Genomic DNA, 57,671 nt, shown 5'->3' with positions numbered 1-57,671 from the left:
TCAGCTGTAATTTCAGGATAACGGGTTTGATTTTTAAATATATTTTCAAAACCAATTTCGCTTAAAACATGATGAATAAAAGTATCTGAGCCAACGGTCATATAAGGTTTGTTCCAGATCAGGTAAGCGACTTTTACGGTAGAATTTATTTGGGTTTGATTGAAAATTTCGTAGATTTTCAGATTGAAAGCCTGAGCTTTTTCTTCTTTATTAAAAAGTAATCCTAAGTTTTTAAGCAGATAATAATTGTCTTCAATGGTTTCAGTGTTGCTTACAACAACTTTAAAATTATTCATTAAATCCTCGACCTGCTCTTTTACATTTTCTTCTTTATTAGCGAGAATTAAGTCAGGTTTTAAACGCTTAATTTTTTCAAGGTTAAGATTTTTTGTCCCACCGATAATCTCAATTTTTTTTACTTTTTCTGAAGGATGGATGCAGAATTTTGTTCTTCCTACAATTTCATTTTCCGTTAAACCTAAATCAAATAAAGCTTCCGTAATAGAAGGTACTAATGATACAACTCGCATAAAATTTTAGACTTTGCCTAAAATTACAAAAGTTTTCCGGTTAAGAACATTGCTGCGATGGTAAAATAGATGATTAGTCCGGTTACGTCAACCAAAGTTGCTACAAATGGAGCGGAAGAAGTTGCAGGATCGAGATTGAATTTTTTAAGAATAAACGGAACCATGGAACCTGAAATAGTTCCCCAAAGTACAATCATAGCCAAAGAAATTCCGGCACTTATTCCGATGAAAAACCAGTAATCCCCATAATCGAACCAACCGAGTTTATGCCAGATCATAATTCTGAAAAAGCCGATAATTCCTAGGAAAGTTCCCAGAACCAATCCGGTAACTATTTCTTTTTTCATGACCGTCCACCAATCTTTCAAAGTGATTTCCTGTAATGCCATCGCACGGATTATCAACGTTGCGGCCTGTGAACCGGAATTTCCGCCACTCGAAATAATTAGAGGGATAAATAGTGCCAAAACAACCGCTTTCTCGATTTCATTTTCATAAAATCCCATTACAGATGCGGTAATCAATTGTAAAAAGAAAAGTACGATCAGCCAAAGTCCGCGCTTTTTGATCATCTCAAACCAATGAGTCTGAATATACGGATCGTCAAGTGCTTCAACACCCCCGAATTTCTGAATATCTTCTGTGTTTTGAGATTCAATTTGATCTAAAATATCATCAATGGTTACAATTCCCACCAAAACTCCGGCTTCTGTAATGATTGGAAGAGCAGTTCGGTCATATTTTTCGAAATAAGTAACCGCATCTTCTTTTGATGTTGTCGTAGTAATTGCAACAAAATGATTGTCGGTAAGATCGGAAACCAAAGTGTCTTCTTCCACCAAAAGCAAACTACCCAAAGGTAAATCGTCAATCAGGCGGTTTCTCTCATCAACTACATAAAGGTGATTGATGGTTTCTACTTTTTTACCGACTTTTTTTATCTGCTGAAGACATCTTTTTACCGTCCATTCTTTACGGATCTGTATGTAATAAGGAGTCATCAGACGGGCGATCGAATCTGAGTTGTACCCTAAAAGTTTTAAGGCAATTCTTCTTTCCTGCGGATTGAGATGATTAATGGAGTATTTGATCAGTTCATCCGGGAAATCTTCAAACAGAGCCGTTCTGTCATCGGGAGTCATGGCGTTCAGGATTTCTGAGACTTCATCGCTTCCGATGCTTCGTATGGTTTCTTCCTGGAAATCAGGATCTAAATGCGAAAAAACATCCGCTTTGTACTGCTTCGGAACTTTCAGAAAAGCCAGTAACCTTTCATCAGCGGGAAGTTCACTGAGTCTTTCGGCAATATCGGCTGGATTAAAGATAAGTTCGTCTGTAGAATTCAAAACGTGAGATTTTTGCTATGCAAAAATAATTTAAATTTTTAGAATAGGAGAACGATACGCTAAATTTAAGGTTTTATTAAAGTTTAGAAACCGGCTTCTGTAGAGGGTTTTATTTTTCTTAACTGCTTGAGAATCGATTTTATAGCACCATTGGTTCCTATTTTTATCGAGTTTTCAGCTGAACCCAAAAGACGCATGTTTTTACGGTAAGTATCGTAATCTGAAGAGGTGATCAGATTTCCTTCTGCATCGAAAAGTTTCATACTGACAATAACCTGATTAGAAAAAACATATTTCCCCAGACCGACTTTGAAATATTTCACTTTGGGAACAATGGCAAAATCAGCATCGTTATTTTTGCAATATTCACTGATGGTTTTGGCATCAATACTATCATAAGAAACCTGAACTTCAGATCTCAGCATTTTATTTTTACGGAATGTACTGATGTTATCAGAAACAGCACTGAAGAATGCGTGATTGGTAGGTTCTTTTATTTCTTCAACCTCTGGCTCAACTTCTGGATTAAAATACAGAACTTTTTTTATGTTATCATGGGAGGTGTTTTTCTGAGCATTTACAGAAGAAATACTGATGATAAATACAGAAGAAATAAGCGTATAAAATAAAAAATTTTTCATCTTTTTTGTCGGCTGTAAAATTACTGTCTTTTAACGGGATGGCATAATTTTTTTAAGAATTATTTAACATATTTTTCTATTCAATTTAATAAATGAAATCAATAATGTTTCCAAACTCTTTGATTTTAAGGATTTTTTATTTTTTTTATCTCTTTATTTTTTTTAATTAAAATTGATCTTAATGATTGTAATATTTAATTCCGACTTAAATTTTGCGGAGTTAAAAAAATAGTCGTACTTTTGCACCCGTTACATAATAATCATTAAACAATATTGGAATGTACTTAACAACAGAAAAAAAAGCAGAAATTTTCGCAAAGCACGGTAAATCTGCACAAGACACAGGAAGCGCTGAAGGACAGGTTGCTCTATTCACTTACAGAATTAACCACTTATCTCAGCATTTGAAGGCTAATCGTCACGATTTCAACACTGAGAGATCTTTGGTGAAATTGGTAGGTAAGAGAAAAAGCTTATTAGATTATCTTAAGAAAAAAGATATTACAAGATACAGAGCAATTATTGCTGAACTTGGTCTAAGAAAATAATCTTTGGATTCCAAAAAAACAGAAGCAACTTCGAAAGAGGTTGCTTTTTTTGTTTAATAATCTGAAAACTTGGCATTAAAACGTGGTATTCTTTGCAGAAATCGTTTAAATTTGCTTCTTTCAAAATTTAATCTACTGATTTGAAACAGATTTATCTCTATATTCTTCTTTTTGTTTCTGGATTTTACAATTCTCAGAACTCGGATACCATTTCAAGGTCGAATCTTCAGACTTCTGTAAGTATGCAGTTCGGAAAATTTTTAGGAACGAATGATTATTTGAAAACGCTTACCCATAGAGAGTTTGTCGGTGCTTCTGCCGAACTTACGGTACAGACTGATGGAAGTAAAGAATGGCACAGAAGATTCGGAAGACCTTATTACGGCGGCGGAATCGTAGCATTTGATTATCTTAAAAACCGGGATATGGGAAGTCCGTTTGCTGTTTATGGAACTTTTGGTGGAACTATTAAAGAAACACCGACCTATTCCTGGAATTATGAGACAAGTGGCGGTTTTGCTTTTAACTGGACGCCTTTTTACCAGGAAAAAGGCTATCTCAATCAGACTTTTGGCTCTTCAGTGAGTATTTATATTAATTTCGGAGTCAATTATAAATATTACTTGGGAAAACATTTTGACTTAGGGTTAGGTTTAAATTTCAATCATTTCTCAAACGGCGCGCTTAAACTTCCAAATAAAGGAATGAATACCTTTTCTCCAAAATTATCATTGACTTATCATTTTGATGAAAGACAATTCGCACCACATGATTCTTTGTCGACATTTGATAAATATTCTACTTTGGATGTAAATGTCTTTGGCGGAGTTAGGCATTCTATATTCTACGGAAAAGATGAAGGTTTTACTTATGATGATGTTGATTTAATTGATAAATTTAAAGGAAGATATTATCAGAATTGGGGGCTGGAAACTGTTTATCACAGGCAAATAACTTATAAATCCTCATTGGGATTAGGAATTGGTGTGATGTATGACGAAGATTATAACCATAGATTTTACCAGGATGAAACAGGGGCAATTCAGGTGGCAAAAAGATTTAAACATGATAATCTTTTATTGAATATTTTTCCGTCATATCGTCTTACGATTTCGAGATTTGCTATTCACCTGCAGCCGGGATTTTATTTGTTTAAAAAATCCATCGATAAACGTTATGATAAAACCATATTTTATCAGAGAGTTGGTTTTCAGTATACCATAGGTAAGAACCTGTTGATTGGGATTGGTCTTCGTTCATTCCTGTTTCACAAAGCTGATTATATTGAATGGAGATTGGGTTACCGAATTTTTAATAAGAAAAATTCATAAAAAATGAATGTAAGGTGCTAAAATATAAGCTAAATTACTTTCATCATACTATTTAAAACAAAAACACTAAATTTGCATCACATTTAGACGAAATATCAATAATTAAAGTGCTCAATACGGAGCGCAACACAAACAATTTATGAGTGCACCTCAAGCAATTACAGAGTTGATTACTCTTGCAGACGGCAGAGAAATCACAATCGAAACAGGGAAGCTGGCAAAACAAGCTGACGGATCTGTAGTAGTAAAAATGGGCGGAACAATGCTTTTAGCAACAGTTGTAGCCAACAAAGAAGCCAATCCTGGTGTAGATTTTCTACCGTTAACAGTTGATTACAGAGAAAAATTCTATGCAGGCGGTAAAATCCCCGGAAACTTTTTCAGAAGAGAAGCTCGTCCTTCAGACCAAGAAATTCTTACAATGCGTTTGGTAGACCGAGTTTTGAGACCTTTGTTCCCTGAAGATTTCCACGCGGAAGTTCAGGTAATGATTTCATTAATTTCTTATGACGGACAGTCGATTCCTGATGATTTGGCAGGTCTTGCGGCGTCTTCAGCGATTGCAATTACCGATATTCCTTTCAACGGACCAATGTCTGAAGTGAGAGTGGTAAGAATCAATGGAGAGCTTTCTATTAATCCTAAATTCGAAGATCTTAAAAATTCTGACCTTGATATTATGGTTGGAGCAACGAAAGATTCTATCGTAATGGTGGAAGGTGAAATGAAAGAAATCACAGAAGCAGAAATGCTTGAAGCGATTACTTTTGCTCACGAAGAAATCAAAAAACAAGTAGAAGCTCAGGAGAGATTAGCTGAAAAAGTTGGAAAATCATTCCCAAAAAGAGAATACAACCACGAAAATCACGATGAAGCCATTCGTGAGAAAGTTTGGAAAGAAACTTACGATAAAGTATACGAAGTAGCTAAAACTCCTTCAAGCAAAGAAGAAAGAGGCGAGAAATTCAAAGCGGTACGTGATGAATTTTTAGCTCAATATGTTGAAAATGCAGAAGAACTTGAAAGAGTAACACCTTTCGTAAAAGTATATTACCACGATGTGGAAAAAGAGGCGATGCGTCAGATGATTATCAATGATAAAATTCGTCTTGACGGTCGTGATCCTGAAACAATCCGTCCGATCTGGAGCGAAATTGACTATTTACCGGGAGCTCACGGTTCTGCAATCTTTACAAGAGGAGAGACTCAGTCTCTTACAGCTGTAACTTTAGGTTCGGTAAAAGATGCAAACATGGTAGACAGCGTAATGGTAAACTATGACGAAAGATTCTTCTTACATTATAACTTCCCACCATTCTCAACAGGTGAGGCACGTCCTTTGAGAGGAACTTCAAGAAGAGAGGTTGGTCACGGTAACTTAGCTCAAAGAGCTTTGGCAAATATGATTCCTGAAGAAAATCCTTATACCATCCGTATCGTTTCTGATATCCTTGAATCTAATGGTTCATCTTCTATGGCGACTGTTTGTGCAGGAACTTTAGCATTGATGGATGCAGGTATTCAGATTACGAAGCCGGTTTCAGGTATTGCAATGGGATTGGTAACTGATGTTAAAACAGGAAAATTTACGGTACTTTCTGATATTTTAGGAGATGAAGATCACTTAGGTGATATGGACTTTAAAGTAACAGGAACTGCAGACGGAATCACAGCTTGTCAGATGGATATCAAAATCCAGGGACTTTCTATGGATATTATGGAGAAAGCGCTTCTTCAGGCAAGAAACGGAAGACTTCATATTTTAGATAAAATCACTGAAACAATTGCTGCTCCAAGAGAAGATGTGAAACCTCATGCTCCGAAAATGGTGATGATGGAAATCCCTAAAGATTTCATCGGTGCTGTAATCGGACCTGGTGGAAAAATCATTCAGCAGATGCAGAAAGACACCGATACTGTTATCGCAATTGAAGAAGTTGGCGAAATTGGTAGAATCGAGATTTCTGGTGTTAGCAGAGAAAAAATCAACGAGGCGATTGCGAAAATCAACGAAATTACTTTCGTACCTGTTGTAGGTGAAGTTTACCAAGGTAAAGTTGTAAAAGTAATGGATTTCGGAGCTTTCGTAGCGATTGCTAAAGGTACTGAAGGACTTCTTCATATCTCTGAAATCGAATGGGCTCGTCTTGACAAAGTTCCTTATAAAGAAGGAGACGAAGTTGAGGTGAAATTCATGGGTTACGATGATCGTAAGAAAATGAAGCTTTCAAGAAAAGTTTTGTTGCCAAGACCACCAAGACCGGAGAAAAAAGAAGGGGAGCAGAGAGGTCCAAGACCAGAAGGTCAAAACAGACCGGAGAGACCTGCGAGACCAGAAGGAAAAGTAAATCCTGAAGGACAAGATCAGCCGGGAGAACACAAGCCTTTGAACGAACCACAAGATCAATAATCTTATAAATATTAAAACCACCGAATTTCGGTGGTTTTTTTGTTTTTGATCAGTGTATATAATGCTGTAGTTAATTTTTTTAAGTATAAAAAAGCTATTGTTTGAGAAGATGGTGGTTAATCAAACCTAAAAAAGAAATACACGACCGCTGCCCATTCTTTTTTAATGCCTTTTGCATAGCCAATCGTACTGCGGCTACTGTTTTCAACCGTTCCATCATCTTTGATATAACCGATCGTTGAACGGCTGCTGTTTTCTACCGTTCCGTCTTTTTTTACGTAACCTACCGTCGAACGACTTTGATTTTCGATAGTGCCGTCATCTTTTATATAGCCAATAGTGCTTCGACTTTTATTCTCAATGGTTCCGTCATTTTTAATGTAACCTACCGTTGAACGGCTGCTGTTTTCTATTGTGCCATCGTTTTGAATATATCCTGTGGTGCTGCGATTTCCGGATTCAATAGTTTGGGCAGCAAGGAGGGAAAGGTTTAAAAGTAGAGAGAAAATGAATAGTGTTTTTTTCATCGCTTGTTGTTTTAATATTTTAAAAATGGATGAGTAATTACAAGTTTAATTTATGATATCAGATAAAGAAATTTATAAGCCCTAATTTATAAAATTAATAACTTTTAAGAATATATTTAAAAATAAAACCGCAAGAAACAATCATGCGGTAATATTGTGACATTATCCATTCCCCGCTCTCTGCTTCAAATCATCCGCACCACCGGTTCTTCTTGGCTGTCCGTTTTTGGATGAGCCGAAATTATAAGTATAAGAAAGGGTAACAACACGGGTATCTCTTCTTACAACAAAATTTTCGATGTAGTTGGAGTAGATGTTTTCGGCTTCAGGATTGCTTTTGAAGAAAATATCATTGAAAGAGAATTTCAAAGTACTGTTTTTAAATTTCTTCTGAGCACCGATGTTCAAAGACCAGATAGGTTTCAGATGCATATACGCATAAATCTGTTTTGCCTGATAATTTCCCGATAACTCTGCAGAATATCCGTTTCCGAATTTGAATGAATTGATGCTGTTGATATTAAATGTAAAATTCCCCTGATTTTTGATGTAGGTATCCGAAATATTTCCGGTGTAGGTTCCATAGTAAAAATTGGCATTGTTATTCATATCCCACCATTTGGTTACTTTTACGGGAGCAATTAGATTTAAACCATAATAAGAAGCCGAACTGAGGTTTTCTACCGCCTGAACAACGACGATGTTTCCATTCTCATCGATTGGTTTCAGAACATCGGTAATATTATTCTGTATTTTACTGTAGCTTAATGTGGCAAAATATTTATTACTTAAGCTGTAGGTAAATTCATAATTCATCGTGGTTTGCGGATTTAAATCAGGATTTCCGGCTTGGTAAGTTGTAGGATCAAGATAAAATTTAAAAGGATTCAGCTGTCTGTAAGTCGGTCTTGTAATTCTTCGGCTGAAATTCAGCTCGACCGTATTTTTTTCATTTAAATCATAAGAAAAAACGGCACTCGGAAACAATTGGGTGTAATTCTTTTTATTAATCTGATTGGTAGTTAGCTGATTTCCGGTCACGTTGGTATTTTCAAGTCTTAAACCAAAATTCACTTTGAATTTTTCCCAATTTTTAATCACATTTCCATAGGCTGCATTGATGTTTTCTTCGTAAATAAAATGATTGGTTTTCGACTGGTCTATCACAGATGTTCCAGAACTTGCATCGAAAAACTGAAGGTCGTTGTCTGCTTTTACAAAACTTGTTTTTACTCCGGTTTCCAGTTTCCAGTTGTTGCTGAAGGCTTTGGTAAGGTCGGATTTTGCGGAATAAATATTCAGGTTTCCATCCAAATTTCCTTTTAAAATGTAAGGATTAGGCTGAACAGGCGAAAAGTTTCCGTTCACATCAAAATTTTGAGTATTAAAATTCTGAAGTGATGCATTGGAATAATTGATATAATCCAAATCGGTTGTCAATTCTGAACCCAAAGAATCAATTTTGAATTTATGGTTGAAGTTTAGTGATGCATTTTTCCAGTGGTCACGGTTGTTGCTGGTCGTAACGAAACTTCCTGCAGGCTGATAATTCTGATTTAGAATCTGAGTCTGGTTGGTGCTTGTCGGATCAAATCTGTTGCTCACAAAACCGACTGAAAAACCCAGAATATTTTTATCATTGGCATAATAATCCATCCCGACTTTTGCAATGTGATTGCGGAAATTCATTTTCAGGAAATTATCCTGAACATAAGCGTTGGTAAATGTTCCATTGTCATAAAAGTTTCTGTCGAGCATCAACTGATTGTAAAATTCTCTATAGGCAAAGCTGTAATTGGCAAAAAGATTCACTTTTTTATTTCGATGGTTGATGTTGAAACTGTTGTTATTTTTGATGAATTTTCCCGTTCCCAAAGATGTAGAAAGACTTCCATTGGTTCCTTTTCGCTGGTCTTTTTTTAATTTAACGTTGATAATGGAAGTTCCCGCTGCATCGTATTTTGAAGAAGGATTGGTAATAAACTCAATTTTCTCAACGGTTGAAGATGGAATTCCACGGAGATAGTTAGCCAGATCGGTTCCGGACATCGGGGTATTTTTTCCGTCAATCTGAACGAGAAGATTTCCTTTTCCACGTAGACTGATATTGTCGTTGCTGTCAACATTTACACCCGGAGCTTTTTCAAGAACTTCAAATGCTGAATTTCCGGTGGCGGCAATGCTGTTTTCAACATTAAGGATCATTTTTCCGTCCTGTCTTTCGATGTAAGGTTTGGCTTTGGTAATTGTAACGCCCTCAATTGTTTTTTCATTTAAATGAATTTGTGGGAGATTGATGTTTTCTTTTACTGAAATCGCTTCTGATTTATAAGCTTCAGAACTATTTTTATTGATTTGAACATAATAATTACCGTTTGCAAGATCATTGAATGTGAACTTTCCGTTCTGGTCAGCGAGTTCAGTTTTCACCAGTTTATTTTCTGTATTAAACAAGTTGATTTCTACCTGACTGGCTTTGTCAGATTCTATGCTTCCCGAAAGAGAATAACTTTGAGAAGCGGTTTGTGCAGAAATTTTGTTGCTGAAAAATGACATCAGCAAAACAAAAAGGAATAGGATTAGTCGTGTCATCGTGCTTTATTTTTTTGTATTAATTGTATTTTCTGATATTTTCAGAAGTACGTTGTTCATGATTTGAAGGTCTTCTTTGGAAATACCTTCCAATGCAGTTTTTCTGTTGTCTTCAACAATTTTCTGAACATCTTTAATGATTTTTAAACCTGATTCGGTGACTTCAAGATGAGTTTTCCTTCGATCGTTGGCGTGAACGGTACGAATCACGTATTCCGATTTTACGAGCAGATCAATAATTCTCGTGACCGATGCGTTGTCTTTAAAAACCAGATTTCCAATTTCATTCTGTATGATTTCAGGATTTTCAAGAATCGCTTTAATAATGAGCCACTGGTCGATGGTTATCGTAAAACCATGAAGTTTCAGCTGTCTCTGAGCATAATTTCTATAAGCTCTGATCGCTTTATCGATGTTGTAAAATATAATTGAATCTAACTTTTCCATGATAAAAATTCTAATAATGATTTATCAATTATTGATATATCAATTAATTTGTTGCTGAAATTTTTTATTTGTTACAATTTTTTTTAGAATAATTTGAACCAATTTTAAGCACAAAATTTCAGATTCGTAAGTTGTTGACATTGAAAAAGTTATTGAAATGGCCGATTCCAGAAAAAATTGTCGTATATTTGCAGAAGCAATTAATAGAAAGGTTTTCAGGCTTTTGTTTCAGACACAGCTTAAAACATTTATTTTTTCTCTCAGTTTTCACATTTCAGATGCTTCAGTTTATTCCTCAAAAAATACTTGTGTCGCAATCTTTTATCATTACTGAAAAACAATAGAATACCTTTCTGATTTAATCGGGAAAAGTATTTGGATAGAATGGGATAGATTATCGAAAAGAAATCTTATCTTTAACAATCAGCACGTAACAAATAAATTTTAATATATATATGGCGGATTCTTTCTCTAAAAAAGAAAATTTTAAGAAAAAAGTACAGAAAGCAAAAGAAAAAGCTCAGAAAAGAGAAGAGCGTAAAACAGTCAACAACAAAGGAAAAAGTCTTGATGACATGATCATGTATGTTGATGCAAACGGACAATTGACTTCTACACCTCCTGATAACAGCAATGTTGAAGAATTTGATATCAACAATATCCAGTTGGGTGCGGCTCCTATTGAAGCTGAAGAACTTGTGAAAACAGGAATCATTACTTTTCTAAGCGAAAAAGGATATGGTTTTATTACCGAAGACAGTTCTAAAGAGAACGTTTTCTTCCACACCAACAACGCAACAGAAGTGTTGAAAAAAGGAAACAAAGTTTCTTACGAAAAAGAAAAATCGCCAAAAGGTTTTTCTGCAATCGATATTAAAATCGTGAAATAATTTTTTGTTTTGAACTAAAACAGATTAGAATATCATATAAAAGGCTCCGGATTCGGAGCCTTTGTTTTTTAGTGACTGTAAAGATTTTCTCTTATTTCCACTAAAATTTTTGTGGTTTTCTCTACGTCTGGAAACTCAGGTAATGTAGAAACTGAATGATAATGTTTAATTGATTTGATCAGGATTTCGGCTTTTTTCATCACGGCTTCATACGACCAGTTTCCGGCTTTGATGTCTAATAATTCATCACGATTTTCTACTCGAATATTCAAAGAATTTGTTTTGAAAATCTGGTCACAAGACTGCAAAAGACGAATTGTATGCATCATATTTTTGCTGTCGTAGTTCTGTCCGTGGTTTTGATTGACGTTATAACGGTCTTCATTTCGCTCCGAAACCCACTTCCAGTATTCACGGTAATCTTTGCAGTACGTGGAGTAGGCATCGAGATTACAGAATAAATAGGCAACCGGTTTTTCTTCTTTCGGAACTGATGAAACGGAAGCCTGATTGGCTTCTTCGTTCTGGATAATTCCTTTATAACTCAAATCTCCCGATTCGTCGTAGAAAAGCGCAAATATTCCTTTGGTGTTGTCAATACTTACCAAACCGCATTTTTCCTGAACTAAACCACCCCGTCCATCGGACACTCCTCCAAAGGAGGGGAATTCTCGTAGCCATTTTTTCAAAGGAATCGAGCCTTGATTCTGCAAAATATAACAAAAATCGAGAATAGATTTTCTCTCTTTATCAATCGGATTCAGAATCTTCTTGTTGAGTCCTTTTGCCTTTTTGATCTGCGAAATCGCATAACCTGCAAAGGTATCTTTACATAATTTGGAAAGAAAATCTTCAGGTTTCAGCAAATCCATCAACGGATTTTTATGTTGAATACAGTCTTCCGGACTTGCCAGAACTTCCAGAATATTCGGATTGTTTTTCTGCAATAATTCAACCAGTCTTCCGATTTCGTAGTAAGTGATATCGTTCGTTTCATTCGAAATCTGCGGAATATAGTTTAAACCAAAAAAGTCTTCTTTTGGTAAGAAATATACTCCGCGGATGTCTGTATCTGAGTTCTCTGTGGCGAGCCCGAAAGAGCGGCTTCCAGAGATGGTTTCGAAGAGGATGAGGTTGCGGGATTTTATTGATTTTATTTCTAACATATTAATTTAATTTTTAATACAACTTTGCACAACCACTTCCAAAGTCTTCTCCGCATCACAAGCATACAAACCGGAACACCAAGCCGGATTCGCTTCAATTAAAGCCCAGCCTTTTCCTTTGATGATCCCGAAATCAAGAACAATGGCTTCCGGAAGTGTTTCTGAATATTGTTTCATGAAAATTTCGAAAAATTCAAACAAATCTTTTTGTTCGGTTTCGAAAAGCGGATCGGTGTCAAAAGCATTGTTTCTCCAATAAGAAGAATGTGTTTTTATTTCGTTGTTTAAAACAAAACATCTTACTTCAAGTTCCCATTCCACAACTTCCGAAGTGAAAACGGTATTTTCTAAATCCAAAGTGTCAAAACCTTTGATATCCGTTACTTTATCGAAAACTCCGGCTTTAAAGCTTTTAAAATCAGAACATTTAATGAAAATATTTTCTTCATGTACAAAATCTTTCAATTGTCCGTAAGAAATTTTGCGTTTTGTAAATTCTTCTGAAATTTTTGAAAGCCAATCGTCATCAGGCTTTGTTAAGGTCAAATTACATTGTTCTGCAACAATTTCTGCATAAATATCTTCGCCATACACCGCAATCACATCCATACGAAATTCTTCCGGAACATTCCATTTTGCATTGAAGCGGCTCAATTCGTAACGCGAATTTATAGAGGCTTTTTTCAGGTTGTTACTATCTTCTGTGTAAATTGGAGACAGCGCAATAATATTTTTCATGCAATAAGGTTTTTAGTTTTATGTTTAGGATTTACATTTTATAATTAAATCACAGTTTACATTCATTCTCAATAAAATCTTTATACTGATGAAGGCAGTGCCATATTTTTTCTTTCTCCAAAGTGTTATAGTGTAATTTCAAAGAGTTTTCAGAAAATTTTTCATATCCAAAATCAGTGGTAATAAATCCGATCTCATCTCCGTTCAGAATTAGACATACATTACCACCGCAGTCTCCAGTAAGATATGTTCCAATAGAGAAACAAAGATCAGTATCAGAATTAAGTTTATCAAAAGAGCTTTGTAAAAGATCTATTTCCTCGATGTGTTTATTGAAACAATTATTTTTAATGTTAAACTCGTATCTGCCTGTTGAAAAAGCGTCTTCAATTTTATGGTTTGTATTTTCATCAATTCCATAATGACTTATCCAACGTTCAACAACAAACTCAACATACTCCTTATTATAAAAAAGAACGATGTCTTTAAAGTTTGAATATAATAATGATTGCAATACATCATCATTAAAATCAAAATTGGAATAGAAGTACTCAATTTCTGAAGGAATCTCTATTCCGAATTCCATTTTTATATATGAAAACATAGATGCTACTTTGGAATTATAACTTTTTGACGATATATGTTTTTCTTTATACGTTTTCAGTAGGTCTAAATGTTTTTTCATAAAATCTAATATAGTAATATTTCCCTAAAAACCTTCTCCATCTCATTCTTATCCGTATTTCCTCCTTTCAGACTTTTAGATCTTTCTTCATTATCTGCAACCACTTTCTCCAAAAAACCAAAAAGCTCCCAGTCATTCGGATGGTAATAAGATTCTCCCTTTGTGGCTTTTAAAGTAACCAAGTTTTCTATTTTCGTCCTTGTAAAATCATCCACTAAAACCAACAATTCACTGAATAATACAGGCGGAACTGTTCCTTTTTCCAATATCCATTTTCCTGTTAAACCGGTTCGGAGACAATAGAAATAGCTTTTCAGCTTTACTTCGTCGGCTCTGCAGGCTTCCAGATATTTTTTGCTCATGCTCAGATAATGGTAAGAAACCGCTATCGGAGAAAAGCATTCATCCGCCAAAGGTTTGAATAATTCATAAAATTTTTCATTTTTTATATAAACGATAGGAGAGTAGAACCAGCTTAATAGAGCCGCATTCGACTTCAATAATAAATGAAAAGTCTTCCTCAAATCCCATCCGGAACCGTCGAGATCGTCTTCTGTCATGAATTCTATCGTTTCATCTTTATCCCACGGCGACAGATACCAGTTTTTTTCGTGTCGATATATGAATCGTATGTCATAATCGCTGTCAGGAGACGCAAAACCCCAAGCTCGGCTTCCTGATTCTACGGCAAGAAGTATTTCTATACCCCGTTTTTCTTCGACTTCTTTTAGTTTTTCTAATATTTTGGATGTCATTTTTTCGTTGTTTTTTTGGTTAAACACAAAGGCGCAATTTGTTTAAAAACTTTCTGCTTTAAGGCACAATGATTTTATCTTCGATAAAATTACATTTGCATGAAAAACTTTGATTCTTAATTTACTTTAATGAGACTTAGGAAAATGGAGCGTTAAGAAAATTAAAAGTTAATCCGTTAAAAAATTTCCACTGTTTGAAGCGCGACCAAAATCTTGAACCGAAGAACAATCTTGAATTCGCGCAAGTTTTGGGAATTTTAGGATTAACTTTTAATTTTTAGCGGAAGTTTCCAAGTCTTGAATTTTTGTTTCTTTTGTTTCAAGACAAAAGAAATATTAAGCTTTTCTAAATTTCTTCTTTTTCTTCCAAGGTGCATTCTTCTGAACATCACCTGCCATAATACATCCGTAAGGCATCACTTCATCCAACACTTTGCAAAGTCCGTATTCTTCAATCTGTGCTCTCACGTTTTTAGCACTTTTATAGGCGGTCGGAAGTTCAGAAATATCAATTTCATTGGAGAAGAAACGGATGTCTAATCCTTTTGTTTCTTCTTCAAAAACTTCTTCAATTGTTTTATGAGCCAAAGATTTTTTATGCTGACTTCTGCTGAAATTTCTTCCTGCTCCATGTGGTGCAAAACCAAGATTTCTCTCATTTGTTTTTCCCTGAACAATCAAAACGGGTTCTGACATATTCAACGGAATCAGTCTTGGTCCCGTAATATCAGGCATAAATTTATCATCTAAAGGCGTTGCTCCTTTTGCATGATAAAACAAATCTCCGTCTTTAAAAACGAAATTATGCTCGTTCCAATACCGATCTTCTTTCTCGATTCCTAATTTATTTAAGGTTGCGTCGTGAATTGAAATATGGTTTTCCTTAGTCCACGTTCTTATCAATTGAAGGGCTTCCCAATATGATTTTCCTTCCTCAGTTTCATAAGGAATCCATGCGTTTTCTCTTAATGTTTCTGGAGAATTTTCTATTCTGAATTTGTTCGCAACCTTCATTCCTTTATCATACAAAGCAGCTCCGGGAGCTCTTGAACCGTGGTGCGTCACCAACATCGTATTTCCTGTATTCTTAGAAGTTCCGACAAACAGGAAGTGATTTCCGTCACCCTGCGTTCCCATATGAGAACGGGCAATGCTGATTAATTTCTCATCATTCAGGAAATCATTCGCTCTGAAAGCATCCATTAATTCCTGAGACATTTCCATTTGCTCACCTCTCGGTCTTCCTCCGTATCCAAAATGCGTGATGGAATGCGCCGCATCCAAAACTTCTTTAGGATCTGCTTTTCCAAAGTCCGTCAACATTACCGAACAACAGATATCTGCGCTATGGAATCCGGGATGGATTGCGTTTTTCGCAACAACAACTCCTCCAACGGGAATCTGACCTACAGGACCTGTCGGACAGGCATCGGGCATAATCGCTCCGGCAACTAAAGTTGGCGTCTTCATTAAAACCTTCATGGTGTTGATTACTTTTTCCACGTTATCATTTTCGCTTTCATGTTCAGCTCGGATGTTGATGACAAAATCTTTTGCCGTTTCATGAAGCGGAATCAATTCGGGTTGCTTGAACTGTTCCAAATATGCTGTGATCTGATTTTCATCTAATTGATTTTCATTGATATGCGAAATCGCTTCTTTAAACCATTTCGCCGATCTGTATCCTAATTCTATTAAGCTGTTTCCGTTAAATTCCATCTTGTTTCATTTTGTTGATGCAAAGTAAAAACTAAAGTATGCAATCTTTTTGCGTAGATAAAGTTATTTTAATTATTTTTGGAAAAATTTAAATAAAATGTTGTTTGAACAGTTAGAAAACGCACCACAAGAAATTCAATTTACTGATGTCATATCTTTCATTGATGAGCATTATGACTTTACACCGACAAAATTCACGAATGGGAATACTGTAAATGAAGTGAATCAAAATAATGGTTCATGTAAAGTTTTCAGTTTCGGAAAACTGAATGATTTATCCAAAGAAGAAACTTTGGCTTTGTTTGGAGATTTTTACAGAGAAGATGTTTTAAAAAATCCTGAAGGAAAGGATCATCAGAATATCAGAAACTTCATAGAATTCGGTTGGGACGGAATTTCTTTTGAAGGGAAGGCTTTGAGTAGAAAGTAATTTTATCTTAACTCTAATCACAAAACCTGTCATTCAAAACACAGACTACAGGTCTGCAAACATAGTTCTAAAGTAGTGAAGAATCTATTTTGAAAACTGTATGGAATAGATTTCTCATAATGTCGAAGCGTCAATAATCCGACAAAATTTTCACCTTACCCGCGTGAGGGATACGGAAGGTCTGACTGAAAGGAAGAGTCTCGGCGCGGGGCGAAGCCCCGCGCCGAGACCGAAACGAAGTGGAGCCTGTAGCAGCCCAGCCCGAAGTGATGGTGCTGGAAACCTCATAGGTTTTCAAAACCTATGAGGTTTAGAATTGGAAAACGAAGGGACACGCCCAAATAAAATAAAGCCCATGTCATCAAATAAAAACGCCTTAATCCGATACAAAACACTGGATAAATGCCTGAAAAATAAGTACCGACAGTATACTTTGGAAGATCTGATCGATGAATGTTCCGAAGCGTTGTTCGAATTTGAAGGAAAAGAATCTTTTGTGAGCAAACGGACGGTACAACTTGATTTGCAGAATATGCGAAGTGAAAAATTCGGGTATGAAGCGCCGATCGAAGTGTATGAAAGAAAATACTATCGATACAGTGATCCGGATTACAGTATTCATAATATTTCCGTGAATGAAAGTGACCTGAAAGCGATGAACAATGCGGTGCAGATTTTGAAACAGTTTAAGGATTTTTCGATGTTTAAAGAAATGAATGGTGTCATTCAGAAACTGGAGGATTCTATACATGCGACAAGTCAGAAATCGATTATTCATTTGGATAAAAATGAGCAACTGAAAGGCTTAGAACATATTGATATTCTATATGATGCAGTTTTAAATAAAAAGGTTTTAAATATCACGTATAAAAGTTTTAAAGCCAGAGAATCCGACTCTTATGTCGTTCATCCGCAATTGTTGAAGGAATTTAATAGCCGCTGGTTTTTGATCTGTTCGAATAAACAATATGTATACAATTTGGCTTTAGATAGAATGGAAAATATTCAGATTGAGGAAAAAATTGATTATATCGATATGAATCTCGATGGCGATGAATATTTTAAAGATATTATAGGGGTTACAGTTTCTCCCACGATGGCTCCCCGAAAGGTTGTGTTTTTTGTGGATTCGCATAATGCTCCGTATGTTAAAACAAAACCATTTCACGCAAGTCAGGAAATTGTAAGTGAATCGAATGAAGGTACGGTCTTTAAAATCTGTGTACAGCTGAACTATGAATTGGAGCGGCTTCTTTTAGGTTTTGGAGAATGTTTAACGGTTTATAAACCCAGAAAACTCAGGGTGAGATTGCAGGAGAAATTCGCTGCTGCAAAAAAGAACTATGAAAATTTGATCGTAGATGATGAAGATTAAAATTTGTGGCTTGGAAATTGTAATGATTCATCAAAAATAAATAAATATGAAATCCAGAATATTAAAAGCCGTAGTCGCTCTTGTAGTACCCATTGTTGTTGAGTTTATTATCAAAAAAGTAAGCGAGAAAATAGATAAAAAGAAAGACGTGAAAGATGCGGATACATCAATTCCTTCACCTCATTAAAATTATAAGCCTTCCTAATTGGGAGGTTTTTATTTTTCAATCCATTCTCTGAAGTCTGCTGTCTGACTTTGACTTGTGATAAGTGGATTTTCCCAACCTTTAATTTCTAATGCCAAAGCACTTTTCGAATAACGCTCAAGTTTTGTAATGCTCTTCTTATTGACCAGCTCGCTACGGTTAATTTTAAAAAATTCGTTAGGATTGAGCTGAGATTCTATTTCTTTAAGCAAGGTTTGATTGAGTAAATGTTTTTTACCGGAATCATCAAAAGCAAAAACAACTCCTTCTTCAGCTTTAAAAAATGTGATATTTTCAGTTTCTAAAAAATAAATTCCTTTATTGCTAATCACGCTGAACCGCTCTTTGAAACTTTTAGGCTGAATTTCTTTTTGAATCTGGCTGATTTTCAATAAAATTTCATTAGAAGCATGAGATTTATTTAATACTAAAAATTTATTCCAGGCTTTTTGAAAACGCTCTAATGTAAAAGGTTTTAGAAGATATTCAATTCCATTTGTTTCAAAAGCATTCATCCAAAATTGGTCATAAGCAGTTGTAAAAATAATCGGGCAGGAAATTTTCACTTGGTCATAAATTTCAAAAGCATTTCCGTCTAATAATTCAATATCTGAAATAATAAGATCAATAGATTTTTCTGTCTTAAAAAACTCTACAGCCTGTTCCACATTATCGATTTCTGCTAGGATTTCGGTATTTTCTTTTAGTTCGTTAATAAATCTGATGAGTTTTTTTCTTGCCGGAATTTCATCTTCAATAATGACTATTTTTATCATGCTTCTGGAATTGTAGGTAGTGTTACGGAAAATTGATCGTTGGTATTTTGAATTTTTATCTGATTTCCAGTTAGTAAAAAATACTGTTCGCTGAGGTTTTTTAAAGCTTTTCCTGATGGAAATTTTGTATTTCTCTTTTGAATACTATTATTTGAAACGGTAAGATTTTCATCAATTCTGACTGTAATAAAAATAGGATGTGTTTCTGTTCCGAGATTATGTTGTATGGCATTTTCCAATAATAATTGAAGACTTAGCGGAACAATAAAACCTTGAGATTTATGGCTTTCTATGTTTAGTTGGTAAGATTTTCCGTATTTGTGCTGAATCAGTTTGAAATATTTTTTAACGAAAGCCAGTTCTTCATCAATTTCTACCAATTTTTTATCCGAAACCTGCAAAACATAGCGGTAAATATCTGCAAACTCATTGAGGAAATCTGATGCTTTGGTTTTATCTTCTTCAATAAGCTGATCGAGAATATTCAGGTTATTAAATAGAAAATGAGGGTTGAGTTGATTTTTAAGTTGATTGATTTTGGTTTCGGAAAGCATTTCATTAAAATTTGCAATCTGTTGCTGGTTTTTCTGATTTTTTCGGTAGTAATAAAAAGCTAGAAAGAAACTTCCGTAAATAAAAGCATTCAGAAAGTCTGAGATGACATTATTGAGAAATGTTTGCGAATTAAAGTTCCTTTCAAAAGTATTAAAAATAAAAGCTATAATAAGTTTAAAAATATTAAGTATCACCAAATATAAAAGAAGGGAAGTTCCAAAGATTTTAAAAATTTCTTTAAAATTGAAATTATCCGATTTTTGCCAATAGATCATCAGGAAACGCATGATTAGAAAGAGTATACCAGCATTAACAAAATATAATACCGGAGCTTCCGGTGTGAAAGTGTACCAGTTGATCTCTCTATCTGTCTGAAAACGGATTTCTATAGTTTGAACATAAGAAAAAAGAAAAATAAAGAGTAAAAAGTATTTGTTCTGCTGTATTTCGTTTAAGATTTTCTTCATGATTTTGTTACAACAAAATAGTTCTATAAAAATACAGAACTATTTATAAAGTTTAGAATTGAATATGTTTTTTAAAATTTACTTTGCCGGATTTTCGGGAAATGAAGCGGTAATATTTCCTTTATCATCATAAAAATCGAGCTTTGCTTTGTTCTCTTTGTCTACATAAAACATCGCTTTAGGTAATCCTTTTGCATCAAAAAGAAACAAACCATCTCTTTGTCCGCGAGATTTTCCGAGCATAATTCTTGGAGTTCCCTGTTCAAAATTTTTAGTTCTCTGAGATTCATTTTTAGAACGATCGTTGAATGTAAGGCTGCTTCCCACAAACCTTTCATTGCCCTTTTGATAATCTTCAGATAGCAATTGCATAATTTGGTCGCCATCGTATTGATCATGCGTGAATGAAAGTCCTGAAGAATGACCATCTGCATTTTTTTTACCGTCATAGATGAAACCGCCACATTCCAAGCCTTCTTCATTAAAGAATAACATTCCGGAACGTTTTTTACGCTTTTCGTTGGTGTACACGTCGTTTATTTTGATTTTTCCGTTTGGAAAGCGGTCTACATTGGTAATTATCATTTTGACGGTGCCATCTTTTTCTACTATATTAATTCTTTCCACATCGATTTCTGAAAACTTTTGATTTCCATTACTTTTGAAAGCTGAATTGACTAAAAAGAAGATTGCAATGGCCATGGAAAAGGCGAAAGTTCTTAAAAATATAAGCTCTCTGTTGATACGTTTTTCTGTCATAATTGTTTGATTTTTATGACGCAAAAGTATCATGAGTACAAATTGGAATCAAGAACTCTTTTTTGAACTAAGGAAATAAAGCGATCATCTAAGAATATTATAAGATGAGTGAATTTTTAGCTTAATTAAATAAAATCATACACTCCATTTTTCCAGCCGAGAACTTTTGAAGAATCCGCATTGAGCCAGTTTTTAAGAATAGTTGCATATACTTTTCTGAAATCTTCGGTGTAAATCAAATCTCCGTCGTTGAGTTTTTGTAAATCAGGAAGCGCATTCAAAATACCTTTCTTTTTTAACCCTCCGCTGATGAAAAACATCTGATTGGCTGTACCGTGGTCGGTTCCGTTGCTTGCATTTTGGGCAACTCTTCGTCCGAATTCTGAAAAAGTCATTAGTAAAATATCATTAAACAATCCGTTAGATTTCATGTCGGCGACGAAAGATTTTACCGCATCATTAATCTCTCCGAAAAGCTTTTCCTGTCTTTCATTTTGATTGACGTGTGTATCAAAACTCCCGATAGAGAGATAATAAACCTGCGTATTGATGTCTGATTTTATCAAAGAAGAAACCGTTTTGAAATCCTTTCCCAGTTTTGAATTCGGATATTCCTGGGTTGTTTTTTTTGCCTTACTTTTTTCAAAAATATAATCAGCATTATTGATGGTCGAACCTAAAGTCTGATATAGATAAGAAACTGTCTCGTCATCATGATGATGATCGTGGTCGTACAGAGATTTGAAATATTTTTCCTGACTGGTTTGATACAGTTTTTTAGGATCTTTGAACGCAAAAGCTTTGTTGTTTTCTCCCTTCAAAGCCAAACTCAGCATATCATCTACTTCCAGAGCCTGCGTCGGATGTTCGCATTTATAGCATTCTTCATCCAGAAATCTTCCGAGCCAGCCTGTTTCGAGATATTCGTCGCTTTTGCTCGCAGAATGCCAAATATCCATGCTTCGGAAATGGGATTTGTCAGGATTTGGGTAACCCACATTATTCAAAACCGAAAGTTCTCCACCGTCAAAAAGCTCTTTAAAATACGAAAGGGCAGGATTGATTCCTGTTTCATCATTTAAAGCTAAAGAATTCTGGATGGCAATTTTATTTCTTTCCTTAAAATAAATATCATTTCTTGTCGGAATAATCGTATTTAAACCATCATTTCCACCTGTAAACTGCAAAACGATCAATATTTTCTGATTCGGATTCAGCGCATTATCCAAAGTTATTGATTTCAGAAAACTGGGCATCAGTAACGAAGCGGTTGCCAATGAACTTATCTTTAAAAATTCTCTTCTTTTTATAATCATGATTTCATTTTTGGATTTAATAAAACTAAATTTGACTAACATCTAAGATCTAAGATCTAACATCTACATCAGCTGATATTCCGGTGTTGACATCAGATTGATAATATTCATTTTCAAACTTTGATCAGAAAACTGACTGACCGTTTTCATATTGATTAACTCTGTATTTTGAATGAGATAATCTTCAGGTTTTTTATTTTTAAAAGTTTTTTCCACGGCAAGCCAGTCAATCGTAATGTTCGGATTTTTAAAAGCTTTGATTAAGGCTTCTCTTGATTTCATTCCCATATCAATATCGTCATCTTCTTTTGCGGAATATTCCATAGGTCTTAAACCTGACCAGATTTGCGGAATCTGAAGTCTCAGCATCAGAGTCGAACTGTCAATCCATGATTTTCCGCTTGGCCAACCTGCAACATTTGGAGGAAACAAAAGCATTTGTCCCAATAATTTTTGATAAACCGTTATATTTTCAGGATTTTTAATTTCCATTGGAAGAATTCTGATGATTCCTGCAATCAGTTCTGTAGGAGATTTTATTCTGTTGCCTACATTTTTTTGATCATAGAACCATGAGCTTGAAAATATGTTTTGCATGAGTTTTTTTAAATCATAATTAGAAGTATATAATTCTTCACTCAGCTTGTTGATATTGTTTTGGTCAGGATTTTCATTCACAAAAAACTTGTAAATCTTTGCCGTAATAAATTTTGCCGTAGCTTTTTGTTCGAGAATGATATTTAAAACATCATCTCCTGTAAAATTCCCTGTTTTCCCGAGAAAAGTTTTGGCTCCTGTATCATGCTGTTTTGGTCTTTCAGTAAAATTTCCTTCTTTATCATAGCCCCATCCTGTAAAGGCTCTTGCGAGTTCTTTAATGTCATTTTCTGTATAATTTCCTCTTCCCATCGTGAAAAGTTCCATGACTTCACGGGCGAAATTTTCGTTGGGATGATCTTTTTTATTCTGCTGATTGTTCAGAAACTGAAGCATTGCAGGAGATTTACTGACTTCAAACAATAATTCTTTAAAATTTCCCAGTGCATTTTTTCGGATAACATTTAATAGTTGCCGGTTGAATTTTGGATTATTCACACGTGTTGCAAAATGACCATGCCAGAAAAAAGCCATTTTTTCTCTTAGCTGATCTTCACTTTTTGTCATCTGAGTAAGAAAATTCAGATTGAGTTCTACGTTTTGTTTTTGGGTAATTTTCTGCGCTTCTCTCTTTTGATCTGCAGTCGCTTTAGGATCGGTGTATTCTATCGGTATAAAATCCGGAGTGTTATAAGTAATCTCTGTAAACGGATATTCCTTAAACAAATCAGCAACCATGGTCTTGCTTTTTTTGTTTTTAATATCTTCTATCTGCAAAATGCTTATACCAAAACCGGCACGCGAAATCAGATGTTTGTTTTGTGAAAATGGTGTACCCATAGCATACTTTATTTTTAGACGTTGCTAATGATGATAGGTTAAATTATATCAACTCGATTTAATATAAAATTATTATACCAGATTTAAAATAATTTAAACAAATATTTAAATTTCTATAATTTTTAATTTATTGAAAATCATTTGTTAATGATAGTTATAAGCTTTTTGAACTGTGAAATAATTTGTTTTGGCATGATTTTTACATCTTGCAAACCAGTAAAATTTATAAAAATCAGAGTTATGAAAATGTTTAAACAAACCCTATTAGCAGCTGGAATTTTGACAGCAGGTTTAGTAAGTGCACAGGATGCTTCGATGAATAACATGATCAAAGTAGGAGCTACAGCCGGTTTGGCAGTTCCTGCAGATAACTTGTCTGCGGCAGTTGGGGTTGATGTGGCGTATCAGAATTTGATTACACCAGGATTCGGATTGGGTATTGCAACTGGTTATACACATTATTTTGGGAAAGATAACAACGGATATAGCAATAACGATGTAGGCGTAGTTCCTGTAGCAGCACTTTTCAGAGTGTACCCTAAACAGACAGGTTTCTATTTCGGAGCAGATTTAGGATACGGTTTTTTAGTGGGAGATGATAAAGTTGCATCCAATTCTGCAGTTGACAGACCAAGTGGAGGTTTCTATTTAAAACCAGAGATCGGATACCACAATCAATACTGGAATTTCTTTGTACAATACCAGAAAGTTTTTGCAGGAAGTAACGGAGATATCACTGCACCGGCTTCTCAGGACTATAATGTGGGAAGTATTGGCGTAGGATTTTCTTACAATATTGCCTTAGGAAAATAATAATGTAAAATATAATTACTTATCATACAAACCTTTTCGAGTTTTTGAAAAGGTTTTTTGTTACCATACAAGAAATACCAAAACAATTATTATATTTGATAAAATTTGCGATTATGAACTTAAATCCAAAATTTCCTCTCTATTTACCGGGAGTAAAAAACGCCAATAATGATAATGTTTCGATTATTGGAGCTAATTTAAGAGAAGATATTACAACCATTGCATATTATACTTCGGGTAATTCGGGTATAGAATTGAAATTTCAAAACAATTATTCCACAAAAGATTATGCATCTTTTGCAGATGTTCTTTCTCATTTCATTAAAGAATCTCAGCTTGAAAATGTTCAGAGACTTGGAATTTCGGTTCCGGGGCCTGTTCTTGACGGAAAAAGTAATCCTGTACGTCTGAACTGGCATTTGGATGTAAACGAATATCAAAGCAAGTTCGGATTTGAGAAAGTTTATATGCTGAACGATCAGGAAGCTGCTGCATACGGAATTGGTCTTCTGGATGATTCTCAACTTGATGAAATTTATACAAGTGAACATCGTGAAAAAGGAAATGTTGCGATTCTTGCACCAGGAAACGGTTTAGGAGAAGCAGGTTATTTTTTCGACGGAAAATATTTAAGACCTTTTGCAACGGAAGGCGGTCATTCAGAGTTTTCACCGAGAACGAATGTTGAAGTAGAATTTTATCAGTTTTTAAATAATATCTACGGAATTGTAAGCTGGGAAAATGTATTGTCAAAAACAGGGTTATTTAATATCTACAGATTTTTAAGAGATGTAAAAAGACATCCTGAACCGGAATGGCTTTCGGAACGTTTGACAAACGGAAACTTCACTGAGGAGATTTTCAAAGCAGCAATGAATGAAGATGTTCTGATCTGTAAAATTGCTTTAGATACCTTCCTTGAGTTTTTAGCAAGAGAAGCGAATAACCTTACTTTAAAGCTAAAAGCGACTGGAGGTTTACTTATTGCAGGAGATATTCCGCAGATCATCAGAGAGTATATAGATAAAGATAAGTTTTATCAGAAATTCAAGATCAGCGATAAGATGGAAGATATGCTGAAGAACATTCCTATTCTTCTGGTCAGTACAGACAGCACAAGTATTAATGGTGTAGCACTTTATACCGCTTATTATACAGAATAACATTAAACTCCGATTTAGTCGGAGTTTTTTTTATGATGATTTTATTCATGCGTGAAAAACGTTTTTATTGATGTATATCAACAAAAATTGTAAAACAAGTTAATTACATTTGCACCACTTAATAAACAATTAAAAAATTTTACAATGAAAAAAATATTCTTATTGGCGGTTTTAGCTAGTGGATTAGCATTCGGACAGACAAAAAAAGTAACAAGCTCTGATGTGCACTGGTGGGGTTATAAAGTAGCAAAAACTGAATCTAGTTCTCATGACGGAACAGTGAAAGTGAAGTCTGGAAATATGGTGATGAAAGGTAATGAGCTCGTAGGTGGAGAATTTGTTTTAGACATGACTTCTATCAATGCAACAGACCTTTCTGGTGAATACCAAGGAAAATTGAATGGTCACCTTAAAAACGGAGATTTCTTCGAAGTAGAAAAATTCCCTACGGCAACTTTCAAAATCACATCGGTAAAGAAAAACAGTGATAAAGTTTACAACAAGCTTGTAACCGGAAATCTTACGGTAAAAGGAAAAACAAGTGCGGTCTCTTTCCCTGCAAAAGTTTCTTATGCAAACGGAGTGGTAAGTTTAGAGTCTAATAAATTCTCTTGGGACAGACAAAAATTTGACGTTGCTTACAAGTCTGCAATGAAAGATGTTTTTGTGAAAGATGAGATCGATATGACCGTAAAGGTGAGCGCTAAATAATTTATTCAAAAAAATATTGTTAAAAGTGTAGAAGTTCTACACTTTTTTTTATTTTTGTTGAATTGTAAATAAAAAATAATGAAAAGATTACTATTGTTTGTTATGATGTGTGCAAGCATATCATTTGTTTTTGCTCAGAAGAAAGGAGATAAAATTTCAAAAGTGATAACATCCGAGATAAAATGGTGGGGACACAAAGTGGTAAAAACAAAGCCTACTTCTCATTACGGAAGCTTAAAGCTGAAAAGTGGTAAGTTTACTTTTGATAAAACAGTTTTGGTAGATGGTGAATTTGTAATTGATATGAGAAGTCTTATCGTTGCAGATCTTTCAGGAGATGATCAGGTAAAACTGACAAATGAACTAAAAGGAACAAACTTTTTTGAAGTAAAAAAATTCCCTACAGCTAAATTTCACTTAAAGAAAATTATTCCTTTGGCGAATAGTGAGTACAATTCTACCATCGTAGGTGATATTACCATCAAAGGAATCAGAAAGACCATTTCTTTCCCTGCAAACGCACATATCACGCAATTTACAGTTGAAATTGAGTCTTCGAAATTTTCTTTGAATAGAAAAGATTTCAAAATTTTCTATCAGAATTCTTTAAAAGACTATTTCATCAAAGACGAAATGGATATTCAGTTTAAGCTTTCTACTCAAAAAGTTGATAACGAAAGACCTTTGTAAGGTTAAAATTCTTATAAAAATGAGGGGCTGCTTTTAAATAAGCGGTCCTTTTTTTATTTTAGCTTAAAAAACAGAAGCAAGTGAAAATATATGTAGTGAGTGGTCTTGGTGCCGATTTTAAGGTTTTGGAACGTCTTCAGTTTCCGAAAGATCATGAAGTGGTTTTTATTGATTGGCTAATTCCGGATAATGATGAATCCTTCAGTTCGTATGTGACAAGAATGGCTGAAAAAATCGATGATTCCGAACCGTTTTATCTTTTAGGGTATTCTTTTGGTGGAATTATGGTTCAGGAAATTAATCTGTTAAAGCCTGCAGAAAAAGTAGTAATCTTAGGAAGTATAAAATCTGATAAAGAAAAATCGAGATTAATAAAAATGGGAGAGATTACTAAAATTCCCAAATATATTCCTGTGAATTTTTTCAACCTTAAAACTTTAGAGACCTATTCGGTTTTCAGAAAATTCTTTGATCCAAAAAATCCGAAAGTTAATCAGTATTTCAAAGTTACCGATCCTTATTATCTGAAATGGTCTGTTCAGCGCATAACAGAATGGAAATTTGAACAAAAAAATAATGTGATTCAAATTTTGGGAGATCGTGATATTGTTTTTCCTTTAAAAAATTCTAAACCGGATTATATTATAAAAGGCGGAACTCATCTTTTTCCCGCAACTAAATACAAGGAAGTTTCATTGCTTTTAAATAAAATTTTTATTTAAATTTATTTTTACGTTAATTTTGCAGGGGTTTGTGTCTGGAAATAGTGTTTTTGTGAAATTTATTTTTAATTTTGATGGGGTTAAAAATAAAATTTATGAAAGTTGGTTTAAAATGGAAGGTTTCATTCGTTATTATCTGCATCGTTGCAATCGGTGGTCTATTCTTCAGACCGGATGTTGACATTCCCAATACCGGAAATTTTCTCAGTGAAAAAGAAATTGTAGGTTCAGATGTAGCCTGGATTCTTGCAGCAGCGGGTTTAGTCTTGCTGATGACACCAGGTTTGTCATTCTTTTATGGCGGAATGGTTGGCAAGAAAAACGTAATTTCTACAATGCTTCAGAGTTTTATCGCTTTGGGAGTGATTTCAATTTTGTGGATTGTCGTTGGTTTTTCGCTTTCTTTTGGTGAATCTATTGGTTTTGAAATCGGTGGAATTCATTATGGAATTATTGGGAATCCTTTTACCTATCCTTTTTTTAACCACGTAAGCGTTTATCCGCATAAAGCAATGGCATCAACAATACCGTTTGTTTTATTTGCTTTATTTCAGATGAAATTTGCTGTCATTACACCGGCTTTGATTACGGGTTCGTTTGCGGAAAGAGTTCGTTTTATTTCTTACCTCGTTTTCATGGTTCTTTTCAGTCTGTTCATTTATACACCGCTTTGTCACATGGTTTGGCATCCTGAAGGGCTCTTGAATAAATTTTTTGGTGTTAAAGATTTTGCAGGCGGAACAGTCGTTCACATGAGTGGAGGCTTTGCAGCATTGGCAGGAGCAATTGTTTTAGGACGAAGAAAAAATCCGCATCATGAACCTTCGAATATTCCGTATGTAATTCTCGGAACAGGAATGCTTTGGTTTGGATGGTTTGGTTTTAATGCAGGTTCAGCTTTAAGCGCCAATGCAACGGCAGCAATAGCTTTCGGTACAACAACCATCGCTTCGGCTTCCGCAATGATGACCTGGATTTTTTTCGATAGAATAAACGGTCGTAAAGTTTCAGCTTTGGGAGCCTGTATTGGTGCGGTGGTCGGTTTGGTTGCGATTACGCCCGGTTGCGGTTTCGTTTCGATTCAGGAGAGCATTTTTATAGGATTTATTTCTGCCATTGTCTCTAATATCATGGTCAACTGGAATGCTTTAAAAAAGATTGATGATACGCTGGATGTTTTTGCCTGTCATGGAGTAGGAGGTATTATGGGAATGATTCTCACGGCAATTTTTGCGCATGGTGAAAATGCGAGTCTTCTTCATGGCGGATTCGGGGTTTTTATACATCATATGATTGCACTGATTCTGGTTTCAATTTTTGCATTTTTCGGATCTATGCTTTTATATAAAATTACAGATAAGATTATCACATTGAGGGTGAAAGAAGATTCCGAAGATTTGGGTCTTGATGTTTCTCAACATGGAGAAAGTTTGAAATGGTGATTTATTTCTCGCAGACTTAGTAGATTTTAGAATTTGCGAGAAAATAAAAATATTAAAAGAATAAATTAATCGATGTAATGTTGCGCTCCGGAGGAGCGCAATGTTCGTTTATAATTGTTTTTCTACAAAGGTGCCGCTCCTACGGAGCGGACCAAAAAATCACAATTATTATGATAAATTATTCCTTTCATTCTAAGATATTTTCAATGTATATTTGTTTTTCTTCAAAATGGAAAATATAAATGGAGTCAATATCTGTATTTGAGATCATTAAAGTAGGAATAGGACCTTCAAGTTCCCATACAATGGGGCCTTGGAATGCAGCTTCGGCATTTATCAGGATTCTGAATCGTGAAAGGTCTGTGGCAGAAGTAAAAGAAGTTTTTCTGGAATTCTTTGGCTCACTGGCAAAAACGGGGATCGGCCATGGAACTGATATTGCAGGAATGTTGGGTCTAAATGGTGAAGATTTTAAAACCATTGATACCACGAAGATTGATGAAATTGTCGATCGAATTAAAGAAAGTCAGATCATCAACCTGGGAGGTGAGAAAGAAATACCTTTCGTTTACGGTCATCATCTGGTTCTGAATATGTCTGAAACTTTAGATTATCATCCGAACGGGATGATCTTTAAGGCTGTTTTTGAAGACGGTACAGAGCTTGTACAGGATTTTTATTCTGTAGGAGGTGGTTTTATCATGAGTCAGGAGAAAAAATCGATTGAGAAGCATTGCGTTCGTACTTTATATCCTTGTCATCATGGTTCGGATATTTTGAAATATTGCGAAAAATTAAATTTGAATAAAATTTCAGATTTAATTTTGATGAATGAGGAAAGCTGGAGAACAAAGGAGGAAACAAGAGAGGAAGCGCTTTACATTTGGGAACAGATTAAAGAGTGTATCTATAAAGGTGTAAATAAAGAAGGAATTCTTCCGGGTGGACTGAACGTTACAAGACGTGCCGCGGGAATCAACAGAAAACTTTTAGGCGATAAAATTTATAAAAATAAAGACGAATGGTTTAAGCTTGTGGTTGATGCTGAAGAAAATTTCACCAATATTAATAAATGGATTTCGTGTTTTGCCTTAGCGGTGAATGAAGAAAATGCAAGCTTCGGAAGGATTATTACTGCTCCTACCAATGGAGCAAGTGGAGTAATCCCTGCAGTTTTGATGTATTCTCAGGCTTTTACTGATGCAATTACTGAAGATGATATTGCAAGATTTATTTTGGTAGCAGGAGAAATCGGAACTTTATTTAAGAAAAACGCCACCATTTCTGCGGCAATGGGCGGTTGTCAGGCGGAGGTCGGAGTTTCTTCGGCAATGGCTGCAGCTGGTTTAACGGAAATTCTGGGTGGAAGTGTTGGTCAGGTTTTGATGGCGGCAGAAATTGCAATGGAGCATCATTTAGGCTTAACCTGTGATCCGATCAAAGGTCTTGTGCAGATTCCTTGTATAGAAAGAAATACCATGGGAGCAATTAAGGCAATTACTGCGGCAAATATTGCTCTGGAAAGTGATCCGGCAAAAGCGAAAGTAACTTTGGATGAGGTGATCCAGACCATGTGGGAAACCGCTTTATCGATGAATGACAGATTCAAGGAAACTTCAGAAGGCGGATTAGCTATTGCGGTAAATGTAGCAGAATGTTAAAATAAACGAATTGAGAGCTTTCAATAAAAATGTCCTGATGTTTTCTTGTAAACATCAGGACATTTTATTAAAAAGATACGGACGTTTTTATTGAAACGTCCGCATCTTTTTATCAGAAATTTTACTTCTTGTTAAAAACAAGATTATTTCCGTTTTGGATGAGGGTGAGCTGTTTCTTTTCCGGAGAAAAAATAATTTCTACTCCTGCGTTATCATATTTAAATTTATTACCCTCGACAAATTCTAAAGGAAATGACGGTTGATCGGTTAATTGGGCAAAAAGATTTTCGTCATTAATGGAGATTTCAAAATCCATATTTATTTCTTCTGAATGATAATTTCCTTCGTATTTTTTCAGTTCATTTACCGGAAGATTTTTAATTTCTGCAAACTTCGGGTATTCATATTCGTGATCATACATCAGGCTTACAATTCCAATAAATAACTTGTTGTGAGAAAATTTCTCACCATTTACAACTATTGCAACCGAATATTTTTCAGTGGGACTGTAAGAAACAAGTGAGTGTGTTCCTGTGGTATCGCCCCCGTGTCCGTAGGAGATTTTATTATAAAAAGGAACTTTCATCATGCCCAATCCAAAATCATCTCCATCTTTTGGTAACATTTTTTGAAGGGTTTCTTTTTTAACAAATTTATAATTGAATAAAGCATTGATGAATAAATTCATATCCTGCATTGTAGAAGTAATATCTCCTAAGCCGATACAGTTGTGAAAGTCAAAATCTTTTGCTTCGATCCATTTTCCGGAAGTATTTTCGTACGATTTAAAAATATTTTTAGGATTATCAAGCACTGAAAAAGTGTTCTTCATACTGGCTTTGTCGGTAATGTTTTCTTTAAGTAAAATATTGTACGGTTTTTTAGCTACCTTTTCTAAAATTCTGCTTAAAAGATAATATCCCGAATTTGAATATCTTACTTTTTCTCCTGGTTGAAATTCAACACCATGTTTTTTAATGGTATCTAAAATAGCTTTATCTCCGACAGATTTCTCAAGCAGCCATCCTCCGACATAATCTCCTAATCCGCTTGTGTGATTCATCATTTGTTCTAAAGTGATTTTATCGGCATTTGGTACATCAGGATAATATTTTGAAAGTTTATCATTCAGGTTTAATTTTCCTTTTTCTTCAAACTGCATCAGCATTACAGCTGTTACCAATTTGCTGATAGATCCGATCTGGTAACCTGTTTCGGAGTTCCATTTTACATGAGTCAGTTGCTCCTGACCGAAGTTTTTCTGATAAATTTCTTTTCCGTCTTTAAAAATCGCTACACTTCCGACGTTCTGTTTGTTTTTAGCAATATAATTTAAAAAATCATCAATTTTTGCGGTGTTAATTTCACTTTTGCCTAGATCTTTTGTGATGACAATATCTTTAGTTTTAGACTTTTCTTTGCCGTCATTTTTATAAAGATTTAATGGAAAAGACTTTGACCTCTGTGTGAAAGTTCCTTCAAAATGATCGGCCTTAAATTGACCTTTGTAAGATGCGTCAAGATTTTTCATTTCGAAAACAAGCTCGTTATTGAGGAATTCGGTTTTATCTACAGGCATAATTTCATTTCCTTGTTTCGGACTTTGCGCTGTCGAAATATATTTGTTGTTTTCTTTGCTGACGTTTAGAATCAAAGGAAGTACAACTCCGCCTAAATCGAGTTCCCCTTTCCATGAGCCGGTTATTTCCTGAGCGTGAAAAATCTGCGCTAATACGGTTAGTAAGAATAATAGTTTGGTTTTCATGTATTTAAAATTTTTAGATTAAAATATAATCTGGCTTACGATTGTAATTAAAAGTGTTATGAATGCAAATAATACAATATGTTGCCATTTTTTGATGTTGGTCGCGGTTTTAAAACCGTTATAATAAAGAACAATACTGTAAATCAAAAGAATTAAAGAAATAAACCCTCCGAAGGTCAGTAAAGTCATATCCCAAAACTGAATTTTTTCTGGAGTTGCTATGTTGTCAGAAAGATTTTCTATGGCTTTTTTGTAAAATGGCAATCCATTGATAGGAATCATGATCATCAAAGGAATTTGTGAAATCAATAAGGTGTTCAGGATATCTATAAATCTTGTTCTGCCATTAAGGATCTTTCCTACAATAAAAATGATCACAATCGCCAGAAGATAACTTAAGCTGTTTACTTTTACAACGTCCCAGATTTCCTGATTTTCTTCAAGACTTGAATAGTGAAAAATGCTGTCATTAATACTGTCTGCGTAATAAGAACCAAAAATATTGAATATAAAAAAGAGTATTCCGATAACTAAAAGTTTCTTGTCGTCAAACTTCAAAAAAGGATTAAAGATGGTTTTCCAGTTCATGCTTTTATTTTTTTAATTGATCGATTTTTTGAATGAGGTCATCCATCTTATTTCTCATTGTAGGGTAAGAAAGCTCGGCCTGCTTTGCCATTTCTTTGATACTTCCGCTGGAAAGGAAGAAATTGAGAATAAAATCCTGCTCGTCTCTGTTAAGTTTCAGAAAAACGGGAAGTTCATAATCGCCATTTACGTTGGTTCCGCAATCGGGGCATTTCATCTGGCTCACATTGAGCGTGTGATCACAACTTGGACAAATTATAGGAAGTTTCATTGAGTTTAGTTTTTACAAATGTAATATTTATTTTAATAAAGTTAAAATATTTTTTAATAAAGTTAAAATTTATCTTGTTTTAAATTTTTATAAACTATTCACAATTGATAGATAAACCATTTGCCACATTGATTAAAATCTATATTTTTGCGCGAAACTTTTATCATGAAAAAAATACTTACATTATCTGTTATACTGCTCTCTTTAATGACTTATTCTCAAATTAATATTCCGGCGACTTCTCCAAAAGGAACGCTTATAACCCAAACAGATCAGAAAATTGAATATAAAAACCTGAAATACGAAAAAGGAAAGGTTATTTATATTAATGCAAATACCAATCAGGAAGAATTTTTGTATGATAATTCATTGAAAAGCATTCAGGAAGCTGGTGGAGTGGCGGTTTCTGCATCTGGTGAAAATACTGAAGTAGCTGTAAGCATGGTAGAAAAGCCGGAAAATGTGAAGCTGACTTCCAAAAAAGATATTAAAAACTATCTGCTTCAGCAAAATAATGTAGAATACAAAAGAGGACGAACCCTGAATAATGTAGGTACGGCTTTCGTTGTAGGCGGAGCTGCCTGTTTCGTGGCAGGCGGAATTTCCAATCTTTCTTCTGCCAACAAAACGTATGCTTACGGAGAAGAACCAAAAGGATCTCCGGTTCCGTTAATCATTGGTTTGATCGGAGCCGGAGCCGGAGTCGTATTGAAACTGATGGGACATTCTCAAATGAAAAATGCAGTAGAAAGCTACAAAAATGCAGATTCAAGAAAATTTACCCCAACCTATTACGTTCTGAATAATAAAAACGGGGTAGGATTCATGATGAAGTTTTAAAATTTTTATTTTAAAATTCCACGGATTCTGTTGGCGTTTGTAATCAGCTCTTCCAGATATTCAAAATTGTCTTTTTCCAAAGCAGATTTGAATTTTCTGAGCTGGGAAATATGTTCATTAAGAACGTCCAGAACATTTTCTTTGTTTTGTTTAAAAATCGGAATCCACATTTCTGGATGAGATTTCGCCAGACGAACCGTGCTCGAAAAACCTGAGCTCGCTAACTGAAAAATCGTGTCTTCTTCTTTTTCTTTTTCCAAAACTGTGTTGGCTAAAGCATAAGAAGTGATGTGTGAAATGTGCGAAATATAAGCGGTGTGAACGTCATGATCTTCTGCATTCATATAAATAGGATGCATTTCAAGATTTTTAACAATGTTTTCTACAATCTGTAAAGCGTCTTCAGCAGATTCTTCACGGTTGCAGATCACACCTGCTTTTCCTGAAAAACTTTCGGCAACAGCCGATTTCGGCCCATGATTTTCTGTTCCCCACATCGGATGGAAAGCTACAAATCGATTTCTTTTTGGATGATCTTTTACCGAATTTACAATTCCGGATTTGGTCGAACCAACATCCATGACGGTTTGCTGATATGAAATTAAATCCAAAACTTCAGGTAAAATTTTTCTCGCCGAATCTACAGGAATGGCAATAATAATAACATCTGAATTTTTAATTCCGGTTTCAAAATCTGCTTTTTCGTTGATGATATTCAAAGCTAAAGCTTCATTGAGGTTTTCAATATTGTTGTCGATTCCGTAAATGAAATCTGCTGTTTTTTTCTGTTTTAATTTTAATGCAATCGAGCCACCGATTAATCCAACACCAATAATACTTATTTTCATATGTATATTTTATTATTTTTTATAAGTCATTTGCAATCGCCAAATAATCACTTGTGGATGTCTGTTCAAATTAAAGTTGGCGATTTCATTTCATTTAAATTTTAAAAATAAAAAACCCCGCCCAAGGACGAGGTTTTAATTTATCTATACAAGAAATCCTTATCCCAAAACTGAGTTAAAAATTCCGTAATAATATGTCTTGTTTGTAATCACAAAGCGAATGTAAGAATTTTTTTGAAAATATTATAAATTATTGAATGGTAATTTAACCTCAGTTTGGGATAAACTAAAGATTCAAAATACAATAAGGTGTTTTTTAACGCTATAGTTCGCTAGGCAATATAAAATAAGTTTCTTATTATTTTTGTTCGCAAAGGCGTTTCACTCAGCTAAGGCTTTTGCTATCATTTGCTGAATGAAATGCCCTTGCGAACGATAGATTTATAGCAAGAAAATTTAAAAACCTTGCGCACATTGCGTTTAATGAATTTAATCTAACTTACTTAATTCAAATTCAGGTTAGATTAATTTAAATTGAACAATGTAAATCATTTACTAAGCGCTTAAATTAATTTTATTGATTCTTAAAAAATCTTACAATTTTATTTTCTGAATGGTTTTAAGAATTTAATTTTAGCATACAAATCCCGAAAGAAAATATTCCTATTTTCATATATTTGTTCATTATTCAAAATATGGAGGCAACACAAGATAAAAGGCTTTTTCTCATTGATGCATATGCAATGATTTTCAGAGGGTATTACGCATTGATTAGAAGTCCGAGAATTACAAGTTCGGGGATTGATACATCAGCAATTTTTGGTTTTACCAATTCTTTGATTGAATTAATCAGGAGAGAAAGACCTACCCATTTGGCGGTGGTTTTTGATGTCGGACAGGCAAGTGTAAGAACCAATGATTACACAGAATATAAAGCCAACCGAAGTGAAACTCCGGAAGCGATTACGATTGCTATTCCATACATTCACAGAATTTTACAGGCGATGCATATTCCGTATTTGGGTGTGGAAGGTTATGAAGCAGATGATGTGATCGGAACGATTGCCTGCAAAGCCGAAAAAGAAGGTTACACGACTTTTATGGTCACTCCAGATAAAGATTTTGCCCAGTTGGTTACCGATAAAATTAAAATGTATAAGCCTGGATTGAAGGGTGGAGATATTGAGATTTTAGGCGTAGAAGAAGTAAGAGCTAAATACGAAATTGAAGATCCGAAACAGGTAATCGATTTCTTAGCTATGATGGGTGATGCGGTGGATAATATCCCGGGATTGGATGGTGTCGGAGAAAAAACGGCCATGAAATTCCTTAAAGAATTTGGAAGTATTGAAAATCTTTTAGCCAATACCGACCAACTGAAAGGGAAACTAAAAGAAAAAGTAGAAGCATCGGCAGAACGCGGAATTTTATCTAAAAAACTAGCCACCATTATCTGTGATGCACCCATCGAATTTCATCAGGAACAGTATGATCTTGAAACTCCTGATTTTGAAAAGGTAAAAGAGGTTTTCGACGAAATCGAATTCAGAAGATTATATGAAAATCTATACAGAGCTTTTGCACCTACAGAAACAATTTCGGTAAAAACTACGGTTGTTTCTCAGGATGGCGTAACCGTAACTGAAGTAGAAGCCCAGGTTACAGAAACTCCACAACAGAGGGTTGCTAAAAACGTTGGTCAGCTTGATTTGTTTGCAACGTATGAAGAACTCGATCAGGCAACTTCGACAAAATCTACGATTGCAGAAAAAGATCATTTATATCAGTTTGTAGACAATCCGAAAGCACAGAAAATTTTGGTTCAGAATTTACTGAAACAAAAAGCGGTTTGTTTTGATACGGAAACTACGTCTTTAAACGAAATGGAAGCCGAATTGGTCGGAATGAGTTTCTCTTATAAAAAAGGTTTGGCGTATTATGTTCCGCTTTCTGAAGATCAGGGCGAAGTTTTGCAGACTTTGGAAATTTTCAGGCCATTCTTCGAAAAGGAAGATTTAGTAAAAATTGCTCATAATCTTAAATACGATTATAAAGTTCTTCAGCAATACAATATCACGGTAAAAGGGGCGATGTTCGATACAATGATCGCGCATTATCTTCTCAATCCTGATGGAAGACACGGGATGGATTATCTTTCTGAAGTTTACCTTGGCTATAAACCGGTTTCTATTGAAACCATTATCGGGAAGAAAGGTAAAAACCAGGGGAATTTCAGAGATGCAGATTTAAGAACACAGACGGATTATGCAGCAGAAGATGCAGATGTTACATTCCAATTATATGAATTGTTTGCACCTCAATTGAAGAAAGAAAATCTTGAAGATCTTTTCTTTAATATTGAAATGCCGTTGATGGAAGTTTTGGCTAAAATGGAACTGGCTGGAATTTCCTTAGATGAAAAATGGCTTGCTCAGGAAAGCATTGATTTGGAAAATGATTTAAGACAATTAGAATCAAAAATATTTGAAATTTCGGGCGAAGAATTTAATATGAATTCTCCGAGACAGTTGGGAGATATTTTGTTTGAAAAGATGCAGCTCGATCCGAAAGCTAAGAAAACAAAAACAGGACAGTATGCAACTTCCGAAGATGTATTGCAGAAGTTGTCTTCAAAACACGAAATTATTCAGCACATCTTAGAGTATAGAACGTATCAGAAACTAAAGTCGACCTATGTTGATGCATTGCCATCGCAGATTGATAAAGATGATAACCGTGTTCATACCAATTTCTCACAGACAACGGCTGCAACAGGTCGTTTGGCGAGTGTAAATCCGAATTTGCAGAATATACCGATTCGTACGTTGAGAGGACAGCAGATTCGTGGAGCGTTTGTTTCAGGCGACGGAAAGAAAATTATTTCTGCCGATTATTCTCAGATCGAACTCCGTTTAATTGCTGAAATTTCCGGGGAAGATAATATGATTAAAGCCTTTCAGGAAGGAGAAGATATTCACGCTTCTACCGCTGCGAAATTATTTAAAATTCCGTTGGAAGAGGTTTCCAAAACGCAGAGAAGTCAGGCAAAAACCGTCAACTTTGGAATTTTATATGGTCAGGGAGCTTTTGCTTTAGCAGAACAGACCGGTTTGTCGAGATCCGAAGCAAAGCAGATGATCGAAGCGTATTACGAAACCTATCCGAAATTAAAAGAATATATGGCTGCACAGGTACAGATAGCCCGTGAACAGGGTTATGTTGAAACCATTTTAGGGAGAAAACGTCATTTAAAAGACATTAATTCCGGAAATTTTGTAGTACGTGCACATGCGGAAAGAAACGCCGTTAATGCTCCAATTCAGGGAAGTGCGGCAGATGTTGTAAAAATGGCGATGATTAAAATTGATAAAGAACTGGAAGCGCAAAATCTTCAGACAAAAATGCTTCTTCAGGTACATGACGAATTAATTTTTGAATCTCCCATTGATGAGGTAGAAGTTGCTACGCATATTATTAAAACAGAAATGGAAAATGCTATTGAAACGCAGGTTCCGTTACTGGTTGAGGTTGGAGTAGGAAAGAACTGGCTGGAAGCGCATTAAAAGTTTTAAATCTTCTGTCTAAAGGCAGAAGATTTTATTTTACAGCTTTTTGTAAATGCTCGAATTTTTGTCTCCGAACTTTTGAATAAAACCTTTATCAAGAGCAGTTTTTAAATCACGACTTGCAGTTGCAGATGAAATCTCAGTGAATTTTTTCATATAATCCTTTCTTGTAAATTCCCCTTCTGTGTTTTCTAAGAAAATCGAAATTCGGTCTTCTTGAGTAAGCTTTTGAACAGAATTGGTTAAGAGTTCTGATAAAGAATCATCAATAATCCCCAACATATATTCTATAAATTTTGTTGAATGGCCTTCCTTATCAGATTGAGCAAGTGCATGGTAATATTTTTTTTGATTTTTTGAGATTAATGTTTCAAAAGGTAAAAATTCAAATAAAGGAAACTCATTCATCAAAATCAAGGTTTGCCAAAGTCTGCCCATTCTGCCGTTTCCGTCCATAAAAGGATGAATAAATTCCATCTCATAGTGAAACACGCAGCTTTTTATTAAGCTTAATTCTGAGTTATCCTTTAAATATGAAAAAAGATCTCGCATCAGATAAGGAACATTTTCAGAAGGTGGTGCAATGTGCTCAATTTTTGAACCTTTTAAAATTCCTACACCTTTTGTTCTATATTTACCAGAGTTTTCAATAAGCTCGCTCATCAGAATTTTGTGAGCTTTTAAATAATCTTTTTCACTGCTGAATTTAAGAGTATGCAGCTTATCATAAATATTTATAGCATTTAAAACCTCATGGATATCTTTTTGGGATCCTAAAACTCTTTTGTTTTCTAGTATCGCTGTAATTTGATCTTCTGTGAGTGTGTTTCCTTCTATGCTGAGTGAAGAATGAATCGTTTTAATCTGATTCTGTTTTCGTAATTGAGGGTTGTTTTTTATTAAATAATTTGCGTTTACTTCACCAATTTTCTGTGAAATAGTTGAAATTAAATGTAAAATCTTAGAGGTAATCTGATAGGGTGGTTTCATGAATGATAGTATCAAATGATACTATCAAAGATAAAGAAAATTAATATTCAAACTCAATTCCTCCAACATAAGTTAAAGTAAAATCATCAGTTTCTACAGATTTTGGTTTTGGAATTTGTCCCTGACTTACAAAAACTAATGAATTTATGTCAAATTTAAGATTCATTTCATTCAGTCTGTTGAATAAAACCGGAAGCCACTGTTCGGCAAAAGAATACTCTGAAAAATGCTGAATGCTTTGTTCAAAACCGTATTCCATTAAATCTTGGTCGAACCAAATGGTATCCTGAGATTCTGCAAATTTTGAAATATAGTTGTCATCAGATTCTTCTTCAATGTAGTAATTCTCATCTTCTTCCACAAACTGAAAAAAATCTTCTTCCGTTCTGAAATTCCCTACCCAAAAGTCTAAAACCTGTCTATCCATACTCGTAATTTAAAATTCAAAGTTTAATATTGAAATTTGAAAAGCAAAGGTATGATAATAGTTTTTGCATTCAAAAAATAATGCAGCTGTAAATCTTATGTTTTTGATTAGTTCGAGCAAAAATCGATTAGAAAATTTCTTATGTCAAAGTCAGTTTTGTTGCCAACCTTATTGAAGGTGTTACAAGCAGCCTCATTCTTTCCTGTTGCTAAAAGAGAAATTCCTAGCTTGATTCTAGAGTCTTTGATAAAAGTGTTGAATCTGTTATCTTTAATTTTTAGATTTTCTATTTCAAAAAAAATCTCAATCGCTTTTTCAAAATCATTTGAATTGTAATATTCCATGCCTTTTGCTCTGAGTATATATAGTTTTTTCTCATCAGTATTAGTTAAATCATTTGCCCACTTCAGATGATTAACATCTTTTGTTATCAATAAATCCTTTTCTGAAATATTTTTAAAAAATTTCTCAGACTTTTTTAGAGTTGATATATAATCATTATCATAAGCGGTATCTATTGACTTAATAATTTTAATATCTTTTATTTTATTGTTTTTTGTCAGGATGAATTCAATCTTGAAGTATAAATTATCAAAAGATTTTGATGGTCGATCCCGCAGCATTCTATTTTGACTCATAAAGTCCTCAAAACTTAAATCATTATCAAAAATGTAGTCTGATAGATTGTTGGCAATGTATACAATAGTGTTATCTCTTTTTGTTTCCTTTAATGAAAAGTAGGGATATTTCTCTACAAAATCATCACTCTTCAAGAAGTAGTAGATTTTGCCCTTTTTCCCTTCTTGGGTGATCAGATAATCATCTTTTATGACGTAATTTATATTACGATATTGTGTTTTAATTTGATTTCCAGAAAAATCTGCATCAAATTTAAGATCAGCAATTTTTATTGAATTTGGCTCAATTATATAGTTAAGATTTGTAGAATATTCAGGGTTATTAATTTGTAAATTACTTCCATCTGATAGCTTAACTTTATCTAAAATCCATTTTCCAACCAGATTTTTATTCTGAGAATAAATATTAGCTGAAAATAACACTAAGCAGATGAGTAAATATTTTTTTAATTTCATTTGATGTCTAATGTAAAAAAATTAAGTTAAACCTTCAATACCCCTCTAAAAGCTCTCGCCGCATAATAAGAATCGGCTCCGTTGTGATATACAAAAACGGTGTTGTAGCGACGGTCACAAAATAAAGCACCGCCTAGTTCTCTGATGTCTTTCGGAGTTTTAATCCAGCTTGAAGTTTTCAGATCAAATTTTCCTAAGCTTTGTAAATAACGGTATTGCTCTTCAGAAAGAATTTCTACACCCATTTCTTTGGCGGCTGTCATTACATCGTTTTGTGGCTTATGTTCTTTTCGTGCATCCAGAGCTTCACGGTCGTAGCAAAAACTTCTTCTGCCTTTTGGACTTTCTGCTGAGCAATCGAAGAAAATATATTCATCAGTTTTTTCATCATAATCTACCACATCGGGTTCACCACTGGAAATTTCCATTTCATTGAGTGACCATAATTTTGAAGGATTTGAGCTCAATTTATCTTCAATTTTTGACCAATCCAGTTTTTCGTGACGGTTCATATTTTTCTCAAAACGTTTTCTGAGGATCTTTAAAAGTCCAGTACTTTCTTCTGTCGAAATTTGTTTTTTTGCTGACATTTTCTTTGAGTTGAATAATTTTAAAATTAATTAAAAAAATCTATTTCTTATAATTATTACATTTTAAGCTCTCGCAGATTTTGCAGATCACGCTGATTTAATTTTGTATTTAAAATCTACGAGAAAAAATAATTTATAAATAATGATTTTTCACAGAACTCGCTTTTCTTTTTCACTCTCAAGAATCGTCTTCTCAAGGCGTGAAAGCTGAGTTTTTTCCTGTTTGGCACTCATAATCCAGTGAATCATCACTTTTTTGTAAGATGGTGCCTGCTTTTCAAAATATTCCCAGGCTTTTTTATTGGCCTTAAATTGTTTCTCATAATCTGGATTAAGCCAAGATGGTTCTTTTTCATGGGAGTAAATTCCGGATTTATCTTCTTTTCTCAGTTTAAATGCTTCTAAACCTGCTTTCTGCATCAATCCAGCTTTAGTAAGCTCTTCAATTTTTTTGATATTAATCACGCTCCAAATACTGTCTTTTTTACGTGGCGTAAAACGGATGGTGTAACTTTCTTCATCAATCGATTTTCTCACACCATCAATCCAGCCGAAACATAAAGCCTGATCCACGGATTCAGACCAGCTCATGGATGGCTTTTTTGTTTTGACTTTATAAAATCCCACCAATAACTCTTTTTCGGTCTGATGGTTTTTCTCAAGCCAGTTTCTGAAATCTTGGGGTGTTGGGAAGAATTTGGGAAACATGATATATTTTTTTCAAATATACCAATAATGCTTAAGTATTATTTCAAAGGATATTTTATCGCCTTATTCAGTTCAATCGGGTTGTTATGCTTTCTAATATATTCCTGTTCGCTTTTGATAAGCGGTAGTAAATCATTTGGATTTGTATATTGTTTTCCTTCAATTTCTATAATCGTATTACCTTTTTTGAGATTTGCCCGATCTTCCTGATAAGGATCATCATAGTACTCTAAAGATTTTTGAATAAATATTCTTTCTGAAATATTAAGCGGTTTATCACCATACCTTACTTCAAGAATATTTTTTGTGTCATAAGTTTTATCTAATTTTTTGCTTTTGATTAAATTAAAACTAAACTGATTCTGGCTGTCTTCCAATGAAACAATTAAACCGGGTAATCCTCTAAATTTATAAGGACCTTCAGAAAAAAGAATTTCCTTCGTGAACCAGGCCGTCCATTTTCTGCCGCCAAAGTTGGTTGTCGCTTTTTGAACATTGAAATTGGCGATCTTTTGGGTTTCCTCTGTCAATTTCCATTGTAGTACATCTTCTGTAGGATAAGAATACAACTGTTCACCTGCATAAGCAAAATTAATGTTTTTACTTCCACTTTTCTTTCTTGTTATCGGAATTTGTGCTGTCCAATTTGTGTTTTGTGACCCATTTATTTTATTTAAAGAATCTTTTTCTAAAAATGTGTAATCATAATATTTTGTTTCATCAGGATTGATGTCTAAAACGGTAAATGCTTTTTGATGTTGAGCTTGTGCAGAATCTTCTTTGTATTTTACTTCATAAAAGAATCTGTGAGTTTGTGCTTTTACTAAGCTTAATGTTGAAAGAATGAAAATAAATACTGTTTTTTTCATTTTGAAATTTTAAACAACAAGATAAATAAATTCTCCTTTAAATGAATTATTTTTTCATCTGAATTTTTTCTAAAAAAGAACATTCATGATCATCTATTTTTTTTAAATGATGATGATGGAAGTTCACTTTTCTTTTTTGATTGCGTAAATTTGTAAGATGTTCTGAATTTCAGAGCATGAAAAAATGAAATATGACTGACAAAACATACAGCGAAACACATCATACCGACAAAAATAATTACGATTATATCACCATTACCAACGACGAAAACAAAGTAAGAATCTATACCCTGAAAAACGGTTTGAGCGTTTTTCTTGCCCAAAATTTCGATGCACCGAGAATTCAGACTTTTATTCCGGTGAGAACAGGAAGTAACAACGATCCTTCTGATAATACAGGTTTAGCGCATTATCTTGAGCATATGATGTTTAAAGGAACATCAAAATTAGGAACTCATAATTGGGAGAAAGAAAAGGTTCTTCTGGAACAGATTTCAGATTTATATGAACAACACAAAGCCGAAAAAAATCCCGAACTGAAAAAAGAAATCTATAAAAAAATAGACGAAATTTCTCAGGAAGCAAGCCAATATGCGATTGCCAATGAATACGATAAAGCGATTTCATCTTTGGGAGCAACCGGAACAAATGCACATACTTGGTTCGACGAAACGGTTTACAAAAATAATATTCCCAACAATGAGCTTGAAAAATGGCTGAAAATTGAGAAAGAACGTTTCTCAGAAATGGTTTTAAGGCTTTTCCATACCGAACTGGAATCGGTTTATGAAGAATTCAACAGAGCACAGGATAATGATTCACGCTTGGTGAATTATGAATTGATGGATGCGCTTTTCCCGACTCATCCAAACGGTCAGCAAACGACTTTAGGAGATCCGGAACATTTGAAAAATCCTTCTATGAAGGCGATTCACAAATATTTTGATGAATATTATGTTCCTAATAATTATGCAATGGTTTTGGTGGGAGATTTAGATTTTGAAGAGACTGTTGTTTTAATCGATAAATACTTCGGAACTATTCCATATCGAGAATTGCCGAAGAAAGATTTAATTATAGAAAAACCACAGACTGAAGTTGTTGAAAGAACAGTAAAAAGTCCTACAACATCAAGAATTCAGTTAGCATGGAGAACTGATAGTTATGGAACAAAAGAAGCCATGTTGGCGGATATTACAGCCAATATTTTAAGCAACAGGGGAGAAGCCGGATTATTAGATTTAAATATTAATCAGACTCAAAAAATGCTTTGGGCTCAAGCGTATTCTTTAGGTTTGAAACAATATGGATATTTTTCAGTAGTTGCCGTTCCCAAAGAAAACCAGACTTTACCAGAAGCCAAAGAAATGATTTTGGAACAGTTGGAATTATTGAAAAAAGGAGATTTTCCGGACTGGATGCTTCCTGCGATTATCAATGATTTCAAATTGCAAAGATTGAAAGGTCTGGAAACCGCAGAAGGTTTGGCTACCAATCTTTATGATACTTATATTAAAGGAAGAACCTGGAAAGAAGAGCTGAGCGAAATGGATGAATATGCTTCGTTCACCAAACAGGATGTAATTGATTTTGCAAATGTTTTTTTCAAAGATAATTATGTGGTTATCAATAAAGAAAAAGGGATCAATGATAAATTATTGCGTGTTGATAATCCGGGAATCACACCCATTAAAATCAACCGTGAAGCACAATCTGAATTTTTGCAGGAAATTTTAAATGATAAAACAGAAGATATTCAACCTGAATTTATTGATTATCATAAAGAAATTAAAACGGATTTGGTTCGAAATAAAAGGTTGAGTTTTGTTAAAAATAAATACAATGAATTAGCTCAGGTTTATTTTATTTTTCCTTTGGGAAGCGACCACGACAGAGATTTAGGAATTTCTACACAGATTTTGCAGTATTTGGGAACAGATCAATTCTCGCCTGAAGATTTGAAGAAAGAGTTTTTCAAAATCGGAGTTACCAATGATTTTAAAACCACTTCAGATCAATTAACAATTTCATTAAGCGGCTTGGAATCTAATCTCGAAAAAGGTATTTCTCTTTTGCAACACTGGATGTTTGATGTAAAACCGGATCAGGAAATTTACAATCAGTTTGTAGAAACACTTTTGGAAAACCGTGATGCAGTAAAAAAAGACAAAAACCGTATCATGACGGCTTTAACGACGTATACAAAGCTTGGTAAAACGTCAAGGTTTTTGGATGTTATTTCTAAGGAAAAGCTTGAAAGTGCAAAAGTTAAAGAATTTACGGATCGAATGAAAAAGCTTTTCAGCTTTCCGTATCAGATTTTCTTTTACGGAAAAGATTTTCATGGCTTTAAAAATTACATTCCAAATTACATTGTTGATGAAGTTTTTGCCATTCCTGAACCTAAAAAATATCCTGAACAGGAAACAACCGGAACCGTGTATTTTACCGATTATGATATGGTTCAGATGGAAATGAGTAAAGTTGGAAAAGGTCAAAACGTAAATCCTGAAAACTTTGGAAAAATTAATGTTTTTAATGAATATTTCGGTCGTGGTTTGTCGTCAATTGTCTTTCAGGAGATTCGAGAGAGCAAGAGTTTAGCGTATTCAGCTTATGTTTCTTATGCTCCGAATTCTGAACTGACGCATCCGGATTACATTACAACGTATATCGGAACTCAGCCTGATAAACTTCAAATTGCGGTTGATACGATGACGGAACTCATGAGTGAACTTCCTGAAGTTCCGGTTCAGTTTGAAAATGCTAAAAATGCGGCATTGAAACAGATTGCGTCTACAAGAATTACAAGAACCAATATTTTCTTTAATACATTACGTCTTAAGAAACTGGGAATTGATTATGATTTCAGAAAAGATATTTATCGTCAGATTGAAAACCTGAAGTTTAATGATCTGAAAGAATTTTATCAGACCTCGATCAAACCTATTCATTTTAACACTGCCATTATCGGGAAAAAAGAAAACCTGAATATGGATGCAGTAAATGAAATGGGAAGCTTTCGGGAAATAAGTAAGGAAGAGATTTTTGGGTATTAATATTATAAAACAATGTTAACTTCAACAATAATTCATTTACTCTAAGGATTATATTTCTTAAAAAAATGAAATATTTTTGATTGTATTATCAGAAATAATAAAGTCGGAAGATTTTCTTCCGACTTTATTTTATTATTAATATAAATATTATTTTTTAATAGCTTTCAGTGTCTGTTTGGTTCCGTTATTCATATTAAGAACTACCAGATACATTCCTGAGTTCAGAGATCCTAATTGAAGTGTGGAAGTTGGTTTATCGAAATTTTTAACAATTCTTCCAACAACATCCATTACTGAGATTGATTTTACATTTTTAATATCTGAAATATTCAATACATCAGAGAAAGGGTTTGGATAAATTTTGATTCCATTTTTGGTAAGATCTGTTTCTGATGTTCCGAGACATGCCGCAGGATCTGCTGTAGCTGTAACTGCCTGTCGACTAGATTCACAAAAACTTCCTACCATGAAATTATAAAATAAATAATATCCTGTGGTTACATTACTTCCTCCTGTTAACTTGAAATCTCCTGATCCATATGGGAAAGCTTGACCGACACCACCAGGAGAACTGTAATTTCTATAATAGCTTCCTGCGCCTTCTATTTTAAATCTGTAAACTCCGGGAGCCAATATAAGATTAAGTGGTATTGTCTGTGGTGTAGTTCCTCCACTGGCAACATTAGATGTGAAAGGAATTTCATAGCTAGGAGTTGTTGAGGTACCCAAATAAACTCTTATATAGCTTTGGCTACCTGCCGCACTTGGAAATACATCAACACTTTGTACGGTAACTGCTGAATTGGTAACAGTCGCTTCCATATAAAAAGTTGTTCCGGCAGTAGTGGTTCCTCCATTTGTTAATACACTTGGATTTAATATTCCAACAGATGTTAATGAACCTGTGGAGGCAGATGCATAATATGTTTTTGTTGTAGCCAATGTTGGTGTTGTAAATGTATTACCTGAAGACAGGGCGGTACCACCTGTAGATACATCGTACCAATTAATAGTAGCTCCGGTATCTGCTGTAGCAGAAAGAGTAGCAGTATTTCCCGGACATATTGTAGCTCCTGTTACAGATAAAAGCGTAGGCGGTTGACATAACGTTGTAAATGAACCTGCACTTATCCAAATACTTCTATCTGTACCAGCGCAAGCTGATCTTATCCAAACGTAATATGTTGTAGATGGAATTAATCCATTAATAATTGCAGAAGTCGTTGTAGAAGTTTTAGAATTGGTTGCATCTAAAACGGTACTTGTTGTAGGAGCAGTATTTGTGGTGGTGTAGTAAACTTCATAACCATTGGTTGGTGCAGAAGGAGAAGCGTTCCATGATACAATGGCTTGATTTGGAGTTATTGTAGCACTTGCCACTGTCGGAGCAGATGGAGAAATACAGGTTGGTGGTGTCCAGATGAAAGTTAAACCTGCAGCCGGAAAATTGGTATTGTCTCTCGAAACAGTAGCGCTGTTCGCAGTTCCTGCAGTTGTGTTGTTCCAGGAATTTCCTACAGCACCCGATCGGTTGTTGTAATCAGCGTTTGTGGAACCTCTCAATCCAATTTGATTGGTTCTTGAAGTTGTGTTTACGTTATAAAAAGGCCCATATACGGCAGTAATGGCATTGGTTGTTTCTGATAAACGTAACTGGAAATTAAGATGGTTACTTCCTGTTACAGCTGTACTGTTGTCATTGTATCCTATCCATTCTATAACAAAAACTCTGTTTGGAGCTGTGCCCTGAAGAGCTGTGAAAACTTTACCTGATCCGTATCTTACAACAGCAGAAGAAGAGCTTGATGTAGCCGGAGCAGACATTGTGATCGTTCCCGCTGCCTCATCGAAAGCGGTTACCGTTGCTCCACTCGGTATCCCGTTTACATTATTTAGCGCCTTACCAATTTCAATTCCCTTGAAAGAAGCTACATTTGTAATCACATTCGAACCGCTTGTAGTAACTCCGGATGTTATAAATACACCCCATAAGTCTCTGTTCATTACTCCAATTGCACCAGAATAAGCGGTAGTTGCAGAGATTACTCCGGAACTTGTACTTGTAGTTGCCCCAAATACGGCACCTCCGTTTGAATTTACATAAATAGAATTATAATCTACACTATTAAAATTAAAGTTAAAAGGTAGATTAACAGTCCATCCGGTAGTATCATTCGTAGTAGATGTTGTAGCATCACTTCCCGGTACCAGTATTGCACTTGTTGAAGTACTGATACTATTGAAAGTTCCTGTAGCTTGTGAAAAATTATATTCATTCACTTGCGCATTTAAACCTTGTAAAGCGCCAAAAAAAGCAAGAATTGAAATTCCGGCATTTTTAAAACCTCGACTCCACAGTCTCGGACTTTTGTAGTGTTTTCTCATATTCAGTTTAATTAATATTATTATGGTAAAAATAGTAATTATATGTAAATAAACATGGAATTGTACTATATTTTTGTTATTTTTTAAATATTATTCATGTAGTGATGATTATTTATTATTTTTAAATATTCCTGATTTTTTTGCTATTCTTGTGTTTTGTGGTATTAAATTATATTTTTTATAAGTAATTTGTTGAATTAAAATATTAATGTTATAGCTATATTTAAATAAAAAATCCTGAAAGTTAACTTTCAGGATTTCGTAAATATTTTACTTTACTATTTTCATCTCATCAATCAGCCATTTCGATTCGGCAAATTTATCAATGATGAAAAGAATGTATTTCGTATCAACCATGATGTTTCTGCTGAAACGAGGATCATAATTGATGTCGCTCATTGTTCCTTCCCACTGTCTGTCGAAGTTTAATCCGACAAGATTTCCGTGTGCATCAAGAGCTGGACTTCCTGAATTTCCTCCTGTTGTATGGTTGGTTGCAGTGAATCCTACAGGAACATCTCCGCTTTTATCCTTATACATTCCGTAATCTTTCTTGTTGTAAAGATCAATCAGCTTTTGCGGAACATCAAATTCATAATCTCCCGGAACATATTTTTCAATAACACCAGATAAATGCGTCTGATAATCATAAGAAACAGCATCTCTCGGAGTAGAACCTTTTACTTTTCCGTACGTTACACGAAGTGTAGAATTCGCATCCGGGAAGAATTTTCGGTCTTTATCGGTGGACATTTGCTGTGCCATATAGGTTTTTTGCAGAACATCGATCTTTGCCTGTAAACTTGTATATTGAGGATCAGCTGTTTTCATATACGTATCTTTAATCGTCATGAATAACTGATAAACAGGATCTTTTTTAATGGTTTTAATTAACTTGTCCTGATTTGAGAAAGCCTTTTCTATATCGCCGTTAAGTGCCGCTCCGTTTACCTGATTTCTTCCTGTGATCACAGAGTTTTTAGACATTTCTTCAAAACTTATGATATTCTGAGCTTCATTTTTATATTTATCAAAACCTTGAGGTAAAAACTGAGGAGCAGTTTTGTTGGCGTATAATGCTAAAAGTTTAGCAGTAACTTTAGAATCCAGCTCAGCGCTGTAATCTTTGTAGAAAGAAGTAAGTTTCTTTTTAAAAGCAATTAATCCTTTTTCATCCATTTTCCCGGATTCTACAGAAGCAATATGGGTTGAATACATATTTGCCAGAGCAAATGTTTCTGCATTTCTGATAACTTCTGTGTAATAAGCATTGTTTAAAGCAAACGGAGCCTGGTCATTGTATAATTTATTCAGTTGATCCAAAGTGGCTTTTACTTCATGATTTTTTGAAACCAAAGAACCTTCATACATTACTTTTTTCTGTACTGCATTCGATTTTTTCAAACCTTCCACTTCGCCGATCCATTTTTTCCAGTAATTGGCTACAGAAGCATACTTTGAAGCGTATTTTATTCTCGTTGCATCATCGGTACGCATTTTTTCGTCTAATGTTTTCAGAGCAACATCGCGCACGGCAATTCTTGCAGGATCAATTTCAGTCATGATCTTTTCCACTGCAATGGCAGGAAGATATTCCGTAGTTTTTCCCGGAAATCCGAAAACAAATGTAAAATCGTTTTCTGTTTTATCTTTAATGGAAACCGGAAGATAATGCTTCGGAACGTACGGAACATTGTCTTTCGAATATTCTGCAGGTTTATTATTCTTATCGGCATAAATTCTGAACATCGAGAAATCTCCCGTATGTCTTGGCCAAACCCAGTTATCGGTATCCGAACCAAATTTCCCGATGCTTTGGGGTGGCGCTCCGACCAAACGAACATCTTTGTATGTTTCGATCACATAAGCATAATATTTATTGCCATAATACATGGGCTTTACCGTAATCGACTGATAACTTTCTGTTTTTTGAGAGTTTTTATAAATCTCAATATTGTTGGCAATTTTTTTCGCTAAATCCTGATCCTGAAGCTTGTCGGTTCCTTCCAGAATCTGATTGGTCACTTCTTTAATGTCTACGATAAAATCTACGGTAACTCCCGGATTAGGAAGTTCGGTTTCCATATTTTTAGCCCAAAAACCATTTGACAAAAGATCATTCTGAACGGTTGAGTGTGCCTGAATCTGTCCGTAACCGCAGTGATGATTGGTAAGTAATAATCCTTTCGGAGAGATGATTTCGGCTGTACAACCACCGTTGAACTGTACCACTGCGTCTTTGATGCTCGGTTTTTGCGTATTAAAAATATCTTTTGCAGATATTTTCATTCCGAGATCTTTCATTTCCTTTTCATTGAGTTCCGTAGGAATCCACATTCCACCGTACTGCTGCGCTATTCCTAAAGAAAAACTGAAGAATGCTGAAGCAATAAGAATATTACGTTTTATCATTATTTAAAAATTTTGCCTAAAAATACACATTTTAATTTTTTTAATAAAAGAAAAACCCTTCCTAAAATTTAAATTTAGAAAGGGCTTTCTGGGATTATTTTTTTTCAGCTTAAGATTAATAAAAGAATTTTAAAAATCTGTCGTACTGTAATTTGTATTTTATTTCATCAAATTTTGAAAAGTAAAAATTTCCATCACTTGTGTTTCCTTTTACTGGTCGCAAATTAACACATTATTTATGAGCTAAAAAATGAACCTATGTTCATAAAAGCTGTTTTCTGATACGGCTTAAAGCTTGCGGAGTGATTCCGATGTAAGAAGCAATGTGTTTTAACGGAATTTCCTGAATGAATTTCGGGTATGCTTTTGCTAAATTTAAATAACGCTCTTCAGCAGTGTGCATTAATAGTGAGATTTCCCGCTGAGTTTTTTTTACATAAAGATTTTCTGCTGAAATTCTTCCCAGATAATTTCCCACTTTACTTCTTTCATACAATTCCTGAAGATCATCGTGATGAATTCTGTAAACAACTGTTTCCTGCACCGTTTTTACGTTGTATGCGCAAGGTTTTCTCGTGATGAAAGAATCATATGCGCTGCAAAACATATTTTCGGCAATAAAAGAAAAAGTAATTTCTTTGGAGGGCTCTGTAGGATGAACTTTATTGACAAAAAATCGAATGATGCCTTTGTCGATGAAATAAAGGTAATCTTCCACAGTTCCTTCTTTCAGAAGCAATGTTTTCTTAGGGAAAGTCATTCTTTCAAATTTGCTGACATGATAAAGAGCCTCTTCCTGAGAAAGACCTTCGATCGATTTGTAAATATTGAGCAGTTTCTCCATAAAACCCTATGAATATTGATTTTCTGATACAAAAGTAAGACCGAATTGTTTTTTTTTAAAATTTTTATAGGAAAACATCAGGCTGTGTTTTAACGATGTTTGTTTAAAATTTAAATTAAATATCTTACTTGCGTTAAATTTAAAATAAAAAATATTAAAACTAATTAAAATTTTAAATTAAAGATCGTCGTTTGGAAAACTAATATGAAAAAGAAATGATTTTAGCGTCATCCATCATCTGGTCGATAAAAGTTTCATGATGATGATTTTTGCCCGTAAGTCGCCAAGTGGTTATGAGATTTTCTTTCGAAAACTGCTGTTTGATAATCATAGATTTGAGATTGCTGGCTTTAAATAAGGTTTCGCAGTATTTCAGGTCTTTTTTATCTGAAACTGTGATTCTGTATTCCCTGATTTTATGATTTTTATCGATGAAGTTCTGAAGATAAGTGAGTGAGCTGAGAATAAGCAGAACAAGAACAGTTCCCAAAAGAGAAAGATAAACGTAGCCGGAACCTATTGCCATTCCGATGGAAGCTGTAGCCCAGATTGTGGTTGCTGTGGTAATTCCGTCAATTTTATTATCTCCTTTAAAAATAACACCGGCTCCAAGAAAACCGATTCCGGTAATGATATTTGCAGCCAGTCGATCAGGATCTTGAACTCCTATTTTTATAGAAAGAATGGTGAAAAGACAAGAACCGAAGCATACGAGTATAAAAGTTCGTAAACCTGCAGATTTATTGCGGTATTCTCTTTCTGCGCCGATGCAAAGACCAAGCAATACCGAAAAGAAAATCAGCAAAAGCTCGTTTTGTATGGAGTGATCTTTCAGGAAATCCATTGTAGAAATTTAATGAAATAAAAGTACGATAAATAGATTCTAAATCCAATTCAATTTTGAAGCCATTGTGCAGGCTTCAGTGGTATTAGAAACACGCATTTTTTCGAGAATATTCTGGCGGTGACGGTTGACTGTATTCACACTGATAAAAAGAAGTCCGGCAATTTCTTTGCTCTTTTTACCCAGCTGAATCATTTTAAGGATTTCTTTTTCCCGTAAAGAAAGAAAGTCGGAATTTTCAACTTCTGTATGACGGAAGATTTCTCCATCCGAATTATTGATAATCATTCCTGTATAATTTGCCGCCGGAAAAAAATCAAAATGATAAAGACAAAGGGCAAACTCTATATTTCGGTGATGCGCATCTGAAAAATAAAACATTTTGTGAATCAATGATTTCTGTTTTTCTAAAATTCGTAGCCGACTCACAACGCTATAATTTTTTCTTTTCTCAAACGGAATTGTTTTAATGAATTTGAAAAACTGGAGTTCCAGAATATGTTTTTGAAGAACATCATCTGCTTCCAGAACATCAAAAAGCTCGTCTTCCCAAATGCTTTCAATTTCAAGTGTATTTTTATTCTGAAAAATCTTTAGTTCTTCTGCAATTTTCCCTGAATAAATATAGCTTTTGTTATTTTTAAGATCACTCAGAATAGCAATTCCATTTTCGAGTTCTACAAAATTTTTGGCTATGATCTGACATTTTTCCAGCTGCCGTTTTTCTGTTTCCGTTTCAGAAGCAAAATTTTGCTGAAGTAATTGATCGTTGAGGTCGGATCTGATGGGTTTCATTTGAAAATGGTTATTAATCAGTATTGGTTATCGAGTTTTGAGACTATACATTTGTAACGACATATGTAAAAGTACAATGAATAATCTGAACGAAAAAGAAAAAATGATGTCCGGTGAAATATATGATGCCGGTGATCCTGTTTTGGTGGAGGAGAGACAGAAATGTAAAGACTTATGTTTTGAATACAATTATCTTTTGCCTTCAAAGATTGAAGATAGAAAAAATATAATCAAAAGTCTGTTTGGAAAAACGACTGATAATTTCCATATCGAACAGCCTTTTTATTGTGATTACGGCTATAATATTGAAATTGGAGAAAATTTTTACACCAATCACAATGTGGTAATCCTCGACTGTGCAAAAGTAACTTTCGGAGACAATGTTTTTATTGCTCCCAACTGCGGTTTTTATACGGCGGGACATCCATTGGATGCGGAAAGAAGAAATAAAGGTCTGGAAGATGCAAAACCTATATCTGTTGGGAATAATGTTTGGATTGGCGGCGGATGCACGATTCTTCCCGGCGTTACGATAGGGGACAATACGGTTATAGGAGCAGGAAGCGTTGTTACAAAAGATATTCCGGCCAATGTTTTGGCTTTTGGGAATCCGTGTAAAGTTGTTCGTGAAATTTAGTTTTTTAATTCTTTCATAGATTAAGCGACTTAGAATATCCGTGTGATTAGCTAAATCTGCGGAAGAAAAATTTTAATATTTAATAAAATGAAAAAGATAATACTTGCATCTCTTGCTATTTTTTCTGCTTTTCAAGAATTAAAAGCACAATCTTTGGAGAAAATGACCTGGTTCAACGAACCGCAGCAATGGGAAATAAAAGATAAAAAACTTATAATGAATGTTACTCCACAAAGCGACTACTGGAGAATTTCACATTATGGTTTTACAGTTGATGATGCACCGTTTTATTATTCCACTTACGGCGGTGAATTTGAAGCTAAAGTGAAAATTACCGGAGATTACAAAGCCCGTTTTGATCAGATGGGACTGATGTTGAGAATTGATGAAGAAAATTATATTAAAGCAGGAGTGGAATTTGTTGACGGAAAATTCAATCTCAGTACCGTTGTTACTCATAAAACCAGCGATTGGAGTGTAATTGTTTTGGATAAAACTCCGCCTTTCGTCTGGATAAAAGCGGTTCGGAGATTAGATGCAGTCGAGATTTTCTACTCGTTTGACGACAAAGAATATGTGATGATGAGAAATGCCCATCTGCAGGATAATATTCCGGTGAAGGTAGGTTTTATGGCGGCAAGTCCAGACGGAAACGGTTTCAAGGCCACTTTTGAAAATTTTTCGGTAAAACATCTCCCGGATCAGCGTCGGCTTGAGTGGTTGAAGAAGAACCAGTAAAAAACTGGCTGTCTTAGAAAGGCAGCCAGTTTTCTTATTATAATTAAATTAATCTTTGATAAATTTCTGTACTTCGTAATGATCTTTTAAAAATAATTTAATCATATAAGCTCCTTTGGAAAGCTCAGCAACATTGATTGCGTTTTCTTTCGCTTTTGCAGAAAGTATAATTCTGCCTATAGAATCATAAATTTCAGCTTTAATTATTTCATTTTTAGATTTTATATGAAGAATATCTTTTACCGGGTTTGGATAAATGGATACGGAATTTTTCTCTATCAAATTTTCCGTAGTAGAAAGAACATTCTGAACTGTAGTGGTATAACTATTCGTAATAATCGGATGGTTATAATCAAAGTAAATTTTAGCAAGATTACTGAAGCTGTCACCAATATTTAAAGTGGATTTTGTTTTAATTTTAAATGAAACATAACCATCATTATTTGCATCGTCAAATGGAAGCTGGATGTTTTCAAAAATAAATTCTACAACATTAGGATTGGTAATTCTCGTGACAAAATTGTGACTTGCGTTAAGCGGAATCAAGCTTGATATATCAAATTTTGAAGTATCTAGTTCATCTTTTACGACAATATTTTGCGCATTTGCTGTTCCTGTATTTTCAAATCGGATTAAATAATGAACATAATCTCCAACTTTCGCTTGAGTGATTGCAGTTCCTTCCAAACATGTTTTGTCATTCGGGTCGAAAGAATTTACGACAGTTTGATTGAGCACAAAAATATTATCTGAAGGAGTTTCATCTGTTAATCCATTGATTTGTGTAGAATAATTTAAAATATCACCACCATTCAGAGCCGGAGTTTGAATTGGTGTATTTAATTTGAAATTTAGCGTTATTTCTTTTGTTTCAAATGGTAATAGATTGGTGAAATTCCAGCTTAAAACTCCGGTTGCCTGTGAATTCGGAACAGCAGTGGAACTCAAAAAGTTCATCAGATTATCATTGAAGTTATAAACGATCGTACCTGATTGTGCCGATGTTCCTTTGTTTTTATAGACGATTTTATATTTTGCATCAAAGCCGGGAGATGCAGCAGTTACCGGGATGATTACAACTTCCAGATCATTATGGTTTCCATTGTTAGCCAAACAGAAATTCTGATTTAGCGGACTTGTCTGGGTAGGAAAATTTACGCTTAACGTAGTTGGTGAAACGGTAAAATAATTAGGGTTTTCCAAAACCGGAGTGATGGTGTGTGAACCTGTTTGCAATGCTAATGAGTAGCTCCCGGCATAGTTGGAAAAAAAGTTGCCGCTTCCACCTGAACCAGAAATAGTGAATTTTTGAAATGCTTTGCTTAAATCATTTATATCGCAGCCATTATTATTGATATCATATCGTACATTACCATTAATAAGGTTTGATGCGCCACCAGGCGAAAAATTACAATATGAATTTACAACAAAATTATTTCCGCCTGTGGTAGAAATCAGTTGCATGTAGTAATTTTCCAGAAAAATATTACTGTCAATACAGACATACTTTAAGTTAGGCAGATATTCAAAATTGCGGCCGCTTTCATAGCTCCCGTTTTTCATAAAAACATATTCCAAACTTGGGTTATTTCCTACAAGAAGGTCCTGTAAGTTGTTTTGTCCCATTACATTAACGGTCTGTATATTGGTAAACATACAAGCGAATGTTTTAATTTTTGATATGCCAGACAAATCTATATATGAGATTGGATTGTTGCCGATATCCAAATATTCCAAATTGGTAAGACCGCTCACATCAAGGCTGGTGAAATTATTATTTGAGCAGTAGAGATACTTTAAGTTTGGCTTATTGCTGAGGTTTAGTGTTGTTAATTGATTATTGTTGCAGCGAAAATCTTCAAGACTTGGTAGGTTGGAAATATCTAAGGTGGTCAAATTCATCGGGCCGCGACATGAAAAAGTTTTCAGGTTTAGAAGGTTATTTACACTTAAAGAATTAAGTTGATTAAATGAAACATGTAATATCTGTAGATTGGTAAAAGGAGTAGCGTCTACAGACGTTAGATTATTAAAATCCAGATTTAGAGATTTCAGATTTGAAAATGTACTTAATCCTGAAATGTTTGAAATTAAGTTGCTGGTTTGATTTTGTGATGCAGAAAGATTAAGATGGTAAACAGCAAGAACCTCATTGGTGTCAATTTCGTTGTTACCGTTGATGTCAATCTTGATATTGTTCAGATTATTGTCTTTTGCGATAGTATTTGAGATGTCTGCTGCAAGAAGTTTTGTTTTTAAATTAGCATCCGGAATGTTTACAATTTGTGCTTGGAACACAGAGTATAATAATAACAAAATTAAATAGTAATTTTTTTTCATATAAATTATTAGTTTAAATTCTTTTCAGAGTGAAAAACAAAAATATACCATTAAGAATGAATCTCAATGGTATAATATGTTAAATTAACCCGTAGTGCATTATCACACAATAGCTATTTTAATATTATTCATTTTTCTTTTATAAACAAAAACATTTATGAATTGGATAAATGTGAGTGTCATTATTTTACTTAGTATTCTTGTTTTGAATCCA

Annotated in this window: 51 protein-coding genes (1 of these 51 running past the window's edge); 19 read left to right on the top strand and 32 right to left on the bottom strand. The window is 34.4% G+C overall.

Annotation, left to right across the window (positions count from 1 at the left end; genetic code table 11):
- The 3 genes from BA768_RS08935 to BA768_RS08925 all read right to left on the bottom strand — a co-directional run.
- Positions 1 to 530, bottom strand: partial view of an ABC transporter substrate-binding protein gene (locus BA768_RS08935; protein WP_065720456.1) — the 5' portion only. Its footprint begins 199 nt before the window's first position; only the first 530 of its 729 coding nucleotides appear in the window; the start codon lies at positions 528 to 530; the stop codon falls past the left edge of the window.
- Positions 531 to 553: 23 nt separating this feature from the next.
- On the bottom strand, positions 554 to 1,876 hold the full coding sequence (mgtE, locus tag BA768_RS08930; RefSeq protein ID WP_034679328.1) for a magnesium transporter: 1,323 nt from the start codon (positions 1,874 to 1,876) through the stop codon (positions 554 to 556).
- Between the two features lie 83 nt (positions 1,877 to 1,959).
- The gene (locus BA768_RS08925; RefSeq protein WP_034679330.1) at positions 1,960 to 2,517 is read right to left on the bottom strand and encodes a hypothetical protein; all 558 of its coding nucleotides are present in this window, start codon (positions 2,515 to 2,517) and stop codon (positions 1,960 to 1,962) included.
- Between the two features lie 278 nt (positions 2,518 to 2,795).
- Here BA768_RS08925 and rpsO point away from each other — a divergent pair, with 278 nt between their 5' ends.
- The 3 genes from rpsO to BA768_RS08910 all read left to right on the top strand — a co-directional run bounded on the left by rpsO (position 2,796) and on the right by BA768_RS08910 (position 6,806).
- The gene (rpsO, locus tag BA768_RS08920) at positions 2,796 to 3,065 is read left to right on the top strand and encodes a 30S ribosomal protein S15 (RefSeq protein ID WP_034679332.1); all 270 of its coding nucleotides are present in this window, start codon (positions 2,796 to 2,798) and stop codon (positions 3,063 to 3,065) included.
- Positions 3,066 to 3,205: 140 nt separating this feature from the next.
- Positions 3,206 to 4,396: an acyloxyacyl hydrolase gene (locus tag BA768_RS08915; protein ID WP_065720455.1), complete on the top strand. Its 1,191-nt coding sequence runs from the start codon at positions 3,206 to 3,208 to the stop codon at positions 4,394 to 4,396.
- 139 nt (positions 4,397 to 4,535) lie between these two features.
- The gene (locus tag BA768_RS08910; protein ID WP_034679336.1) at positions 4,536 to 6,806 is read left to right on the top strand and encodes a polyribonucleotide nucleotidyltransferase; all 2,271 of its coding nucleotides are present in this window, start codon (positions 4,536 to 4,538) and stop codon (positions 6,804 to 6,806) included.
- 116 nt (positions 6,807 to 6,922) lie between these two features.
- On the opposite strand, the gene BA768_RS08905 is transcribed toward BA768_RS08910, so the two are convergent.
- The 3 genes from BA768_RS08905 to BA768_RS08895 form a co-directional block, all read right to left on the bottom strand.
- Positions 6,923 to 7,333, bottom strand: a complete 411-nt coding sequence (locus BA768_RS08905) for a 5-fold beta-flower protein (RefSeq protein WP_065720454.1) — start codon at positions 7,331 to 7,333, stop codon at positions 6,923 to 6,925.
- Between the two features lie 162 nt (positions 7,334 to 7,495).
- A complete protein-coding gene (locus BA768_RS08900; protein WP_083206615.1) occupies positions 7,496 to 9,925 on the bottom strand; it encodes a TonB-dependent receptor domain-containing protein in 2,430 nt (809 codons plus the stop codon).
- A 6-nt stretch (positions 9,926 to 9,931) separates the two neighbouring features.
- The gene (locus tag BA768_RS08895) at positions 9,932 to 10,372 is read right to left on the bottom strand and encodes a MarR family winged helix-turn-helix transcriptional regulator (protein ID WP_065720452.1); all 441 of its coding nucleotides are present in this window, start codon (positions 10,370 to 10,372) and stop codon (positions 9,932 to 9,934) included.
- A 455-nt stretch (positions 10,373 to 10,827) separates the two neighbouring features.
- Between BA768_RS08895 and BA768_RS08890 the strand changes: the two genes are divergently transcribed.
- Positions 10,828 to 11,262, top strand: coding sequence for a cold shock domain-containing protein (locus BA768_RS08890; protein WP_034679342.1), 435 nt, complete (start codon positions 10,828 to 10,830; stop codon positions 11,260 to 11,262).
- A 68-nt stretch (positions 11,263 to 11,330) separates the two neighbouring features.
- On the opposite strand, the gene BA768_RS08885 is transcribed toward BA768_RS08890, so the two are convergent.
- The 5 genes from BA768_RS08885 to BA768_RS21765 all read right to left on the bottom strand — a co-directional run bounded on the left by BA768_RS08885 (position 11,331) and on the right by BA768_RS21765 (position 15,743).
- The gene (locus tag BA768_RS08885) at positions 11,331 to 12,428 is read right to left on the bottom strand and encodes a DNA polymerase beta superfamily protein (protein WP_065720451.1); all 1,098 of its coding nucleotides are present in this window, start codon (positions 12,426 to 12,428) and stop codon (positions 11,331 to 11,333) included.
- 6 nt (positions 12,429 to 12,434) lie between these two features.
- On the bottom strand, positions 12,435 to 13,166 hold the full coding sequence (locus BA768_RS08880) for an ATP-grasp domain-containing protein (protein WP_065720450.1): 732 nt from the start codon (positions 13,164 to 13,166) through the stop codon (positions 12,435 to 12,437).
- 49 nt (positions 13,167 to 13,215) lie between these two features.
- Positions 13,216 to 13,851 carry a hypothetical protein gene (locus BA768_RS08875; RefSeq protein ID WP_065720449.1) on the bottom strand — a complete coding sequence of 212 codons (636 nt, stop codon included), beginning with the start codon at positions 13,849 to 13,851 and terminating at the stop codon, positions 13,216 to 13,218.
- A 5-nt stretch (positions 13,852 to 13,856) separates the two neighbouring features.
- Positions 13,857 to 14,606 (bottom strand): DNA polymerase beta superfamily protein, encoded by a 750-nt coding sequence (locus BA768_RS08870; protein ID WP_065720448.1) that lies wholly within the window; start codon positions 14,604 to 14,606, stop codon positions 13,857 to 13,859.
- 336 nt (positions 14,607 to 14,942) lie between these two features.
- Positions 14,943 to 15,743, bottom strand: a complete 801-nt coding sequence (locus tag BA768_RS21765) for an RtcB family protein (RefSeq protein WP_410493500.1) — start codon at positions 15,741 to 15,743, stop codon at positions 14,943 to 14,945.
- 679 nt (positions 15,744 to 16,422) lie between these two features.
- Here BA768_RS21765 and BA768_RS08860 point away from each other — a divergent pair.
- The 3 genes from BA768_RS08860 (at position 16,423) to BA768_RS21255 (ending at position 18,317) form a co-directional block, all read left to right on the top strand.
- Positions 16,423 to 16,755: a HopJ type III effector protein gene (locus tag BA768_RS08860; RefSeq protein ID WP_065720446.1), complete on the top strand. Its 333-nt coding sequence runs from the start codon at positions 16,423 to 16,425 to the stop codon at positions 16,753 to 16,755.
- Positions 16,756 to 17,110: 355 nt separating this feature from the next.
- Positions 17,111 to 18,130, top strand: coding sequence for a helix-turn-helix transcriptional regulator (locus BA768_RS08855; RefSeq protein ID WP_065720445.1), 1,020 nt, complete (start codon positions 17,111 to 17,113; stop codon positions 18,128 to 18,130).
- A gap of 46 nt (positions 18,131 to 18,176) precedes the next feature.
- The gene (locus BA768_RS21255) at positions 18,177 to 18,317 is read left to right on the top strand and encodes a hypothetical protein (protein ID WP_165601779.1); all 141 of its coding nucleotides are present in this window, start codon (positions 18,177 to 18,179) and stop codon (positions 18,315 to 18,317) included.
- A 29-nt stretch (positions 18,318 to 18,346) separates the two neighbouring features.
- On the opposite strand, the gene BA768_RS08850 is transcribed toward BA768_RS21255, so the two are convergent.
- The 5 genes from BA768_RS08850 to BA768_RS08830 all read right to left on the bottom strand — a co-directional run bounded on the left by BA768_RS08850 (position 18,347) and on the right by BA768_RS08830 (position 23,645).
- Positions 18,347 to 19,111, bottom strand: coding sequence for a LytR/AlgR family response regulator transcription factor (locus BA768_RS08850; RefSeq protein ID WP_065720444.1), 765 nt, complete (start codon positions 19,109 to 19,111; stop codon positions 18,347 to 18,349).
- Positions 19,108 to 20,133, bottom strand: coding sequence for a sensor histidine kinase (locus BA768_RS08845; RefSeq protein WP_065720443.1), 1,026 nt, complete (start codon positions 20,131 to 20,133; stop codon positions 19,108 to 19,110). Before BA768_RS08845 ends, BA768_RS08850 begins: the two co-directional genes overlap by 4 nt.
- Positions 20,134 to 20,211: 78 nt before the next feature.
- Complete coding sequence (locus tag BA768_RS08840; protein ID WP_065720442.1) at positions 20,212 to 20,892, bottom strand: hypothetical protein; 681 nt, start codon at positions 20,890 to 20,892, stop codon at positions 20,212 to 20,214.
- A 125-nt stretch (positions 20,893 to 21,017) separates the two neighbouring features.
- Positions 21,018 to 22,208: a DUF1501 domain-containing protein gene (locus BA768_RS08835; RefSeq protein ID WP_065720441.1), complete on the bottom strand. Its 1,191-nt coding sequence runs from the start codon at positions 22,206 to 22,208 to the stop codon at positions 21,018 to 21,020.
- Between the two features lie 63 nt (positions 22,209 to 22,271).
- Positions 22,272 to 23,645, bottom strand: a complete 1,374-nt coding sequence (locus BA768_RS08830) for a DUF1800 family protein (RefSeq protein ID WP_065720440.1) — start codon at positions 23,643 to 23,645, stop codon at positions 22,272 to 22,274.
- A gap of 240 nt (positions 23,646 to 23,885) precedes the next feature.
- On the opposite strand from BA768_RS08830, the gene BA768_RS08825 reads away from it, so the two are divergent.
- From BA768_RS08825 to BA768_RS08795, 7 genes are all read left to right on the top strand, one after another.
- On the top strand, positions 23,886 to 24,458 hold the full coding sequence (locus BA768_RS08825; protein ID WP_034679581.1) for a hypothetical protein: 573 nt from the start codon (positions 23,886 to 23,888) through the stop codon (positions 24,456 to 24,458).
- Positions 24,459 to 24,571: 113 nt separating this feature from the next.
- Positions 24,572 to 25,621 carry a glucokinase gene (locus tag BA768_RS08820; protein WP_065720439.1) on the top strand — a complete coding sequence of 350 codons (1,050 nt, stop codon included), beginning with the start codon at positions 24,572 to 24,574 and terminating at the stop codon, positions 25,619 to 25,621.
- Positions 25,622 to 25,765: 144 nt separating this feature from the next.
- The gene (locus BA768_RS08815; RefSeq protein ID WP_034679366.1) at positions 25,766 to 26,332 is read left to right on the top strand and encodes a YceI family protein; all 567 of its coding nucleotides are present in this window, start codon (positions 25,766 to 25,768) and stop codon (positions 26,330 to 26,332) included.
- A 78-nt stretch (positions 26,333 to 26,410) separates the two neighbouring features.
- The gene (locus BA768_RS08810) at positions 26,411 to 27,022 is read left to right on the top strand and encodes a YceI family protein (RefSeq protein ID WP_051883050.1); all 612 of its coding nucleotides are present in this window, start codon (positions 26,411 to 26,413) and stop codon (positions 27,020 to 27,022) included.
- An 80-nt stretch (positions 27,023 to 27,102) separates the two neighbouring features.
- On the top strand, positions 27,103 to 27,744 hold the full coding sequence (locus BA768_RS08805) for an alpha/beta hydrolase (RefSeq protein WP_065720438.1): 642 nt from the start codon (positions 27,103 to 27,105) through the stop codon (positions 27,742 to 27,744).
- Positions 27,745 to 27,839: 95 nt separating this feature from the next.
- Positions 27,840 to 29,186 (top strand): ammonium transporter, encoded by a 1,347-nt coding sequence (locus BA768_RS08800; RefSeq protein ID WP_065720555.1) that lies wholly within the window; start codon positions 27,840 to 27,842, stop codon positions 29,184 to 29,186.
- A gap of 242 nt (positions 29,187 to 29,428) precedes the next feature.
- Complete coding sequence (locus tag BA768_RS08795) at positions 29,429 to 30,847, top strand: L-serine ammonia-lyase (protein ID WP_065720437.1); 1,419 nt, start codon at positions 29,429 to 29,431, stop codon at positions 30,845 to 30,847.
- A gap of 121 nt (positions 30,848 to 30,968) precedes the next feature.
- Here BA768_RS08795 and BA768_RS08790 read toward each other — a convergent pair whose 3' ends face one another.
- The 3 genes from BA768_RS08790 to BA768_RS08780 are packed head-to-tail and all read right to left on the bottom strand — an operon-like array spanning position 30,969 to position 33,471.
- Complete coding sequence (locus BA768_RS08790; protein WP_065720436.1) at positions 30,969 to 32,612, bottom strand: serine hydrolase domain-containing protein; 1,644 nt, start codon at positions 32,610 to 32,612, stop codon at positions 30,969 to 30,971.
- An 18-nt stretch (positions 32,613 to 32,630) separates the two neighbouring features.
- The gene (locus BA768_RS08785) at positions 32,631 to 33,200 is read right to left on the bottom strand and encodes a Yip1 family protein (protein WP_065720435.1); all 570 of its coding nucleotides are present in this window, start codon (positions 33,198 to 33,200) and stop codon (positions 32,631 to 32,633) included.
- 4 nt (positions 33,201 to 33,204) lie between these two features.
- Positions 33,205 to 33,471, bottom strand: coding sequence for a DUF2089 family protein (locus BA768_RS08780; RefSeq protein WP_065720434.1), 267 nt, complete (start codon positions 33,469 to 33,471; stop codon positions 33,205 to 33,207).
- 165 nt (positions 33,472 to 33,636) lie between these two features.
- Here BA768_RS08780 and BA768_RS08775 point away from each other — a divergent pair, with 165 nt between their 5' ends.
- On the top strand, positions 33,637 to 34,311 hold the full coding sequence (locus tag BA768_RS08775) for a hypothetical protein (protein ID WP_065720433.1): 675 nt from the start codon (positions 33,637 to 33,639) through the stop codon (positions 34,309 to 34,311).
- A gap of 5 nt (positions 34,312 to 34,316) precedes the next feature.
- Here BA768_RS08775 and BA768_RS08770 read toward each other — a convergent pair whose 3' ends face one another.
- Positions 34,317 to 35,159, bottom strand: coding sequence for a prephenate dehydrogenase (locus BA768_RS08770; RefSeq protein ID WP_065720432.1), 843 nt, complete (start codon positions 35,157 to 35,159; stop codon positions 34,317 to 34,319).
- Positions 35,160 to 35,854: 695 nt separating this feature from the next.
- On the opposite strand from BA768_RS08770, the gene polA reads away from it, so the two are divergent.
- Positions 35,855 to 38,722 (top strand): DNA polymerase I, encoded by a 2,868-nt coding sequence (polA, locus tag BA768_RS08765; RefSeq protein WP_065720431.1) that lies wholly within the window; start codon positions 35,855 to 35,857, stop codon positions 38,720 to 38,722.
- A 39-nt stretch (positions 38,723 to 38,761) separates the two neighbouring features.
- Here polA and BA768_RS08760 read toward each other — a convergent pair whose 3' ends face one another.
- The 6 genes from BA768_RS08760 to BA768_RS08735 form a co-directional block, all read right to left on the bottom strand.
- Positions 38,762 to 39,715 (bottom strand): Fic family protein, encoded by a 954-nt coding sequence (locus tag BA768_RS08760; protein WP_065720430.1) that lies wholly within the window; start codon positions 39,713 to 39,715, stop codon positions 38,762 to 38,764.
- 40 nt (positions 39,716 to 39,755) lie between these two features.
- Positions 39,756 to 40,142 carry an immunity 22 family protein gene (locus BA768_RS08755; RefSeq protein WP_065720429.1) on the bottom strand — a complete coding sequence of 129 codons (387 nt, stop codon included), beginning with the start codon at positions 40,140 to 40,142 and terminating at the stop codon, positions 39,756 to 39,758.
- 107 nt (positions 40,143 to 40,249) lie between these two features.
- Entirely contained in the window at positions 40,250 to 41,236 is a 987-nt protein-coding gene (locus BA768_RS08750; protein WP_065720428.1) for a hypothetical protein, read from the bottom strand.
- A gap of 26 nt (positions 41,237 to 41,262) precedes the next feature.
- Positions 41,263 to 41,826, bottom strand: a complete 564-nt coding sequence (locus BA768_RS08745; protein WP_065720427.1) for a DUF4256 domain-containing protein — start codon at positions 41,824 to 41,826, stop codon at positions 41,263 to 41,265.
- Between the two features lie 150 nt (positions 41,827 to 41,976).
- Positions 41,977 to 42,534 carry a YdeI/OmpD-associated family protein gene (locus BA768_RS08740; protein ID WP_065720426.1) on the bottom strand — a complete coding sequence of 186 codons (558 nt, stop codon included), beginning with the start codon at positions 42,532 to 42,534 and terminating at the stop codon, positions 41,977 to 41,979.
- 38 nt (positions 42,535 to 42,572) lie between these two features.
- The gene (locus BA768_RS08735; protein ID WP_065720425.1) at positions 42,573 to 43,403 is read right to left on the bottom strand and encodes a GLPGLI family protein; all 831 of its coding nucleotides are present in this window, start codon (positions 43,401 to 43,403) and stop codon (positions 42,573 to 42,575) included.
- A 191-nt stretch (positions 43,404 to 43,594) separates the two neighbouring features.
- Between BA768_RS08735 and BA768_RS08730 the strand changes: the two genes are divergently transcribed.
- A complete protein-coding gene (locus BA768_RS08730) occupies positions 43,595 to 46,462 on the top strand; it encodes a M16 family metallopeptidase (protein ID WP_065720424.1) in 2,868 nt (955 codons plus the stop codon).
- A 147-nt stretch (positions 46,463 to 46,609) separates the two neighbouring features.
- Here BA768_RS08730 and BA768_RS08725 read toward each other — a convergent pair whose 3' ends face one another.
- The 5 genes from BA768_RS08725 to BA768_RS08705 all read right to left on the bottom strand — a co-directional run bounded on the left by BA768_RS08725 (position 46,610) and on the right by BA768_RS08705 (position 53,742).
- Positions 46,610 to 48,847, bottom strand: a complete 2,238-nt coding sequence (locus tag BA768_RS08725; RefSeq protein WP_065720423.1) for a T9SS type A sorting domain-containing protein — start codon at positions 48,845 to 48,847, stop codon at positions 46,610 to 46,612.
- A 270-nt stretch (positions 48,848 to 49,117) separates the two neighbouring features.
- Positions 49,118 to 51,259 (bottom strand): S46 family peptidase, encoded by a 2,142-nt coding sequence (locus BA768_RS08720; protein ID WP_065720422.1) that lies wholly within the window; start codon positions 51,257 to 51,259, stop codon positions 49,118 to 49,120.
- Positions 51,260 to 51,521: 262 nt separating this feature from the next.
- Complete coding sequence (locus BA768_RS08715) at positions 51,522 to 52,103, bottom strand: Crp/Fnr family transcriptional regulator (protein WP_065720421.1); 582 nt, start codon at positions 52,101 to 52,103, stop codon at positions 51,522 to 51,524.
- Positions 52,104 to 52,302: 199 nt separating this feature from the next.
- A complete protein-coding gene (locus tag BA768_RS08710) occupies positions 52,303 to 52,947 on the bottom strand; it encodes an MgtC/SapB family protein (protein ID WP_065720420.1) in 645 nt (214 codons plus the stop codon).
- Between the two features lie 39 nt (positions 52,948 to 52,986).
- The gene (locus tag BA768_RS08705) at positions 52,987 to 53,742 is read right to left on the bottom strand and encodes a helix-turn-helix transcriptional regulator (RefSeq protein ID WP_065720419.1); all 756 of its coding nucleotides are present in this window, start codon (positions 53,740 to 53,742) and stop codon (positions 52,987 to 52,989) included.
- A 76-nt stretch (positions 53,743 to 53,818) separates the two neighbouring features.
- Between BA768_RS08705 and BA768_RS08700 the strand changes: the two genes are divergently transcribed.
- Positions 53,819 to 54,379, top strand: coding sequence for a sugar O-acetyltransferase (locus BA768_RS08700; RefSeq protein WP_065720418.1), 561 nt, complete (start codon positions 53,819 to 53,821; stop codon positions 54,377 to 54,379).
- An 87-nt stretch (positions 54,380 to 54,466) separates the two neighbouring features.
- Positions 54,467 to 55,117: a DUF1349 domain-containing protein gene (locus BA768_RS08695; RefSeq protein ID WP_065720417.1), complete on the top strand. Its 651-nt coding sequence runs from the start codon at positions 54,467 to 54,469 to the stop codon at positions 55,115 to 55,117.
- Between the two features lie 48 nt (positions 55,118 to 55,165).
- Here BA768_RS08695 and BA768_RS08690 read toward each other — a convergent pair whose 3' ends face one another.
- Positions 55,166 to 57,457: a leucine-rich repeat domain-containing protein gene (locus BA768_RS08690; RefSeq protein ID WP_065720416.1), complete on the bottom strand. Its 2,292-nt coding sequence runs from the start codon at positions 57,455 to 57,457 to the stop codon at positions 55,166 to 55,168.
- Positions 57,458 to 57,671: the final 214 nt, after the last annotated feature.

The organism is Chryseobacterium sp. CBo1, assembly GCF_001693475.1.
Lineage (GTDB): Bacteria > Bacteroidota > Bacteroidia > Flavobacteriales > Weeksellaceae > Chryseobacterium > Chryseobacterium formosense.
This window is presented reverse-complemented; position numbering and strand designations above follow the sequence as displayed.

Coding starts and splice junctions, on each gene's coding strand:
- BA768_RS08925 (WP_034679330.1), bottom strand. CDS start 2,517: ATGAAAAATTTTTTATTTTATACGCTTATTTCTTCTGTATTTATCATC.
- rpsO (WP_034679332.1), top strand. CDS start 2,796: ATGTACTTAACAACAGAAAAAAAAGCAGAAATTTTCGCAAAGCACGGT.
- BA768_RS08910 (WP_034679336.1), top strand. CDS start 4,536: ATGAGTGCACCTCAAGCAATTACAGAGTTGATTACTCTTGCAGACGGC.
- BA768_RS08905 (WP_065720454.1), bottom strand. CDS start 7,333: ATGAAAAAAACACTATTCATTTTCTCTCTACTTTTAAACCTTTCCCTC.
- BA768_RS08900 (WP_083206615.1), bottom strand. CDS start 9,925: ATGACACGACTAATCCTATTCCTTTTTGTTTTGCTGATGTCATTTTTC.
- BA768_RS08895 (WP_065720452.1), bottom strand. CDS start 10,372: ATGGAAAAGTTAGATTCAATTATATTTTACAACATCGATAAAGCGATC.
- BA768_RS08890 (WP_034679342.1), top strand. CDS start 10,828: ATGGCGGATTCTTTCTCTAAAAAAGAAAATTTTAAGAAAAAAGTACAG.
- BA768_RS08885 (WP_065720451.1), bottom strand. CDS start 12,428: ATGTTAGAAATAAAATCAATAAAATCCCGCAACCTCATCCTCTTCGAA.
- BA768_RS08880 (WP_065720450.1), bottom strand. CDS start 13,166: ATGAAAAATATTATTGCGCTGTCTCCAATTTACACAGAAGATAGTAAC.
- BA768_RS08875 (WP_065720449.1), bottom strand. CDS start 13,851: ATGAAAAAACATTTAGACCTACTGAAAACGTATAAAGAAAAACATATA.
- BA768_RS08870 (WP_065720448.1), bottom strand. CDS start 14,606: ATGACATCCAAAATATTAGAAAAACTAAAAGAAGTCGAAGAAAAACGG.
- BA768_RS21765 (WP_410493500.1), bottom strand. CDS start 15,743: ATGGGAACGCAGGGTGACGGAAATCACTTCCTGTTTGTCGGAACTTCT.
- BA768_RS08860 (WP_065720446.1), top strand. CDS start 16,423: ATGTTGTTTGAACAGTTAGAAAACGCACCACAAGAAATTCAATTTACT.
- BA768_RS08855 (WP_065720445.1), top strand. CDS start 17,111: ATGTCATCAAATAAAAACGCCTTAATCCGATACAAAACACTGGATAAA.
- BA768_RS21255 (WP_165601779.1), top strand. CDS start 18,177: ATGAAATCCAGAATATTAAAAGCCGTAGTCGCTCTTGTAGTACCCATT.
- BA768_RS08850 (WP_065720444.1), bottom strand. CDS start 19,111: ATGATAAAAATAGTCATTATTGAAGATGAAATTCCGGCAAGAAAAAAA.
- BA768_RS08845 (WP_065720443.1), bottom strand. CDS start 20,133: ATGAAGAAAATCTTAAACGAAATACAGCAGAACAAATACTTTTTACTC.
- BA768_RS08840 (WP_065720442.1), bottom strand. CDS start 20,892: ATGACAGAAAAACGTATCAACAGAGAGCTTATATTTTTAAGAACTTTC.
- BA768_RS08835 (WP_065720441.1), bottom strand. CDS start 22,208: ATGATTATAAAAAGAAGAGAATTTTTAAAGATAAGTTCATTGGCAACC.
- BA768_RS08830 (WP_065720440.1), bottom strand. CDS start 23,645: ATGGGTACACCATTTTCACAAAACAAACATCTGATTTCGCGTGCCGGT.
- BA768_RS08825 (WP_034679581.1), top strand. CDS start 23,886: ATGAAAATGTTTAAACAAACCCTATTAGCAGCTGGAATTTTGACAGCA.
- BA768_RS08820 (WP_065720439.1), top strand. CDS start 24,572: ATGAACTTAAATCCAAAATTTCCTCTCTATTTACCGGGAGTAAAAAAC.
- BA768_RS08815 (WP_034679366.1), top strand. CDS start 25,766: ATGAAAAAAATATTCTTATTGGCGGTTTTAGCTAGTGGATTAGCATTC.
- BA768_RS08810 (WP_051883050.1), top strand. CDS start 26,411: ATGAAAAGATTACTATTGTTTGTTATGATGTGTGCAAGCATATCATTT.
- BA768_RS08800 (WP_065720555.1), top strand. CDS start 27,840: ATGAAAGTTGGTTTAAAATGGAAGGTTTCATTCGTTATTATCTGCATC.
- BA768_RS08795 (WP_065720437.1), top strand. CDS start 29,429: ATGGAGTCAATATCTGTATTTGAGATCATTAAAGTAGGAATAGGACCT.
- BA768_RS08790 (WP_065720436.1), bottom strand. CDS start 32,612: ATGAAAACCAAACTATTATTCTTACTAACCGTATTAGCGCAGATTTTT.
- BA768_RS08785 (WP_065720435.1), bottom strand. CDS start 33,200: ATGAACTGGAAAACCATCTTTAATCCTTTTTTGAAGTTTGACGACAAG.
- BA768_RS08780 (WP_065720434.1), bottom strand. CDS start 33,471: ATGAAACTTCCTATAATTTGTCCAAGTTGTGATCACACGCTCAATGTG.
- BA768_RS08775 (WP_065720433.1), top strand. CDS start 33,637: ATGAAAAAAATACTTACATTATCTGTTATACTGCTCTCTTTAATGACT.
- BA768_RS08770 (WP_065720432.1), bottom strand. CDS start 35,159: ATGAAAATAAGTATTATTGGTGTTGGATTAATCGGTGGCTCGATTGCA.
- polA (WP_065720431.1), top strand. CDS start 35,855: ATGGAGGCAACACAAGATAAAAGGCTTTTTCTCATTGATGCATATGCA.
- BA768_RS08760 (WP_065720430.1), bottom strand. CDS start 39,715: ATGAAACCACCCTATCAGATTACCTCTAAGATTTTACATTTAATTTCA.
- BA768_RS08755 (WP_065720429.1), bottom strand. CDS start 40,142: ATGGATAGACAGGTTTTAGACTTTTGGGTAGGGAATTTCAGAACGGAA.
- BA768_RS08750 (WP_065720428.1), bottom strand. CDS start 41,236: ATGAAATTAAAAAAATATTTACTCATCTGCTTAGTGTTATTTTCAGCT.
- BA768_RS08745 (WP_065720427.1), bottom strand. CDS start 41,826: ATGTCAGCAAAAAAACAAATTTCGACAGAAGAAAGTACTGGACTTTTA.
- BA768_RS08740 (WP_065720426.1), bottom strand. CDS start 42,534: ATGTTTCCCAAATTCTTCCCAACACCCCAAGATTTCAGAAACTGGCTT.
- BA768_RS08735 (WP_065720425.1), bottom strand. CDS start 43,403: ATGAAAAAAACAGTATTTATTTTCATTCTTTCAACATTAAGCTTAGTA.
- BA768_RS08730 (WP_065720424.1), top strand. CDS start 43,595: ATGACTGACAAAACATACAGCGAAACACATCATACCGACAAAAATAAT.
- BA768_RS08725 (WP_065720423.1), bottom strand. CDS start 48,847: ATGAGAAAACACTACAAAAGTCCGAGACTGTGGAGTCGAGGTTTTAAA.
- BA768_RS08720 (WP_065720422.1), bottom strand. CDS start 51,259: ATGATAAAACGTAATATTCTTATTGCTTCAGCATTCTTCAGTTTTTCT.
- BA768_RS08715 (WP_065720421.1), bottom strand. CDS start 52,103: ATGGAGAAACTGCTCAATATTTACAAATCGATCGAAGGTCTTTCTCAG.
- BA768_RS08710 (WP_065720420.1), bottom strand. CDS start 52,947: ATGGATTTCCTGAAAGATCACTCCATACAAAACGAGCTTTTGCTGATT.
- BA768_RS08705 (WP_065720419.1), bottom strand. CDS start 53,742: ATGAAACCCATCAGATCCGACCTCAACGATCAATTACTTCAGCAAAAT.
- BA768_RS08700 (WP_065720418.1), top strand. CDS start 53,819: ATGAATAATCTGAACGAAAAAGAAAAAATGATGTCCGGTGAAATATAT.
- BA768_RS08695 (WP_065720417.1), top strand. CDS start 54,467: ATGAAAAAGATAATACTTGCATCTCTTGCTATTTTTTCTGCTTTTCAA.
- BA768_RS08690 (WP_065720416.1), bottom strand. CDS start 57,457: ATGAAAAAAAATTACTATTTAATTTTGTTATTATTATACTCTGTGTTC.